Origin of the sequence: Demequina zhanjiangensis, assembly GCF_030418315.1 — a bacterium.
Taxonomy (GTDB): domain Bacteria; phylum Actinomycetota; class Actinomycetes; order Actinomycetales; family Demequinaceae; genus Demequina; species Demequina zhanjiangensis.
The window spans coordinates 1-56355 of sequence record NZ_JAUHPV010000004.1 but is presented as its reverse complement, the minus strand read 5'-3'; the positions used below and the strand labels follow the sequence as shown (position 1 = coordinate 56355).

The window sequence follows — 56355 nt, the reverse complement described above, 5'->3', positions numbered from 1 at the left end:
GCCGCCAGGTCGCCGTCTACTCGCAGGACTTCACCGTCTTCGGCGGCTCGCTCGGCGAGGTGCACGGCCAGAAGATCGCGAAGATCCAGGACTTCGCCCTCCGCACCGGCGTGCCGCTGATCGGCATCTCCGACGGCGGCGGCGCCCGCATCCAGGAGGGCGTCGCGGCGCTCACCCAGTTCGCGGAGATCTTCCGCCGCAACGTGGCCGCCTCCGGCGTGATCCCGCAGATCTCCATCATCCTCGGGCCGTCAGCCGGTGGAGCCGTCTACTCCCCCGCACTCACGGACTTCATCGTGATGGCCGACGGCACCTCGCAGATGTTCATCACCGGCCCGGACGTCATCAAGTCGGTCACCGGCGAGCAGGTCACGTTCGAGGAGCTCGGCGGCGGCCAGGCGCACAACGAGCGCTCGGGAGTCGCGCACTACCTCGCGTCCGACGAGGACGACGCGATCGAGTACGTGCAGCACCTCCTGCAGTACCTGCCGCAGAACAACCTCTCCGACCCGCCCGCATGGGAGCAGGAGACCGACCTCGCGTTCACTGACGAGGACATGGCGCTCGACACGCTCGTGCCCGACTCGGACAACCAGCCGTACGACATGCGTTCCCTGCTCGAGACCGTGCTCGACGACGGCGAGCTGCTCGAGGTGCAGCCGCTGTTCGCCCCGAACGTGCTCGTGGGCTTCGGTCACATCGAAGGCCACTCCGTGGGCATCGTCGCCAATCAGCCGCAGTCGATGGCGGGCACGCTCGACATCGACGCGTCCGAGAAGGCGGCCCGGTTCGTGCGCACCTGCGACGCGTTCAACATCCCCGTCCTCACGTTCGTGGACGTGCCCGGCTTCCTGCCCGGCGTGGCGCAGGAGCACCGCGGAATCATCCGTCGCGGAGCGAAGCTCATCTACGCCTACGCCGAGGCGACGGTGCCGCTCATCACGGTGATCACCCGCAAGGCCTACGGCGGCGCCTACATCGTGATGGCCTCCAAGCAGCTGGGCGCGGACATCAACCTGGCGTGGCCCACCGCGCAGATCGCGGTCATGGGCGCGGCAGGCGCAGTGAACATCCTGTCCCGACGCACCCTCGCCGACGTGGAGTCCAAGGGCGGCGACGTGGAGCACGAGCGTCAGATGCTGATCGAGGACTACGAGGACAGGATCGTCAACCCGTACGACGCGGCGGACCGCGGCTACGTGGACGCCGTCATCCAGCCCCACGAGACGCGCGCGCAGATCGTGCGCGGCCTTCGCGCTCTGCGCACCAAGCGTTCCTCGCTGCCGCCCAAGAAGCACGGGAACATCCCGCTGTGAACGGCGACGAGATGGTGGAGGCGGCCGCGTCGCTGCGCGTGGTGCGTGGAGCCCCTGACGAGTCCGAGCTCGCAGCGCTCGTCGCAGGAATGGTCGCCGTCGCGTCCGCCCACGCGAGCGAGGAGGGGCCCGGTGCCCCGTCGTCGGCGTGGATGGACCGCACCCGACGCATGCAGGGGCGCAGGCTGATGCTGCCCCTGGGGCGCGGCGACAGCGCGTGGAGGCACTCGCTCCGATGAGGAGGATCACCGCCGCCGCCACTGCCGCCGCAGCGAGCCTTGCCGCACCCCAGCTGTACATGCGGGCACGCACGTGGGGCGCCACCCATGGCGCGGGCTGCCCGGGGATCGACACGGCCGACGCGGCGCTCGTCCTCGGAGCCCGCGTGTGGGAGGACGGCCGGCCGAGCCGGTTCCTGCGCGAGCGCGTCGAGGTGGGCGCGGCGCTGTTCCATTCAGGCCTGGTGCCCACGTTGCTGCTGTCCGGCGCCGGCGCGAACCGTGAGGGCCTGGATGAGACGAAGGCGATGTTCGAGACCGCGCTCGCCCTCGGCGTGCCCGAGTCAGCCCTCGAGCTCGACCCCGAGGGCTACGACACCCGCCTCTCGGTCCGCAACGCTGCGGCGCGGGGCTACTCGAGCGTGATCGTGTGCTCGCAGGAGTTCCACCTGCCGCGCGCGCTGTGGCTGGCCGAGCGCGCGGGCCTCGAGGCGCAGGGAGTGCACCCCACGCTCACGCTTCGCGCCGACACCGCGTTCGGGTACGGCCGCGAGCTCGCGGCCTCGTGGAAGGCAGTCCTGGTGGAGTCGGGCGCGCTCGAGGTCGCGGAGGACTAGCGCACCGTCCGCTACTTCTGGCCGACCTGCGGCTCCAGGCTGGTCTCGAGCACCTTGAGAAGCTCGCGCAGCTGGTGGAGCTGCTCCTCGCTGAGCACATCCAACTGGGCGCGCCGCGCGGACCGCGCGATGCCCACGGCCTCCTCAGCCACCTCGCGACCGTTCTCGGTCAGATCGAGGCGACGGATACGGCGGTCGGACTCGTCGAGCCGCCGTGAGACGAGGTCCCGATCCACGAGACGCTGCACCACGCCGGTCGCCACCGAGGGCTGCACGCCGATCGCGTCGGCGAAGTCCGTCGTCGTGATGCCGGGGTGGAGGTAGACGAAGATGATGCCTCGGAACTGATGGAGCGTGAGGCCCAGACGCGACACCGCGCCCACCTGGTTCGGGGCCGAGCGATGCAGGAACCGCATCAGCTCGACGACGGTCGTATCGAGAAGCTCCTCGCGCTCGGACATTGTCCCTCCAAGTTCCGATGTGACTTCACCCTATCCAAAGGAAGCGCCTGGTGAGCGCACCTCGGTGTCACCATCGGTGGCCGTTCTGTCAAGGGAGCGCTCTCCCCTCTCGGACGGGCCCCGACGGCTAGGCTCGCGACCATGCCAGTGCCCTTCGTCCTCGCCTCCCAGTCCCCGGCCCGCCTCGCCACTCTGCGTGCTGCAGGCGTCGAGCCGCGGGTGATCGTGTCCCACGTGGACGAGGACGCCGCGCTGGCTCGCGCGCGCGCCGAGCACGCGGCCGCGGGCTGGGGCGAGATGGCGTTCGACGACACGGTGCTGCTGCTCGCGCGCACGAAGGCGCACGCGGTCGCCGAGGCCCACGAGACCGACGCGATCGTCCTGGGCTGCGACTCGATGCTCGAGATCGACGGCGAGATCCTCGGCAAGCCGGGCGACCCGGAGACGGCACGCGAGCGGTGGCGCGGGATGCGTGGTCGCGTGGGCGTGCTCCACACGGGCCACTGGCTCGTGGACGACAGGCCCGACGGGTCCGGCGCGACGGTGGGCGCCACCGCGTCGACCACGGTGAGGTTCGCCCACCTCTCGGACGCAGAGATCGACGCCTACGTCGCCACCGGCGAGCCCCTGCAGGTGGCGGGCGCCTTCACGGTGGACTCTCTAGGCGGCCCGTACGTCGAGTCGATCGACGGAGACTTCCACGCCGTCGTCGGCGTCTCGCTGCCGCTGCTGCGCCATCTGCTTGCCTCCTGCGAGGTCGCCTTCCACGAGCTGTGGCGGGACGAGGTTCGCGGCTGAACCGGGACCTTCGACCGGGATCGCTTGTAGGGAGACCACAACCTACGTCGTCGTAACGTAAAGCCCAGTCAAAATCGTTGTGCGATGCCTACAAATCGTTCGCGATGCGCTTGGTATGGCGCGAGAACTTGCCACGAGCGGGAGCCGGACAAAGGGAACGGCGGTCGCTCCGCGCTAACGTAATCAGGTGCCAGCCTTCTCGAGCGTCCTCATCGCCAACCGCGGCGAGATCGCCGTCCGTGTCATCCGCGCCTGCGCCGACGAGGGACTGCGGTCCATCGCCGTGTACGCGGACCCTGACCGCGACGCCCCTCATGTGTCCCTCGCCGACGAGGCGTACGCGCTCGGCGGCTCGACCGCCCGCGAGACCTACCTGGACATCGCGAAGATCATCGACGCCGCCCGCCGCTCTGGCGCGGAGGCGATCCACCCCGGCTACGGCTTCCTGTCCGAGAACGCCGAGTTCGCGCAGGCCGTGATCGACGCGGGAATCGTCTGGATCGGCCCGCCGCCCGCCGCGATCGAGTCGCTCGGCGACAAGGTCAGCGCGCGCCACATCGCGCAGCGCGCCGGCGCTCCCCTGGTGCCCGGCACCCCCGACCCCGTGGAGTCGGCCGACGAGGTCGTCGCCTTCGCGGACGAGCACGGACTTCCCGTCGCCATCAAGGCCGCGTTCGGCGGCGGTGGCCGCGGCCTCAAGGTGGCCCGCACCCGCGAGGAGATCCCCGAGCTGTTCGACTCAGCCACCCGCGAGGCCGTCGCGGCCTTCGGGCGCGGCGAGTGCTTCGTGGAGCGCTTCCTCGACAAGCCCCGCCACGTCGAGACCCAGTGCCTCGCGGACGACCACGGCAACGTCGTCGTCGTCTCCACGCGCGACTGCTCGCTGCAGCGTCGTCACCAGAAGCTCGTGGAGGAGGCGCCCGCGCCGTTCCTCACCGACGAGCAGTACGCGCGCCTCATCGAGTCCAGCCAGGCGATCCTGCGCGAGGCGGGCTACCGTGGCGCCGGCACCTGCGAGTTCCTCGTGGGCTCCGACGGCACCATCAGCTTCCTCGAGGTCAACACCCGCCTCCAGGTCGAGCACCCCGTGACCGAGGAGGTCACGGGCGTGGACCTCGTGCGCGAGCAGTTCCGCGTCGCCGCCGGCGAGCCCATCTCGAACCTCACGCCCGAGGTGCGCGGCCACTCTCTTGAGTTCCGCATCAACGGCGAGGACCCCGCCGCAGGCTTCATGCCGCAGCCGGGTCGCATCCACCGCTTCGTGATGCCGTCGGGCCCCGGAGTCCGCGTCGACGCCGGTGTGCGTCAGGGCGACACCGTCTCCGGCAACTTCGACTCGATGGTGGCCAAGCTGATCGTCACCGGCGCCACGCGCGAGCAGGCGCTGCAGCGTGCCCGCCGTGCGCTGGCCGAGATGCACGTCGAGGGGATCCCCACCGTGCTGCCGTTCCACAAGGCCGTCGTCGAGGCACCCGCATTCACCGCCGCCGCCGGCACCTTCGGCGTCTACACGACGTGGATCGAGTCCGAGTTCGCGGAGACCGTGGCGGGCCTCGGCTCGAGCGCCTCGTCCTCTTCCGACGAGGAGAGCGGCGAGACCGAGCGCGTGGTCGTCGAGGTGGGCGGCAAGCGTCTCGAGGTCGTCCTGCCCGCCTCGCTCGCGGCTGCGGGCCGCGCGGGCGCGCGCTCCGGCGGACCGACCCGTCGCTCGTCGCGGCGCGGCGGCACCGTGACCCGCACCGTCAACGGCAACGGCCTCACCTCGCCCATGCAGGGCACGATCGTGAAGGTCGCCGTCGAGGACGGCGCCGAGGTGGCCGAGGGCGACCTCATCGTGGTGCTCGAGGCGATGAAGATGGAGCAGCCGCTCACCGCGCACAAGGCGGGCGTCGTGTCGGGCCTGACCGCCGCCGTCGGCGCGGGCGTGACCGCGGGCACGCTCATCTGCGAGATCACCTCCGCTTCCTGACAGCCGTCAAGGAATTACGCAACAAACCTGTTGCGGAAGTTTGACACCCGGGCACGGCTCGCCCTAGGCTCGCGGCCAGGCAAGGTAACCCTTACCCCGCCCTGTCCCCAAGGAGTGCCGCGTGCTCGCGAACTTCCTCATCGGCCTGCGTGAAGGCCTCGAGGCGTCCCTCATCATCGGGATCCTCGTCGCCTACCTGGTGCGCATCGACCGCCGCGACATGCTGACGTACGTCTGGACCGGCGTCGGCATCGCGCTGTTCGTCTCGCTCGGCTTCGGCGCTCTCCTCACTCTCGGCCCGCAGGGCCTCACCTTCGAGGCACAGGAGATCATCGGCGGCACGCTCAGCATCGTCGCCGTCGGCCTCATCACGTGGATGATCTTCTGGATGGGCAAGACCGCCCGCCACCTGCGCGGCCACCTCGAGGGCCAGCTCGACAAGGCCATCGCCGTCGGCAAGGGCGCCGTCGTGACCATGGCGCTGCTCGCCGTCGGCCGCGAGGGCCTGGAGACGTCGCTGTTCCTGTGGGCCGGCATCCAGGCCGCGGGCTCGTCCACCGCGCCGATTCTGGGCGCGACGCTCGGACTGATCACCGCCGTCGGCCTCGGCTACCTTGTCTACCGCGGCGCCGCGAGGATCAACCTGCGCACCTTCTTCCAGTGGACCGGCGTGTTCCTGGTGATCGTCGCCGGAGGGGTCCTCTCCTACGGCATCCACGACCTCCAGGAGGCCGGCGTGCTGCCCGGTCTGAACACCCTCGCCTTCGACGTGAGCGCCACCATCTCGTCCAGCTCGGTGCTCGGCACCGTCGTCAAGGGCGTCTTCAACTTCTCCCCCGCGACCACGGTGCTCGAAGCCGTCGCCTGGACCCTCTACGTGGTCCCGACGATGTTCTTCTTCGTCCGCACCGCCTTCCGCGGCCCCCAGGCGCCCTCACGCGCCTCCCGCTCCACCGAGCCCGCGACCGTCGCGGCCTGAACCGAAGGAACCACACAGCGCATGTCCGCCCGCTTCGCCCTGCCCACGCTCGCCCTCACGGCCTCGGTCGTCGTCCTCGCGGGCTGCGTCCCGAACGCCGCCTCCGCCGACGGCGGCACCATCTCCGTGACCGTGGCCGACGCCGGGTGCACCCTGTCCGCCACCGACGTGCCCGCCGGCACCGTGGTCTTCTCCGTCTCCAACCAGGGCTCGTCGGCCACCGAGTTCTACCTCCTCGCGTCGGACGGCGCGTCGATCGTCTCCGAGGTGGAGAACATCGGACCGGGCCTCACCCGCGACCTCACCGTCCAGGTGGCCGAGGGCGACTACTTCACGTCCTGCCGCGAGTCCGACACCGCCGAGGCGACGCCTGAGGCCTTCACCGTGACCGCCGCCGAGGGCGAGGTCGTCGTGGATGAGGAGCGCGCAGCGCTGCTCGACCAGGCTGCCGTCACCTACAAGGCGTACGTGCAGCAGGAGGTCGCCGCGCTCGTGACCGCCACCGACGAGTTCGTCGCCGCCTTCGTGGCCGGGGACGACGACGCGGCGCGCGACATCTACGCCCCCGCCCGCACCCACTGGGAGGCCATCGAGCCCGTCGCCGAGTCCTTCGGCGACCTTGACCCGAGCATGGACCTGCGCGAGGCCGACCTGGCCGAGGGCGAGGAGTGGACCGGCTGGCACGCGATGGAGAAGGACCTGTGGCAGCCGGAGGACGGCTCGTACACCGCGCTCACCTCCGAAGAGCGCCAGGCGCTTGGCGACCAGCTCGTCGCCGACACCGCCGAGCTCTCCGCCCGCGTGAACGCCGACGACTTCACGTTCGAGGCGTTCCAGATCGGCAACGGCGCGAAGGAGCTGCTGGACGAGGTCGCGACCGGCAAGATCACCGGCGAGGAGGAGATCTGGTCGGGCACCGACCTGTGGGACTTCCGCGCCAACCTCGATGGCGCCTGGGAGGCGTTCATCGTCCTCAAGCCCGCCGCCGACCTCACGGACGAGGATCTGAGCATCGAGATCGAGGAGCGCTTCACGTCTCTCGACGCCGAGCTCGCCCAGTACGGCTCGTTCGACGAGGGCTTCGTCACCTACTCGGAGCTCACCGAGGACCAGGTGCTCGAGCTGTCCCGCCTGGTCGAGGCGCTCAGCGAGTCGCTGTCGCAGCTCACCGCCGCGGCGATCGGCTGACACACTCTCTCCCATGGATGACGCACGCGACGGGACGACCCCCGACCAGGACGACGCCGTGACCGAGCCCGCCTCGGATGCCACGGACGCTCCTGAGGACGGGTCGTCCCGTCGCGGCTTCTCCCGCCGAGCGGTGCTGGGCGGGGCGGGCGCCGTCGTCGGCGCCGCAGCGCTGGCCGGGGGCGGCTTCGCCGCCGGACGGGCCACCGCCTCGCCGGTCCAGCTGCGCCAGTACGACTTCCACGGCGAGCACCAGAGCGGCATCGTCACCCCCGCGCAGGACCGCATGCACTTCGCGGCCTTCGACGTCACCACCGATTCGCGCGACGAGCTGATCCAATTGCTGCGCGACTGGACCGAGGCCGCGGCGACGCTCATGACCGGCTCGGAGCTCGGTACCGGCATCGCGGGTGGCTCCGCCCTCGCTCCCCCGGACGATACGGGCGACGCCACGGGGCTTCCCGCGTCCGGCCTCACGATCACCTTCGGCTTCGGGCCGACGCTGTTCGTCAAGGATGGCGAGGACCGCTTCGGCATCGCCGACCGCCAGCCCGCGCAGCTCGCGGAGCTCCCCCACTTCCCCGGCGACACCCTCCAGGAGCGGCTCACCGGCGGCGACCTCTGCATCCAGGCCTGCGCCGACGACCCGCAGGTCGCGATGCACGCCATCCGCAACCTCTCGCGCCTCGCGTTCGGCGTCGCGTCGGTCCGGTGGGCGCAGCTCGGCTTCGGCCGCACCTCCTCCACCACGCGCGACCAGTCCACGCCCCGAAACCTCATGGGCTTCAAGGACGGCACCGCGAACCTCCGCGCCGAGGACACTGACAACATCTCGAAGTTCCTCTGGTCCGAGGCGGCAGACGGCCAGGAGTGGATGGCCGGCGGCACGTATCTGGTTGCCCGCAAGCTGCGCATCCTCGCCGAGATCTGGGACCGCGCGTCGCTCGGCGAGCAGGAGGCCACCGTCGGCCGCACCAAGGGCTCCGGCGCCCCGCTCAGCGGCGGCAACGAGTTCACCGAACCCGACTTCACGCGCCCCGGCGCCGACGGCACCCCCCTGATCCCCACCGACTCGCACGTCGCGCTCGCCCACCCGAGCGCCAACGGCGGCGCGATGATGCTGCGCCGCGGCTACAACTACACCGACGGCGCCGACGACCTGGGCCGCCTGGACGCCGGACTGTTCTTCCTCGCGTTCATCCGCGACCCCGAGACGCAGTACATCCCCATGCAGACAGCGATCTCGTCGTCCGACGCGATGACCGTCGAGTACGTGCGGGCTGTCGGGTCGGCGATCTTCGCCGTCCCGCCTGGCATCCCGGCAGGGGCGACGCTGGGCGGAGACTCGGGCGCGTACATCGGCCAGGGGCTGTTCACATAGGCGCGTCAGCCCGCTGAATCGTCACGCACTCTCACTAACGTGGTGCACGGATAGCGATCCAACGCGCGACGAGGGGGCCCACACGTGACACCGAGAGCTGGTCTCCCACTACTCCGCGAGGCCGCGAGCGCGCGCACGAGGAGGGCGATGCGCGTCGGCGTCGCCCTCGCGGTGATCGCGGGCGTCGCCGCCTGCGACGGCGGGCCCGGCTTCTACGTCAAGGTCAACCTCGTCAGTGAATGCGACGCAACCATCTGGGCGCGAGTGACGAAAGAGATCATCACCGAAGGCAAAGACGTGTTCGACGGAGACGACTTCGTGATCGAACCAGGTGAGTCCCTGGCATTCGAGACTTCCATTCTTCAGCCCGTCGGCGACAACCTTCGACTGTGGACGGCCGCCTCGCCAGAGGATGGGTTCTACTCATCGACGCTCGTGCCGACCTCGGACCTTGAGCACTACGTCGACGCCGAGGAGTACGACGTCTACGTCGTCCCCATCACGGGCGACCTGTGCCCGGGCTAGATGCCGACGACGGCTCGCAGATCCCCACGGAAAGTCAGCGACCGTGAGCACCTACTCGATTCTGCGGCGTCTGACCGGCCCTGTCCCACGCTCACGTACGCTCGTACTGCCGTGGCAGGACGACGCATCCTCGCACAGTCACGGGATCCTGAGGGAGGGCTGACCCGATGAGCAACCTCGAAACCCGACCGCAAGAGTCGGTGCTCGAGCCGGGCCAGGCCTGCGTCGGCATCGAGGTGCTTGAGCCCCGCGAGGTGCCGCTCGGCGGCCCGCGCGCCATGACCGTCTATCGGACGCTCCCTCAGAAGCAGCGCTCGCTCGTCGGTGCGTGGTGCTTCCTGGACCACTACGGCCCCGACCAGGTGAGCGACTCTGGCGGCATGGTCGTGCCCCGCCACCCTCACACCGGCCTCGCCACGGTGAGCTGGATCTTCACCGGAGAGATCCACCACCTGGACTCAGGCGGCAACGCCGCGACCGTGCGCCCCGGCGAGCTGAACCTGATGATCGCCGGCCGCGGCATCACTCACTCCGAGATCAGCACCCCGGACACGACCGCGCTCCACGGGGTCCAGCTGTGGTTCGCGCTGCCGGAGAGCACCCGGTTCACCGACAACGAGTTCCGCCGCTACGCGCCCGAGCCCGTCACAGCGCCGGGTCTCACCGCGCGGGTCTTCCTCGGGGAGCTGCTCGGATCGCGGTCGCCGGTCGAGACCAGGACGCCCGATCTCCTCGGCGCGGAGCTCCTGCTAGCGCCAGGCGCGGCCGTGACGATCACCGTCCGCGCCGACTTCGAACACGCGGTGCTCGCAGAGGACGCTGAGGTCCAGGTCAACGGCACGACGGTCGCGCACCGCTCACTCGCCTACGTCCCGACGGGCTCCGACACGATCCGCCTCGCCGCCGGCCCCGACGGCGCGCGCCTCATCCTCCTGGGCGGCATCCCGCTCGGCGAACGCATCGTGATGTGGTGGAACTTCGTCGGCCGCGACCACGACGAGATCGTCGAGTTCCGGCGTCGCTACCAGGCCGAGCTCGGATTCGACCCGGCCGATCCGCGCGACGGAGGCAAGCCTCCGCTCTTCGGAACCTTCCCGCCGGGCGAACTCGCGCCGCTCCCCGCCCCACGGCTGCCGACTCTCCGGCTGCGCCCGCGCGCGTAGCGGATCAACCCTGAGGTGCTGCATTCGTTGACCGAGGCGCGCGTGTTGATCGGGCAATGGATCGAGCACTACAACACCGAACGTCCGCACTCGGGACTGAAGATGAAGACCTCGCAGGCGTTCGCGCGCTATTGTGCCCAGCAGGCGGCCACGACATCCGTGTCACAGGCGCCGGCCTGACGTGAGAGGGGGTGTGTGAGAGTGACTACCAACACTGCGACTGGACCAGTCCAAGCCACTTTCGCCCAGCCCGTAAACACGATCTACTCGCAGACGAAGTGGACCAATTCATCGGGGCAGGTCACGATCTACTCGCAGACGCAGTGGACCAATTCATCGGGGCAGGTCATTGACGAGTTGAAGGGCACTCCACTTTGTCCGCCAGAAAGTGACCGCAATGCGTGCACGTCGCGGGGTGGAACAGAGCTCCTCGATCACCTCGGGAGCCTCCCTTGAACCTTCAAGAGCCCACCGGCGTCACCAAGAGTGATCGCCGTGTCACCAGGACATTCACTAACTACTCCAAGTTCCGTCGCACGGGCAAACAAGTTCAGTTCGGGATTGTTGGCATGCTGGGTACTCCGCAAGAAGCGCGTGAGTGGATCAGGGTTCTGCCGTCACGGAGCTTCTGGGCGATGGCCCTCCTTTGCCCCGCGATCGTCTCCGACGCACGCACTTATGCAATCGGGTTTGGCCCCGACCAGATCGCCACGGTGCAGTTTGCGCCAGTGCGACTCCCACCGGCACGTCGCCTTCGCTTCTACAACTACTACGAACTCACTGTTACTGATCGCGTTGACGGCGAATACACAGAGATCATCCTGGGGTCAGAGACATTTCAGGTCGGACACCGAGAGGCCGTCCTCGTGCGCGACCTGCTGCAACTACGGCAGTGACCGCCTCGATTCCACCGTGGTGGAAGACCCACAGCAACCGCTCGACCGCGGCAGGCCCGAGCGCAGCTGATAGGCGCGGACTCCGATTTGAGGAGTAGTGAGATTCTCGCTCCTCCCCACCGTTAGCGATCAACACCTCGCGCTGCAGGTGCGCATGATGGCGCACAGCGCTCACCCGCGTGTGTCCAAGCAATCGATCGAGCACTACAACACCGAACGTCCGCACTCGCAGAAGAAATGGACAAGCTCATCGGTGCAGGTCATTAGCCTCGGAGGGTGGATGACGCACTGATGGACCGCAGGCCGCCGGAGCCGTTCGAAGTCGTCGTGCTCCGCGACGCGCCGCTGTCGCGGCGGCACCGCCTGGCGGACCTCGAGGCTGTCGTTATCGGCCATTCGGTCGATGAGGACAGCGGAGAGGTCTGGTGCGCGATCCTCGTTCGCGGTGAAGAGACGTTCGTTCTGCCTGCGACCGACCTCGAGAGAACCGGCAGGAGCGTGCCGCGCAGTCACGTCTACCCAGGCAGTTCCGCGCGAGTCTCACGAGATGGCAAACTGCTCGCCGTCCCTGATGAGCCAGTGGAAAGCTCGCCGCAAGACCAGGACTAGCGAAGTACGTCCGTGTTCCGGCGCAGTGTCACCGAGCCCTAGCGGAGCACCGTGCCCGCAGCCACCAAGCGACGGGTCTCTGCGGCACACGGAGAGGCGCCCGGCTCCCCACGACGCGACTCTCCACTCCCCCCCCTCGAGGTGTCCCGAGACCGATCGGTTTCGGACCGGCTCAGGTCCCCCGCGCCATGTGATCGTCCTCCCGCATGCCATGCAGGCGGCGCGCGACCTCGGCCGTCGTGCCTGAGAGCGACGGGTAGACCGTGAAGGTCTCCGCCACCTGATCCACGGTGAGCCGATGCGCGACCGCGAGCGACAGCGCGTAGATGTGCTCGGAAGCCCTCGACCCGACGATGACGGCGCCCAGCACGTGCCCGGTGACCGTGTGCCCGAAGATCTTCACGAAGCCCTGGTCGATGCCCAACATCTTCGCGCGCGGGTTGCGGGCAAGCTCCAGCCGCTCGACGCGGTAGAAGATGCCTCGCGCCTTGAGGTCAGCCTCGGAGGCGCCGACGGTCGCGATCTCGGGAGCGGTGAACACCGTGGACGCCATGTGACCCAGGTGCAGCGGGTGGACAGCATCGCCGAGCACGTGCGCCATCGCGATACGCCCCTGCGCCGCCGCGACCGACGCGAGCGGCAGCACGCCCGTGCAGTCGCCCGCCGCGTAGATACCCGGGGCCGAGGTGCGGGAGACCTTGTCGACGGTGATGTAGCCGCGGTCGTCGAGCGTCACGCCCGCCTCGTCAAGACCCAGCCCGTCGGTGTTGGGCACCGAGCCGACCGCCATGAGGCAGTGCGAACCGTCGATCGTCGTCCCGTCCTCCAGGGTGACGCGCACGCCGTCGCCCACGCGCTCTGCCGCAGCAGCACGGCCGCCCACGAGCGTCATGCCGCGGCCCTTGAAGATCTCGGTCAGCATCGCGGATGCCTCGGGGTCCTCGCGCGGAAGCACCCGATCCTGCGAGGCGATCAGCGTCACCTTGCAGCCGAGCAGCCCGTACGCACCGGCGAACTCCGCGCCGGTCACGCCGGACCCCACCACGATCAGATGCTCCGGCAGCTCGGGCAGGTCGTAGAGATCCGTCCAGGAGAGGATCCGCTCGCCGTCGGGGGCTGCGGACTCCAACCTGCGAGGGCGCGCGCCGAGCGCGAGCAGCAGGGCATCACCCTTGATCGTCTCCTCCCCCACGATGACGGCGCCGTCGGGGGAAAGCGTTCCCTCCCCGTCGACCACGCGCACGCCCTCGGACTCGAGGCGGGCACGGATGTCTGAGCTCTGCCTGGAGGCGAGCTGCTTCACCCTGGCGTTCACCGCCGCCAGGTGCACGCGAGTGCGGACCGGCTGCCCGTCGTCGGCCACGATGCCCAGCTCGGGGGCGCGCTCAGCGATGCTGCGCCACTCCGCGGTGGCGATGACCGTCTTGGACGGCACCACGTCGGTCAGGACAGCGTTGCCGCCCAACCCCTGACGTTCGATGAGCGTGACATGCGCTCCTGCCTTGCGTGCGACGAGCGCGGCCTCATAGCCGCCCGGTCCGCCTCCGAGGATCACGACGTGGGACATTCCGCCATGCTGTCACATGCGCTCCACAGGAGCCTCACGACCGCTGCACGCGAGCCCCCGGCTCCCCCAGGAGACTCACGACCGCCTCGGGCCAGTGAAAGGCGGTGGCACCCGGTCCCGGATAGGCTCGACTCATGACTGAAGCCCACGACTTCGCCGCTGAGGCGGCGCGCGTCCTCGCCGAGAAGACCGGCATCGAGAAGCACGACATCGCCCTGATCCTGGGCTCCGGGTGGGGAGGTGCCGCCGAGCTGCTGGGCGAGGAGATCGCCTCCGTGCCCGCCGCCGAGATCCCTGGTTTCAGCGGCCATGCGGTGGCCGGCCACCACGCCGTGCACCGCTCGTTCCGCACCCCGAACGGGCGCACCGTGCTCGCGCTCGGCGCCCGCCAGCACTTCTACCAGTCGCGCGATGCGTCGACGGTGGCGCACGCGGTCCGCATGGCCGCCGCCGCAGGCTGCACCCAGTTCGTCGTCACCAACGGGTGCGGCTCCGTGAACCGCGACTTCGTGCCCGGCACCGTGGTGCTGCTCAAGGACCACATCAACTTCACGTCGGCCACCCCGCTTGAGGGCGCGACCTTCGTCGACATGACCCAGACCTACACACCGCGACTGCGCGACCTTGCCCACACCATCGACGCGGACCTGCCCGAGGGCGTCTACATGCAGTTCACCGGCCCGCAGTACGAGACGCCCGCCGAGGTCCGCATGGCCGCGATCCTGGGCGCCGACCTCGTCGGCATGTCCACGGCGCTGGAGTCGATCGCCGCGCGCGAGGCCGGTATGGAGATCCTCGGCCTGTCGCTCGTCACGAACCTCGCCGCCGGCTTCGGCGGCGAGACCCTTGACCACCAGGAGGTGCTCGACGCGGGCGCCGCGGCGGCTCCGCGCATCTCGCGCCTGCTCGCCGAGATCGTGAAGGTGATGTAGATGGACGCCGCACTGCTCGAGACCGCGAAGGCGTGGCTCGACGACGACCCCGACCCCGTGACCCGGGGCGAGCTCGAGGCTGTGATCGCGACCGCCGAGATGGGCGACGACGCCGCGCAGGTGGACCTCGCCGACCGTTTCCGCGGCATGCTCCAGTTCGGCACCGCCGGGCTGCGAGGCGCGATCGGCGCCGGCCCCAACCGCATGAACCGTGCCGTGGTGATCCGCGCCGCCGCCGGCCTCGCCGCCTTCCTCAAGGAGGAGCTCGGAGATGCCCCGGCCCGCGTCGCGATCGGCTACGACGCCCGTCACGGCTCGGAGCAGTTCGCCAAGGACACCGCGGCCGTCATGACCGCGGCAGGTCACGAGGCGCTGCTGCTCCCCCGTCTTCTGCCGACGCCCGTGCTCGCCTACGCGACGCGCGTCCTCGACGCCGACGCGGGAGTGATGGTCACTGCCAGCCATAACCCGCCGCAGGACAACGGCTACAAGGTCTACCTGGGCGGACGCGTCGTCACCGACTCCGGCCAGGGCGCCCAGATCGTGCCGCCCTACGACGCGAAGATCGCCGCGCGGATCGCCGCGGTCGAGACCGTCGAGTCGGTCGAGCGCGCCGTCGAGGGCTGGACCGTGCTGGGCGAGGACGTCGTCGACCAGTACGTCGCCGCGGCGGGTGCCGTCGCCGGCGCTCCCGAGGGCGACGTGGCCGACGCGCGTGCGAACCTTCGCATCGTCCTCACCCCGCTGCACGGCGTGGGTGCCCAGACCGTCGAGCGCGCCCTGCGCACCGCCGGGTTCACCGACCTCCACACCGTGCCCGAGCAGGAGAAGCCGGACCCCGACTTCCCCACCGTCTCGTTCCCGAACCCCGAGGAGAAGGGCGCGATCGACCTCGCGCTGGCGCTCGCCGAGTCGGTCGACGCCGACGTCGTGATCGCCAACGACCCCGACACCGACCGGGCTGCCGTCGCGACGATCATCGACGGCCGCTGGACCATGCTCCACGGCGACGTCGTCGGCTCCCTCCTGGGCGAGCGGATCTCCTCACGGGGCGGCCATCCGGAGGGCGCCGTCGTCGGCAACTCCGTCGTCTCGTCTCAGCAGCTCTCCGCGATCGCTGAGCGGTACGGGCTCGGCTACCGCCACACCCTCACCGGGTTCAAGTGGATCTCCCGCGAGGAGGGCCTGGTCTACGGCTACGAGGAGGCGCTCGGCTACTGCGTCGCCCCTGACATGGTCCGCGACAAGGACGGCATCTCGGCCGCCGTCGTCATGGCCGATTACGTGGCCGAGCTGAAGGCCGCAGGCCGCACGCTCGCCGACGCGATCGACGACCTCGCGCGTGCCTACGGCGTGTACCTCACCCGCCAGGTCTCGGCCCGCTTCGCGGACATCGCCCTCATCGGCGAGACCATGGACCGGCTCCTGTCCGCTCCCCCGGCCTCGCTCGGCGGGTCCGACGTGGTCGCGACCGACGACATGGGCGAGGGCTTCCAGGGCCTCCCCCCGACGACGGGCCTGCACCTGGCCACCGCGTCGGGCGCTCGCGTCATCATCCGCCCCTCCGGCACCGAGCCGAAGGTCAAGGCGTACCTCGAGGTCATCGAGCCCCTCGGTGAGGACGGCGACGTGCGCGCCGCCCGAGAGCGTGCCACGGCCGCGATGGACGCGCTCGACTCTGACGTCCACGGCGCGCTCGGGCTGTAACGCATGGCAGATACGTTCGCGCGGGAGCGACGCCCGCGAATGCTCCCGCGCGAACGTCTGCACCCGCGCTGGCGCTGGGTGATCGCCGCCGTCGTCCTGGTGCCCGCGATCATCGCCTCTCCGTGGATGTACACGCGTCTCGTCACCGCTCCCGAGATCGCCAAGACTGGCACCCCCGCGGATCACGCCGACGCGGCGCTCGTCCTGGGCGCACGCGTCTACGAGGACGGCACCCCCTCCAGGTTCCTCCGCGAGCGCATCGAGGTGGGCGTCGCCCTGTACCAGGCGGGCGAGGTCGACACCCTGATCATGAGCGGCGACGGCGACGACTCGTCCGGCTTCGGGGAGCCGACCATCATGCGGCAGGTCGCCGAGGACATGGGCGTGCCGGCGGACGCGATCATCGAGGACCCGCTCGGACTCGACACCTATTCGTCGTGCCAGCGCGCGCGCGACGTCTACGACGTCTCCTCGGTGGTCGTCGCGACCCAGGAGTTCCACCTTCCGCGCGCGGTGTGGCTGTGCGACCAGATGGGCCTGGACACCCAGGGACGCTACCCGGGCGCGCGCCCCACCAGGTCGACCGTCGTCGGCAACATTCGCGAGGTGCCCGCGATCGCCAAGGCGATGCTCGACCAGGCGCGCGGCCGCAACGAGACCGACGTCAGCTGACGTACGACTTGAGGTGCTCCCCGGTCACGGTCGACGCGTCGGCCACCAGGTCGGCGGGCGTCCCCTCGAAGACGACGCGCCCGCCGTCGTGCCCTGCACCCGGGCCCAGGTCGATGATCCAGTCGGCGTGAGCCATGACCGCCTGGTGATGCTCGATCACGATGACCGTCTTGCCTGAGTCCACGAGCCGGTCCAGCAGCGCGAGGAGGTTCTCGACGTCGGCCAGGTGGAGGCCCGTCGTCGGCTCGTCCAAGACGTAGACGCCGCCCTTCTCCGCCATGTGCGTCGCCAGCTTGAGGCGCTGCCGCTCGCCGCCCGAGAGCGTCGTGAGCGGCTGGCCGAGCGCCAGGTACCCGACCCCCACGTCGACCAGGTGCCCCAGCATCTTCGCCGCCGCGGGGTTCTTCGCGTCGCCCTCCGAGAAGAACGCGTGTGCATCGACGACCGGCATCTCCAGCACGTCGGCGATGGACCGACCGGCCAAGGTGTAGGTCAGGACCTCGTCGTTGAAGCGTCGGCCCTCGCAGGCCTCGCACGTGCTGGCGACGGTCTCCATGACGCCCAGCTCCGTGTAGATCATCCCCGCGCCGTTACAGACAGGACAGGCCCCCTCCGAGTTGGCGCTGAACAGGGCGGGCTTCACGCCGTTTGCCTTGGCGAACGCCTTCCGGATCGGTTCGAGCGCGCCCGTGTACGTGGCCGGGTTGGAACGGCGCGACCCCTTGATGGGGCGCTGATCGACGGTGACGACGCCCTCGTCGGCCGGGATGGAGCCGTGGATGAGCGAGCTCTTGCCCGAGCCCGCGACGCCCGTGACGACGGTGAGGACGCCGAGCGGGATGTCGACGTCCACATCCTGCAGGTTGTTCGCAGACGCGCCTCTGATCTCGATCGCACCCTTGCCGGTACGGACCGACTCCTTGAGCGCTGCCCTGTAGCCCAGGTGCTTGCCCGTGAGGGTGTCCGAGGCGCGCAGCCCGTCGACCGTGCCCTCGAAGCAGATCTCGCCACCCGCTGTGCCAGCGCCCGGGCCGAGGTCGATCACATGGTCGGCGATCGCGATCGTCTCCGGCTTGTGCTCCACCACCAGCACCGTGTTGCCCTTGTCGCGCAGCTGCTCAAGCAGGCCGTTCATGCGCTGGATGTCGTGCGGGTGCAGGCCGATCGTCGGCTCGTCGAACACGTAGGTGATGTCCGTGAGCGACGACCCGAGATGGCGGATCATCTTGGTCCGCTGTGCCTCGCCACCCGAGAGCGACCCTGCGGCCCGGTCGAGCGACAGGTAGCCGAGGCCGATCTCCACGAATGAGTCGAGCGTGTCGCGCAGCGAATCTAGCAGCGGGCCGACGGACGGGGCATCCAGCTTGCGCATCCACACCGCAAGGTCCGAGATCTGCATCTGCGCGAGCTCGTCGATGCCCTTGCCTCCCACCTTGGAGGAGCGGGCCAGCGCGCTCAGGCGCGTGCCGTCGCAGTCGGGGCAGGTCTGGAACGTGACCGCGCGATCCACGAACGCCCTGATGTGGGACTGCATCGCGTCGCGATCCTTGGACAGCATCGACTTCTGGATCTTGGGGATCAGACCCTCGTACGTCATGTTGATGCCGGCCATCTTGACCTTGGTCGGCTCCTTGTAAAGGAGGTCGTCCCGCTCGCGCTTGGAGTAGTCCTTGATCTTCTTGTCGGGGTCCAGGAAGCCGGACTCCGTGTAGATCCGGACGGCCCACCCGTCGGCCGTGTACCCGGGAATGGTGAGGGCGCCCTCCGCGAGCGACTTCGAGTCGTCGAAGACCTGGGTGAGGTCCAGCTCGCTCACGCGGCCGGTGCCCTCGCAGCGGACGCACATCCCGCCGGTCACCGAGTACTCGCGGCGCTCGCGCACCGTCGTCCCGTCCTTGCGCGTCACCGTCGCCGAGCCGGAGCCCGACGATGTGGCGACGTTGAATGAGAACGCCTGCGGCGGGCCCACCTGCGGCTCGCCCAGGCGCGAGTAGAGGATGCGGAGCATCGCATGCACGTCCGTCGCCGTGCCGACGGTGGACCGCACGTTCGCGCCCATCGGCTCCTGATCCACGATGATCGCGGTCGTCACACCCTCCAGGAGGTCCACGTCCGGCCGCTGCTGGGAAGGCATGAACCCCTGGATGAAGGACGAGTACGTCTCGTTGATCATGCGCCGCGACTCGGCGGCGATCGTGTCGAACACCAGGGACGACTTGCCCGACCCCGACACTCCGGTGAAGGCCGTCAGCCGACGCTTCGGGATATCGACGGAGACGCTCTTCAGGTTGTTCTCGCTCGCGCCGCGCACCCTGATCAGGTCGTGGCTGTCAGCGACGTGGTCGCTCATGCTGCCTCCCCCGCGTCTGCCTCCGGGTGGCGCGCGCGTCCTTGAAGGATTGTCGCACCAGGGACGACGCAGTGCGCGCCGCGGTCACCACCCGTCGGCGACCGTACGGAACTAGCATCGAAGGGAGGGCCGCCGAGAGGGGGTGATGTGGAGAGCAGATATCCCATCCCACCCATTTCAACGGAGGACCGATCATGAAACGTCTATTGACGATTCCGCTGGTGACGTGCGCGCTGCTCATGGGCGCCGCGCCAGCCCTGGCGGGACCACCGTCCGATGCCGAAGGCGACTGGACCTACTTCCTCACCGGGCTCGACTTTCGCGACGCGGGAAACACCACGTTCGCGTACGGCACGGAGCACTCATTCTTCGAGGGCACCTTCGAGGGCGAAGCCGACGACGATTTCGTCGTCGTGTGCCACCTGAAGCACACCGGCATGTACCTGACCTCAGTTCACGGCACGATCGACTTCACCGGCAGTGTCGAAGGCCAGGAGGGAACCATGCTGATGAGGTTCGTCGGCAAGCAGACCTCGACGGTATGCGGGCCGAGCGACGCAGTCTGGGAAGGTACTTGGACCGTCGTTGACGGTGCGGGTGACCTCGCAGACGTGCACGGCCACGGCACCTGGACTGGCCCGAGCTTCGACCTCGACTACGCCGGCCAGATCCACTTCGACTGACCGCGCCACCGCGCGACTCGCTGAGACACAGTTCCCAGGGATTTCCGACTGGGCGTCCGTGCCCAGCGGGCCGCGTTCGACGCGATCCGAGGCCTAGTAGCCGCCGTCGCCCGAGTCCTCGACGACCACGCCGTCGAGACCGTCGAGCACCGCCGCCGTGCCGGACAAGCCCAGACGGGTCGCGCCGGCCTCGATCATGGCGAGCGCCGCGTCGGCCGTGCGGATGCCGCCCGACGCCTTCACGCCCAGGCGTCCGCCCACCGTGTCAGCCATCAGCTTGACCGCGTGGGCCGAGGCACCGCCCGCGGGGTGGAAGCCCGTCGAGGTCTTCACGAAGTCCGCTCCCGCGGCCTCCGACGCCTGGCACGCGCCCACGATCGCCTCGTCCGACAGCGCCGCCGACTCGATGATGACCTTGAGGATCTTGCCCGCGGGCACCGCGGCGCGCACTGCGGCCACGTCGGCCTGCACGTCGTCGAAGCGACCCTCGTTCGCGGCGGCGATGTCGATCACCATGTCCACCTCATCGGCACCCTGCTCGATGCTCAGCGCAGCCTCCGCGGCCTTGACCGCCGAGTGGTGCTTGCCCGACGGGAAGCCGCACACCGTGGCCACCGCCAGGCCCTCGGGCGTCGCGATCGGAAGCATCGACGGCGAGACGCACACCGAGAAGACGCCGAGCGCGGCGCCCTCCGCGACCAGCGCCGCGACGTCGGCAGGAGTGGACTCCGGCTTGAGGAGGGTGTGGTCGACGTACTGGGCGAGCTCTGCGCGGGAAAGTGTCATGACCCCAGCCTACGGCGGGAGTTGCACCCCGGTGGCGCCTTTGCGATCATCGGGGCAGAGCCGACCACGGCTCCCGGACGAAGTGACGTACCCGGCCAGCGACAAGACGTCTCACAGGAGAGACCTCATGTCCTGGATCATCCTCATCCTCTCTGGCGTGCTCGAGGCCGTCTGGGCGACAGCGCTCAGCAAGTCCGAGGGGTTCACACGCCCGTGGCCCACCGCGATCTTCGCCGTCGCCCTGCTCGCGTCCATGGGCGGGCTCGCCTATGCGTTGCGGTCCCTGCCCGTGGGCACCGCGTACGCGATCTGGGTGGGGATCGGCGCCGCGCTGACCGTCACCTACGCGATGATCACCGGCGCGGAGCCCGCGTCGCTGCTGCGGATCGCGCTGATCCTCGGGATCGTCGCGTGCGTCGTGGGACTCAAGCTCACGCACTGAGGCGCGCGGCGGAAGCGCCCGCTACTCGTCCATCCCGTAGCCCTCGACGATCAGGTCCGCGAGGTCCGCGCGCTCGTCGTAGGGCAGGAACGCACCCCAAGCCGCAGCCAGGGTCGCCTCGAACAGGTCCGTCTTGGACCAGCCCGCATCCACGAGCTCCTGGAACTCGCTCACCATGTCGATGCCCGACATCAGCTTGTCGTCGGTGTTGATCGTGACCGCGAAGCCGAGATCACGCAGCTCGTGGATCGGGTGCTCCGCGATCGAAGGCGCCGTCCCCGTGTGCACGTTCGACGTGGGGCACATCTCGAGCGGGATCTGCTGGTCCAGGACGTACTGCGCGATGTGGCCGAACACCGGCATCTCGGTGCCGAAGTCCGTGATGTCCTCCGTGATGCGCGCGCCGTGGCCGATGCGGCGCGCCGCACCCAGGCCGAGCGCCTGCCCGAGCGAGCCCAGGCCGTCGGCCTCGCCCGCGTGGATCGTCACCGGGAACAGCTCGTCGCGAAGCAGCGAGAACGCCGGCGCGTGCTTGGCGGGCGGGAAGCCCGCCTCGGGGCCGGCGATGTCGAACCCGACGCAGCCGGTCCCCCAGTTCGCCAGCGCCAGCTCGGCCACCTCGAGGGAGCGGTCGGTCTGCCGCATCGCGCACAGCAGCGCCGCCGCGCGGATCGTGTACCCCTGCTCGAGCGCCTCGGAGACGCCCTCCTCGATGCCGGCCTGCACCGCGTCCACGACCTCCTGCATGATGAGCCCCTGCTCGCAGTGCAGCTCGGGGGCGTAGCGAAGCTCCAGGTAGATCACGCCATCGCGCGCGTGGTCCACGACAGCCTCGCGGGCGATCCGCGTGAGGTTCTCCGCCGTCTGCATCACCGCCGCGGTGTGCACGAACGCCTCGAGGTACTTCTCAAGGGACCCAGAGTTGGCGTTCGCCACGAACTCCTTGGCGAGCAGCTCAGGCTCGACGGTCGGCAGCGCGTAGCCGATCTCGCCTGCCAGCTCGATGAGGGTCTCGACGCGGACACCGCCGTCGAGGTGGTCGTGGAGGACGACCTTGGGAAGGGCGCGGATCTCGTCGGGGGTGAGAGTCATGCTCACAGGCTAGTGCGGCCGCGCCGGTGATGGCATCGCGAGCCACGACACGCGGCTCCAGTTGCCGAGCGCCCGCACGCGCGGTCCCGGTCCGCGGAACGCGTCCACGCTGAGGCGCATCAGCGCACCCTTGCCGGGCTCATACGCGAGGAAGCCGTCCTTACGCGCCTCGACCAGCAGGATCACATGCCTGGGGACGACGGTGTCGAGCCCCAGGTCCGAGTCGCCCGCCGAGTACAGCGGGACAGGGAGACCGTCCGTGAGCGCGGCCGCGGCGTGGACCACCAGGCTGGACGACGCGTCGGCCGACCTGTCGTCGAGCACCGCGGAGCGATACCTCACCCCGTAGGGCCGCGCGAGCTGCGCGAGTCGCCACGGAGGCGTGCCCAGCGATCGTGGCCACGAGAGGAGCCCGAGCGCTCTGCTCGTGACCTCCTCGTGCTGCCCGCGCTGCAGCTGCGCCCATCTGCCTTCGATGTCCGCGGCGGGTCGACCGCCTTCGATGATGGCTGCCGCGACGGGCTCCGGCGTGTAGCCCGCGAAGAGGCGCCCGGCGACGATCCACACGGCCACGAACGGGTCGGTGACAGCGTGGAGCATCCCGAGCGTCGCCGCTCCGCACGTGGTCTCGTCGACCTGCCGCGCGGTGACGACGCCGAAGGCGACCGGCCCCTCGACTCGAGCCCCATCGGCGTCGGCCAGAGGATCACGCGCGGCCGCCTTCGCGTCGGCGGTGAGCCGCCGCCAGCCCGAGGCGAGGGCGGCGATCGCGTCGACCGGGGCGCCCGTGGCGCCGGCCCGCACGATCACGTCACCGTCGTCGCCCAGCTCGGCGCGGGCGGTCTCGAGCGCCCGGCGGTCGGCCCGCGAGGACGTGTCGAGGCGACGCTCCCACGCGCGCAGGGCCGCGAGCCGCTCGCGAGGACGCGAAGCGATCACCTGAGCCGCGTGGGCCCGTGCGTCGTCACCGAGCCAACGTCGGCCCCACCCGAGAGGCCGAAGCGTCCGGGCGACCACCGACGTCAGCGTCCAACCCATCAGTGGGTGGCGGTGCCGATCCGATCCATGACGATGGCACGCTCGGGGGCGGTGTCGCCGATCTCGATCGCGCCTGCGCCGCCGCACGCCTCCTCGAGGGCCTGCAGCCCTCGCGGCATGCGGTCCGCGGTCTCGGTGTGGAGGGTGGCGATGACGTCACCCTTCTTGACGGTCTCGCCGAGCGTCTTGTGGAGGTACATGCCGGCGCCTGCCTGCACGGGGTCCTCCTTGCGCGCGCGGCCTGCGCCGAGGCGCCACGCCGCGATACCGGTGCCCAGAGCATCCATGCGGGTGATGACGCCGTCGCGATCCGCCCGGACCTCCTCGACGTGCTCCGCCTGGGTCATGGGGGCGGTCGGGTCGCCGTCCTGCGCGCGGATCATCGCGTTCCACGCGTCCATCGCGCGGCCGTCCTTGAGCGCCTCCGCCGGGTCGACGTCGGTGACGCCAGCGCCGGCAAGCATCTCGCGGGCGAGCGCGACGGTCAGCTCGACCACGTCGGCGGGTCCGCCGCCGGCGAGCACCTCGAGCGACTCCTCGACCTCCAGCGCGTTGCCGATGCCGCGGCCGAGCGGGGTGCTCATGTCGGTCAGCAGAGCGGACGTGCGCACGCCCGCGTCGGTGCCGAGGTCCACCATGGTCCGCGCGAGCTCGCGCGCCGAGTCGATGTCCTTCATGAACGCGCCGCTGCCGACCTTCACGTCGAGCACCAGCACGCCGGTGCCCTCGGCGATCTTCTTGGACATGATCGACGACGCGATCAGCGGGATCGCCTCGACCGTGCCGGTGACGTCGCGCAGCGCGTACAGCTTCTTGTCCGCGGGCGCGAGGCCCGAACCGGCCGCGCAGACCACGGCGCCGACGCCCTCGAGCTGCGCCATCATCTCCTCGTTGGAGACCGACGCGCGCCAGCCGGGGATCGACTCGAGCTTGTCGAGCGTGCCGCCCGTGTGGCCGAGCCCGCGGCCCGACAGCTGCGGCACCGCGACGCCGCATGCGGCGACGAGGGGCGCGAGCGGCAGGGTGATCTTGTCGCCCACGCCACCGGTCGAGTGCTTGTCGGCGGTGGGCCGGCTGAGCGACGAGAAGTCGAGCCGCTCGCCCGTGTTGATCATCGCCTGCGTCCAGCGAGCGATCTCCTCGCGGGTCATGCCGCGCTGCAGGATCGCCATCGCGAGCGAGCTCATCTGCTCGTCAGCGACGACTCCCCTCGTGTAGGCATCGACGACCCAGTCGATCTGGTCGTCGGTCAGGACGCCACCATCGCGCTTGGCGATGATGACCTCGACGGCGTCGTGGCGCTCGGCCATGGGGATCAGCTCTCCTCGAGGTGCTGGGGCCCGAAGGCCCAGGGAAGGATGTCGTTCATGGTGAGGGTGCCGTCGGGCCCGTCGATCAGCAGCGCGTCGCCGCCGAACTCGTACAGGAGCTGACGGCACCGGCCGCACGGCTGCAGCGGCGAGCCCGCTGCGTCCACGCATGCGAACGCGACGAGCCGCTTGCCGAGCGCGTCGGTGTGCAGCTTGGACACGAGCGCGCACTCGGCGCACAGCGTGAGGCCGTAGCTCGCGTTCTCCACGTTGGCGCCCGTGACGATCGCACCGGTGTCGGTGAGCGCGGCGGCGCCCACCGGGTACTTCGAGTACGGGACATAGGCACGGGTCGACGCCTCGCGTGCGGCGGCACGCAGCGCCTCCCAGTCGATGTCTGTCATCCGACCTACTTCTTGTACGGGATGTTCTCGGCGGCCGGCGGGCGCACGTGGCCCACGAGACCGGCGACCGCGAAGATGGTCGCCAGGTACGGCAGCATCGCCAGGAACTGCGACGGGATCGACGTGCCGATGATGCCGAACTGCTCGCGGAGCGAGTCAGCGAAGCCGAACAGCATGGCCGCCGCCAGGGCGCCCTTGGGGCTCCACCGGCCGAGGATCATCGCGGCGAGGGCGATGTAGCCCTTGCCGCCCGTCATCTCCTTGTTGAACGCGAGTCCGGAGGCGACCGTGAAGAACGCGCCGCCGAGGCCGGCGATGGCGCCACCGAGGATGGTGTTGCGCACGCGGGTGCGGTTCACCTTGATGCCGACGGTGTCCGCGGCCTTGGGGTGCTCGCCGACGGCGCGCACGCGCAGGCCCCAGCGCGACTTGAAGAGCATCACGTTGAAGATGATCACGAGCGCGTACATCGCGTACACGAGCAGGTTCTGGTCGAAGAACACCGGACCGACGACCGGGATGTCGGACAGCAGCGGGATCGTGATGTCGGGCAGTCCGATCGCGCGGTTGAGGTCCGGGTTCTCCCTCATGACGGTGCCGAAGAAGAAGTTCGTGAGACCCACGGCGAGCACGTTGAGCACGACGCCGACGACGATCTGGTCCACCCAGTAGCGGACCGCGAACAGGGCGAGCATGGCGCCGAGCAGTGCTCCCGCGAGGGGCGCGGCAAGCAGGCCCGCGTAGGCGCCCACCGTGGAGGAGCCGGTGGCTCCCGCGACGGCGCCTGCGACGAGCGCGGCCATGAAGGCGCCGGACAGCAGCTGACCCTCGATCGCGATGTTGACCACGCCGGAGCGCTCACACACCATGCCCGCGAGGGCACCGAAGACGAGCGGCGTCGCGAGGACGACGGTGCCGATGAGCAGGCCCGTCACCTGGATGGACGTCGCGGTTTTGCCCGCACCGGCCCACACCAGGATCGACGCGATGATCGCGAGGCCGAACAGGATCGGCACCCACGAGCCGAGCTTGCGGCGCGTGGCCACGCCCCACGCGGAGACTCCGGCGAGGAGCAGCGCGGAGATGGTGAGGAACAGCGCGAACGCCTGCGCAGGCACGGCCCACGAAGGGATCTGGATCGCGTCGGACCCGCGGGAGACGACGAAGGTCGTGTGGGTGCCGCTGGGCGTGCCGAGCCCGAACAGGATGAAGGCGATGAGGCCGACGACCCCGAGCAGGATCGGGATCTTCCAGCTGGGCCCCGACGCGACGTCAGCGTCGGGCTGCTCGGTCTGCGGAGCTTCGAGCGTCGTGGTCATGCCGCCACCACCTTCTCGTTCGTCGGGGTGGGGAGTCGGAAGAGGAACCTCACCAGGGGCGGTGCCGCGATGAACAGCACGATCAGCGACTGGAGGATGAGGACGATGTCCACGGGCAGCTGGGCCGCCACCTGGAGGGTGGGGCCGGAGGCGCGGAACGCACCGAACAGGATTCCGGCGAGGACGGTCCCGAGCGGACGGGATCGGCCGAGCAACGCCACCGTGATGGCGTCGAATCCGAACGATCCAGCGATGCCTGCGGTGAGCGCCTTCTCAGTGCCGAGCACCTGTGCGGAGCCCGCGAGTCCGGCGAGTCCACCGGCGATCGTCATGACGGCGATGATGCCGAAGGAGACGTTCATGCCGGCGGTGCGCGCGGCGCGCGGGTTGGCGCCGACGGCGCGGAAGCGGAAGCCCCACGTGGAGCGCTCCATGAGCCACCAGACTCCGAAAGCCGCGGCGAGCGCGAGCAGGAAGCCCAGGTGCAGGCGGTAGCTCTCCCCCAGGATCAGCGGGTACTGCGCAGTGGTGTCGACGACTGGCGACTGCGGGTTGTCCGAGCCGGGACGCTGGAACGCGTCGGTGCTGAGCGCGTACGCGAGCAGGTTGGCCGCCACGTAGTTGAGCATGATCGTGACGATCACCTCATGCGCGCCGGTCTTGGCCTTGAGGATGCCGGGGATGAAGCCCCACAGCGCGCCTCCGAGCATCGAGGCGACGACGGCGACCAGCAGGTGCAGGCCGACGGGCAGGTGCCACGCGAAGCCGACCCAGCCTCCGAGCATGGCGCCCATGATGATCTGGCCCTGCGCACCGATGTTGAACAGGCCGGCGCGGAAGCCGATGCCGAGACCGAGACCCGCGAAGATCAGGGGCGTCGCCATGGTGAGCGTCTCGGTGAAGGGGCGGAACTGCTGCACGAAGGTGTCGCCGCTGTAGTTCCAGATCGACCCGCGGAACATGGCGGTGTAGGCGCTCGAGACCGCCTCCCACGCTGCGGCGAAGGTGTCCATCGGCCGCGCGAAGAAGTACCGGGCGGCCTCGGCCACGGCTGGGTCCGCGAAGATGATGAGCAGTCCACCGATGACCAGCGACGCGACCACGGCCAGCACCACGACGATCCACGAGCTCTCGGTGATCTCGCGGAGCAGACCGCGCCAGTCGCGGCCCTCCTGCGACGGGGCGTCGTCGCTCTTCTTCACTGCCTCGGCGCTCACGCCGCCTCCTCCTCGTGTGCTCCGGCCATCATGAGGCCGAGGGTGTCGCGGTCGGTGTCCGGCGGGACGATGCCGACGATCTCGCCGTGGTACATCACGGCGATGCGGTCGGCGAGCGCCAGGACCTCGTCGAGCTCGGAGCTGACGATGATGACCGCCGCGCCGCCATCGCGCTCGGCGATGATGCGCTTGTGGACGAACTCGATGGAGCCGACGTCCAGTCCTCGCGTGGGCTGCGAGGCGATCAGCAGCTTGAGCGGTCGTGAGAGCTCGCGGGCGAGCACGACCTTCTGCTGGTTTCCGCCCGAGAGCGAGCTTGCGGTCGCCTCGATCGAGGTGGTGCGCACGTCGAACTGCTCCACGTGCTTCTCCGCCTCCTCGGCGATGACCTTCGGCTGGAGCGCCATGCCCTTGGCGTACGGGGCCTTGTCGTGGAGGTCGAGGATGAGGTTGTTGGCGATCGTGAAGCTGGCGACCAGGCCGTCCTCGGTCCTGTCCTCGGGCACGAAGCCCATGCCGGAGTGCAGCACGTCCTTGATGGGCTTGTCGGTGATGATCTCGCCGTCGAGCATGGCGGTGCCGGCGGTGGTGGGGACCACGCCCAGCAGCGCCTCGGCGAGCTCGGTCTGACCGTTGCCCTGCACGCCTGCGATCGCGAGGATCTCGCCCGCGCGGACGTTGAAGCTGACGTGCTTGAGGCGGGCGATGCCCTCCTCGTCCACGACCGAGAGGTCGTCGACGGTGAGCATGACCTTGCCCGGCTTCGCCTCGTCCTTGTCGACCGTCATGGAGACGTCGCGGCCGACCATGAGCGAGGCGAGCTCTGCCTGCGAGGCGGTGGGCTCGGCGGTGCCGACCACCTTGCCGCGGCGGATCACCGTGATGGTGTCGGCCACGGCCTGGACCTCGCGCAGCTTGTGCGTGATGAGGACGACGGCGGTGCCGGCGTCGCGGAGGTCCTTGACGATCGACAGGAGCTCGTCGGTCTCCTGCGGGGTGAGCACAGCGGTGGGCTCATCCAGGATCAGGATCTTTGCGTCACGTGAGAGCGCCTTGATGATCTCGACGCGCTGCTGCGCGCCGACGGGAAGGTCCTCGATCACGGCGTCGGGGTCCACGTCGAACTTGAAGCGGTCGGAGATCTCCTTGACCTTCGCGCGGGCCGCCTCGAGGTCGAGCAGCTTCGCGGCGCCCTTGACCTGCTCGTGGCCCAGCATCACGTTCTCCGCGACGGTGAACGGCGGCACGAGCATGAAGTGCTGGTGCACCATGCCGATGCCTGCGGCCATCGCGTCGCCGGGGCCGTCGAAGTCGGCCGGCTTGCCGTCCAGAAGCACCTCGCCCTCGTCGGCGACGTACAGTCCGAACAGGACGTTCATCAGCGTCGACTTGCCGGCGCCGTTCTCGCCCAGAAGCGCATGCACCTTGCCCGGCTCGACCACCAGATCGATCGAGTCGTTGGCGGTGAAGGTGCCGAAGCGCTTCGTAATCCCCTTCAGTTCGAGTTTCACTCGTCACTGCCTTTCACAGTTCCTGCGCGCACCCCGCCATCGGAGTGGCATCCAGGGTCAGTCAAGCACGAGGGGCGCGCCGCGTCCACGCAGCGCGCCCCTCGCGTCGGACCTGGTCCGACCGTTGTTGCTTACGGCTCGATGGAGCCGTCGATGATGCCTGCCGAGATCGCCTCGAGCTCGGACACCGTGGTGTCGTCGAGAACGCCAGCGGCCCAGTCAGCAAGGCCGACACCGTTGTTCTCGAGGGTGCCGACGTAGGGCTCCGAGGAGAAGCCGGAGCCGGCAGCGGCGTCGTTCACGACGTCGTAGACCGCGGGGCCCATCTGCTTCATGATCGAGGTCAGGATGATGTCCGCGTAGTCAGTGGTGAGGGTCCAGTCGGAGTCCACACCGATGATCCACACGTCGCCAGCGGCCTCAGCGGCAGCGGCGGCACCCAGGCCGACGGGGCCGGCGACCGGGAGGATGATGTCCGCACCCTGGTCGATGAAGCCCTGAGCCGTCGACTGGCCCTTCGTGGTGTCGGAGAAGTCGCCGGTGAACGAGCCGGTCTCGCCGTCCCATCCGAGCACGGTGACGTCAGCGCCGTTGTCAGCGTTGTACTGCTCGACACCCGCGAGGAAGCCGTCCATGAAGATGGTGACGGTCGGGATCTGGAGGCCACCGAAGGTGCCCACCACGCCGGTCTGCGACGCGGCAGCGGCACCGTAGCCCGCGAGGAACGCGGCCTCGTCGGTGTCGAAGATCAGCGGCTTGACGTTGTCGATCGGCTCCTCGTACGCGAAGTCGATGATCGCGAAGTCCGAGTCGGGGTTGGCGGCGGCGGCCTCAGCGGTCGCGTCACCGAGCAGGAAGCCGACGGTGATGGTCAGGTCGCAGCCGTCGGCGACCATCGCGGAGATGTTCGGCGCGAAGTCGGCGTCCGAGGTGGACTCGGCGGTGCTGATCTCGATGCCGAGGTCGGCAGAGACGGTCTGCAGGCCCTCGTAGCCCGCCTGGTTGAACGACGCGTCGTCGAAGCCACCGGAGTCGGAGACCATGCAGGCCTTGTAGTCGGTGGTCTCAGCAGCGGTCTCGGTGGGCGAGGAGGAGGTCTCCTCCGGCGCCGACGAGCAGGCTGCGAGCACGATCGCGCCGGCGGCGGCGATCGCGCCGAAGCGCAGGGTGTTCTTCATGAGTGTTGGTTCCTCACTATGTCTGGCCAGGGTGACGCCAGGCTGAGCGTCGAAACTCACCCTACGCGCGAAATGTTTCAGATTCCGTCCTCGGCGACGTCCAAGTGCAACGAATCGGTCACGATCCGGCACGGAGGCGCAGGTCAGAGTCCAGAGATGCTGGTAGCAGCGTCCTTGACGGCCTGGGCCGCCTGCCGCGTGGTCACCAGGAGGGCCTCGTCGGTCTCGACGACCACCGCGTCGTCCACGCCGACGACCACGACGGGCCTGTCGCCCCCCACGACCGTCGCGCCGCTGGCCTTGACCATCGCTGCGGGCGCCGTGCGGCCGACGGAGATGACGCCCTGAGCGTCGGGCGTCAGCATCGACGCGAGCGAGTCGAAGTCGCCGATGTCGTGCCACCCGAGCGACGCCGGCACCACTGCCACTCCGCCCTCGGCCGCGACCGGCTCGGCGATCGCGTGGTCGATAGCGATCTTGGTGAGCGTAGGCCACACCTCGTCGAGCACTGCCGCACGCTCCGGCCCGTCCCACGCGGCAGCGATACGTCGCACGCCCTCCGCGAGCGTCGGCTGCAGCCGTGCGAGGTGGCCGAGCAGCACGTCGGTGCTGACGACGAACATGCCGGCGTTCCAGACGTACCCGCCGTCCGCGAGCATCTGCGCCGCGGTCTCCGGGTCCGGCTTCTCTGTGAACTCCCGGACGTCCATCGCCCCGGCGACACCCTCAAGGCCGCTGCCCTGACGGATGTACCCGAACGCGCTCGACGGCTCCGTCGGCTCGATGCCGATCGTGACGACCTTGCCCGTGCGCGCTGCCGCGACGGCGGTCGCGACGGCCTCGGCGAACGCCTGCGTCTCCGTGATGACATGGTCGGCGGCGAACGAACCCATGATCGACGGCCCACGGCGCTGCTCGATCACCGCGGCCGCGAGCGCGATCGCCGCCATCGAGTCGCGCGGGCTCGGCTCGGCGATCAGCAGCTCCTGCGGCACCTGCGGCACCTGCGCGGCGACGGCGTCGGCATGCCGCGCACCGGTGACGATGTAGACCTCGTCGGTCAGCGCCGACAGGCGGGTCACCGTGTCCTGGATCAAGGTGCTCCCGGTGCCGAGCAGATCCAGCAGGAACTTGGGGCGCGTCGGCTGGGACAACGGCCACAGCCTCGAGCCGACGCCCCCTGCAGGGACGACGGCGACCAGGTCGGAAATGGGCTCCAAAGCGGGTGTCGCATGAGTCACAGGTCCCACACTAGGATGAAAATCAGGTCATCCATCAACGACGAAGGGATGAGAGTGTCCCCTGCACCGACGCTGTACCGCGGCCATGAAGGCATGTGGATGTGGCTCGTCCATCGCTCCACGGGCGTGGCGATCTTCTTCTTCCTGCTGATCCACGTCACCGACACCGCGCTCGTGCGCGTCTCGCCTGAGGCGTACAACGAGGTCATCGGCACGTACAAGACGCCCATCTACGGCCTCGTCGAGGCCGGCCTGGTCGCCGCGATCATCCTTCACGCGTTCAACGGCCTGCGCATCATCGCGGTCGATAACTCCACCTGGGCGCTGCGCCACCAGAAGAAGCTCGCCTGGGCGGTGTGGATCATCTTCGTCGTGCTCATGGCGGGCTTCCTCCCCGTGCACCTCGGTCACGTCTTCGGAGGTGAATGATGACCGCACCTGACCTCACCACCCCGCGCGAGCGCATCCGCTCCGGCCGCATGCGCCGCCAGGCCGAGCGCTGGTCGTGGATGTTCATGCGCTTCTCCGGCGCCATCCTGATCCTGCTGATCTTCACCCACCTGTTCGTCAACCTCATCACGGGCGACGGCGTCAGCCAGATCGACTTCGCCTTCGTCGCCGGCAAGTGGGCCGACTGGTGGTGGCAGTGGGCCGACTTCCTCATGCTCGTCCTCGCCATGCTGCACGGGGGCAACGGCATGAGGCTGCTCATCAACGACTACGCTCACAGGAAGACGACCCGCACGGTGCTGATGGGCGTGCTCGGGGTGGCGGTGGCCGTGGTCATCGTCCTCGGCTCGCTGGTCATCTGGACCTTCGACCCGTGCCCTGTCGATGCCGACCCGTCCCTGCTGCCCAGCTTCTGCGCCACCGTGGCCGCCTGACTTCTGCGAGGAAACACAGATGACCCTTCACGAGTACGACGTCGTCATCGTCGGCGCCGGCGGCGCCGGCATGCGTGCCGCCCTCGAGAGCTCCAAGCGGGCGAGGACCGCCTGCCTCACCAAGCTCTACCCGACCCGTTCCCACACCGGCGCCGCCCAGGGCGGCATGGCCGCCGCGCTCAGCAACGTCGAGGACGACAACGCCGAGTGGCACACCTTCGACACGATCAAGGGCGGCGACTACCTGGTGGACCAGGACGCCGCCGAGATCCTGTGCAAGGAGGCCGTGCAGGCGGTGCTCGACCTGGAGAACATGGGCCTGCCCTTCAACCGCACCGAGGGCGGCACGATCGACCAGCGCCGCTTCGGCGGCCACACCCGCAACCACGGCGAGGCCGCGGTGCGCCGTGCCTGCTACTCGGCCGACCGCACGGGTCACATGATCCTGCAGACGCTCTACCAGCAGTGCATCAAGCAGGAGGTCGAGTTCTACAACGAGTACTACGTGCTCGACCTGATCCTGGACAAGGACCCGCAGGGCACGCCCGAGGGCGAGGAGGTGTCCGTCGCGGGCGTCATCGCCTACGAGCTCGCCACGGGTGAGATCCACACGTTCCGTGCCAAGTCGGTGATCTTCGCGACGGGCGGCGCGGGCAAGGTCTTCAAGACCACCTCCAACGCGCACACCCTCACGGGCGACGGCATGGCGATCGCGTTCAACGCGGGCCTGCCGCTCGAGGACATGGAGTTCTTCCAGTTCCACCCGACGGGCCTCGCCGGCCTGGGCATCCTGCTGTCCGAGGCCGCGCGCGGCGAGGGCGGCATCCTGCGCAACAGTGAGGGCGAGCGCTTCATGGAGCGCTACGCACCCACGATCAAGGACCTGGCGCCACGCGACATGGTCGCGCGCGCCATGGCCAACGAGGTGCGCGAGGGCCGCGGGTGCGGTCCGCACAAGGACTACGTCCTCCTGGACCTCACGCACCTGGAGCCCGCGCACATCGACGCGAAGCTGCCCGACATCACAGAGTTCGCCCGCACCTACCTGGGCGTGGAGCCGTACACCGAGCCCGTGCCCGTCTACCCGACGGCGCACTACGCGATGGGCGGCATCCCCACCAACGTGCACGGAGAGGTGCTGCGCAACAACACCGACAAGGTGAAGGGCCTGTACGCCGCCGGCGAGTGCGCGTGCGTGTCCGTCCACGGCGCCAACCGCCTGGGCACCAACTCCCTGCTCGACATCAACGTGTTCGGCCGCCGCGCCGGCATCGCCGCCGCGGAGCACGCGCTCGAGACCGCCGAGGCCGCACCGCTCGACGAGACGGCCGCGGAGACGCTGAACTCGACCGTCGAACGGCTGCGCAGCACCGTCGGCACCTCGGAGGCGGAGTCCGTCGCCGACATCCGCCGCGAGCTGCAGGCCACCATGGACCGCAACGTCCAGGTGTTCCGCGACGCGGACTCCCTCCAGCAGGCGCAGAAGGATGTCGCCGCGCTGCGGGAGCGCTTCACCAAGATCGCGATCCACGACCGCGGCAAGCGCTACAACACGGACCTGCTCGAGGCGATCGAGCTCGGCTTCCTGCTCGACCTCTCGGAGGTCGTCGTGCTCGGCGCCCTCAACCGCGAGGAGTCGCGCGGCGGTCACTACCGCGAGGACTTCCCGACGCGCGACGACGAGAAGTTCATGCAGCACACGATGGTCTACGGCGGCGACGATCTGCGCCTGGACTACAAGCCCGTCGTGGTGACCCGCTACCAGCCGATGGAACGCAAGTACTGAGAGGGAGGAACACATGACCGCCACCGCCGAAGCATCGACGCCCGCAGGCGAGGTCCCCTCCTTCGAGGTGACGCTCCGCATCCGCCGCATGAACCCCGAGGGCACCTCGGAGCACGGCGAGGGAGAGGAGTACTGGGAGGAGTTCAAGGTCCAGGCCCACGCCACCGACCGCGTGCTCGACGCGCTCCACATGGTCAAGTGGGATCAGGACGGCTCGCTCGCCTTCCGCCGGTCCTGCGCGCACGGCGTCTGCGGCTCGGACGCGATGCGCATCAACGCGCGCAACCGCCTCGCCTGCAAGACGCTGCTCAAGGACCTCAACCCGGCCAAGCCGATCATCATCGAGCCGATCAAGGGCCTGCCCGTGGAGAAGGACCTGATCGTGGACATGGAGCCGTTCTTCGCCTCCTACCGCGAGATCATGCCGTTCCTCATGACCGACGGGCCCGCGCCCGAGCGTGAGCGCCTCCAGTCGCCGGAGGAGCGCCAGCGCTTCGACGACACCACCAAGTGCATCATGTGCGCGGCGTGCACCACTTCGTGCCCGGTGTTCTGGACCGACGGACAGTACTTCGGTCCGCAGGCGATCGTGGGCGCGCACCGCTTCATCTTCGACTCGCGTGACGAGGGTCAGTGGGAGCGGCTGGAGATCCTCAACGACAAGGCGGGCGTGTGGAAGTGCCGCACCGCCTTCAACTGCACCGAGGCGTGCCCGCGCGGCATCGAGGTGACGAAGGCGATCTCCGAGGTCAAGAAGGTGCTCAACACCGGCGAGATCTGAGCTGAGACATGACGGAGGGGCCCCGGCGCAAGCCGGGGCCCCTCCGTCATGTCCGGCGTCGCACGCGGGCGGCGATCCACCCCGTCCCCGCCCCTTGCGGGTCACCCACCGTCGGTTCTGGGGCGGTCCGGCTGCGTTCGGGTCACTCAGCGTCGGTGAGCGACGGTGAGTGACCCGGAGGGCGCCGACACCGCGCGAAAGCGACGGTGAGTGACCCGCAACGGGTGGGGCGCAGGCGGATCAGACGTGCGATTCGCGCACGGGCGCCTGGCCCGGCTTGCGCCGCACGGTGGCGCGCGTCGTCGTCACCTTGGTGTGCCTGCCGCGACGCCCCGCGACCTGGTCCACGTGCGCGACGTCCTCGGGCACGGCGGCGTAGTGGATGCGCCCCACCTCGGGGGCCACATGATGCGCACCCAGCCACGCGGCGCACATGAGGATGATGCGGTTCACGTAGTCGACGAACACCATGAGCGTGATGATCGCCGCGAAGGGCGCGAGCACCCTGTTCTCGGTGGACCCGCTGACCACGAGGCTCACGCCGACGCGCAGCACCCCGATCGCGAACGAGGCGACCAGGAGGATGGCGAGCAGCCGGCGGCTCCACGCCGCTCCCCCGAGCACGATGAGCGCGAGCGCCACGTAGAGCATGTCCGCGACCATGCCCGCGCCGAAACCGATCAGACGGACGCCCCACCAGGGCACCGCCACGTCGATCGCCTCGGCCACCCATTCGGCAGCGGTGGTGGCGACCACCTGGATGGTGAGGCCCACGAGCGCGATGATCAGGAGCCCGAACAGCGCGCCCACGTCGCGCAGCTTGCCGACCACGGGCGAGGAGGACTCCTCGCCGAGCATCGTCCGGATGCTCGTGCGCAGCCCCGCGATGAACCGGGTGGCGGTGTTGATCAGGATCAGGAAGGACACGAGTCCGACGATCCCCGCGATCGAGGTCGAGCTCGCCGTGCCGAGGTCGTCAGGCTGGATGATGCCCGGGCTGTCGGGCCCGGTCTGCACAAGGCCCGGCACCGACTGCCCCAGGTACTCGACGAGCGAGGTGCGCAGGTCGTCGTTCCCGGCGAGGAAGAGGGTGGCGAGCGTCGTCGCGACGACGAGTCCCGCCGCGACCGAGGCCAATGAGAAGTAGGCGATGCCTGCGGACAGGACGTTGCCGTTCTGCAGGGAGAAGCGCTTGAGGCCCTTGGCCCAGGAGGTCCCCTCCCACCACGCCTTCAGACGCTTGCCGCGTTCGGCCGCCTCCTTCGCCTGTGCGACGACCTCGTCCTTGCGGATCGCCAGGGTCGAGGTGTCGGCCTCGGGCTCCTGCGCGGCGGCGGGAGGCGTCGGCTGGACGGCGGCTCGACCCGATGCGGGCTCGTCGGCCATGTCGACTCCCTCCCCCTCAGCAGTCGGTCGTGCGCGGGTGCGCGATCAGCGGTGCAGCGCGGGCAGCAGCCCCACCCGATCGTAGATCCGGTCGAGCGTGACCTGCGCGATGGCCGACGCCTTGGCGGCGCCGTCTGCCAGCACTGTGTCCAACCGCTCGGGGGACTCGATCCATTCCATGGCGGCGTCGTGGACGGGTGTGAGCGCCTCGACGACCACATCGGCGAGGTCCACCTTGAGGTGCCCGTACATCTTGCCCTCGTACTCCGCGACGATCTCGTCGATCGCCTTGCCCGTGAAGGCAGAGTAGATCCGCAGCAGGTTGGAGATGCCGGGCTTGGCGTCCTCGTCGTAGCTGATCACCGTGTCGGTGTCGGTGGTCGCGGACTTGATGTTCTTCGCGATCTTCTTCGGGTCCTCGAGGATCTCGATGAGGCCCTTGGGGCTCGAGGCCGACTTGGACATCTTCTTGGTGGGCTCCTGGAGGTCCTGGATCTTCGCGACCTCCTTCACGATGTGCGGCTCGGGGACCACGACGGTGCCCTCACCCAGTCGCGTGTTGAGGCGCTGCGCGAGATCGCGGGACAGCTCGAGGTGCTGACGCTGGTCCTCGCCCACCGGGACGACGTTGGTGTCGTACAGGAGGATGTCCGCCGCCATGAGGACGGGGTAGGTGAACAGGCCGACATTGGTGCCCGACTCCCCCACCTTGGCCGACTTGTCCTTGAACTGGGTCATGCGTCCGGCCTCGCCCATGCCGGTGAACGTCGAGAGGATCCACGCGAGCTCGGCGTGCTGCGGGACGTGCGACTGCACGAACAGCAGGGAGCGCTCGGGGTCCACGCCGGCGGCCAGGAACTGGGCGGCGGTGCGGCGGGTGCGGTCGCGCAGCACGGCGGGCTCCGGCGCGACGGTGAGCGCGTGAAGGTCCACCACCGAGTAGATGGCCTCGTGCGTCTCCTGAAGCTTGACCCACTGCACCAGGGCACCGAGGTAGTTGCCGAGCTGGAGGGAGTCGGAGGTCGGCTGCATGGCCGAGAACACGCGCTGCTTCATGCAGCCATTCTGTCAGGACCGACGCGCGGGTTCGAACCCCTCCACCGCGAGCGCCCTGACAGCCGACCGCTCACGCGTCAGGGACGTGGCCGACGCCCGCCTGGGCGTGCAGGAAGGCGGTCAGGTGGACTCTGGGTCGAACGGCGCCGCGCCGCTGCGCTTGGCGAGCGGGTGACGCTTCCTGGGCACCCGCGGGTTGACCTCGCGCGTGTCCGGCGGCGGGGTCTCCTCGGCAAGCGCCTCGCGGACGATGCGGCGAGGGTCGTACTGCCTCGGGTCGTACTGGCTCCAGTCGACATCGGTGCCGACCTCCTGCTTCAGGGACTGCTGTCCCTGTCGCAGGAGGTCGCGGCCGCGGCGCACCCATTCGCGAAGCTGCTTCGCGTACTCGGGCAGCCGCTGAGGTCCGATCACGATCATCGCGATGACGATGATGATGAGGAACTCGGAGCCGTTGATGTCGAACACGGTCCTATTGTGCCCGGTCGCGCAAGCCCTACTCGTCGCCGGGGGTGGGAAGCGGGTTCTCGTCACCCTCGGACTGGTCCGAGAACACGACGTCGCTGTTGGACGAGAGCGTCACGACGACGTCCTCGCTCGAGTCGCCGCTCTGGATCGTGAGCGTCACGTCGTCGCCGGGAGCCTTCGCGCGGATCGCCACGACGAGCTCGTCCGACTGCGTGACGGGGCGCCCGTCGATCGCGGTGATGACGTCGCCGGGCTGGATGCCCGCCTGGTCCGCGGGGCCTCCTGCGACGACTCCCTCGGCGCTGTCGACGACCTGCACGCCGCGGCCCGTGTAGCTGCTGTCGAGCATGACGCCGATCACCGGGTACGTGGCGACGCCCGTGGCGATGATCTCCTCCGCGGTGCGGCGCGCCTGGTTGGACGTGATCGCGAAGCCGAGGCCGATCGAGCCGGTCGAGTCGGTGGTGGTGGACAGCGTGGCGATGGCCGAGTTGATGCCGATGACCTCGCCGTCGGCGTTCAGCAGCGGGCCACCCGAGTTGCCGGGGTTGATCGCGGCATCGGTCTGGATCGCGTCCACGAACGCGGTCGACGACGAGTCGGCGGTCGTGACGGGACGGTGCAGCGCCGAGACGATGCCGGTCGTGACGGTCGACTCGAGGCCGAGCGGCGAGCCGATGGCGACGACGCCCTCCCCGACGACCACGTCGTCCGAGTCGGCGAGGACGAGCGGGGTGAGACCCGTCTCGTCGATGTGGACCACCGCAAGGTCGTACTCGGTGGAGGAGCCGACGACGGTGCCTTCGGTCTCCGAGCCATCCGACTTCACGACGGTCACGGTGCCTCCTGCATCGGCGACGACGTGCGCGTTCGTGAGGATGTAGCCGTCCTCACGGATGAAGAAGCCGGAGCCGGTGGAGACGACCTGCCCGTTGCGCACCACCTCGAGCACCACGACGGAGTCGGTGACCGCTGCAGCGATCGAGACCACATCGATGTCGCTCGACACGGTGTTGCTCGTCGACGTGGTGGACCCCTCCGCCGAGGAGGGGAGGGTTGAGGCGACGGACGAGTCGCCGTTCGTCGAGTTGTAGAGCGCGGCACCGCCGTAGCCGGCGGCGCCACCGAGGATCAGCGCACCGGCGGCGATGGCCGCGACGACGCGTCCACGCAGACGGCCGACGGGTGCGGGAGCCACGGTCGTGGTGCCGGTGGTGCCGTTCTCGGGAGCAGGCGCCGGGGCGGAGGCGGCATACGGCGCTGCCGCAACCTGCGGGCCGGGCGGCGCATACGGAGAGGGAGCGGCCTGGGGGGCGGACGCCGCGTACGGGGCGGCCGATGCCTCCGGCGCGTACGGCGCGAACGGGGTGTGGGGCGCGGCCTGCGCGGGCACCTCGGCAGTCGCGTCCTGCGCGGTCGGCACAGCGTCGGATGTCGGCACATTGCCGGCCGTCGGTGCAGCGGCCGCCTGCGACTCAGGACTCGCGGGGCGCTGGGCCCCGGCCGGGTCCGGGGACGCGAACGGTGAGGTCGGAGTCGGGGCAGCGTCCTGCGCGGGCGCAGGCGCGGGCGTCTCCGGCGTGGTCGCCTCGGGCGTGGAAGGGTTCGGCGTCGTGCCCTCCGAGGGCGCGCCGGACTCGGGCTTCTGGGGGTCGTTCATGGGGATTCAGTCCACTCTCAGTCGGAGCCGACGACCGCATCGGCGAGTTCACCAAGGCCTGCAGAGATCCGGTCGACGAGCCCTGGCTCACCGTCCACCGGGAACGCCGCCGCGACGTCGATGAGGGTGGACACCTCACACGCGCCGCAGGACGCCGTGAGCACGAAGCCGCCTGACTCCCACACGAGCGTGGTCGGCGATCCGTGGATCACGAAGAGGGTGACGTCATCGAGGGACACGGTCGGGAGCTCGGACCAGCCGGAGGCGAGACGCCCCTGCTGCTCCGTGACGAGCACCGAGTCCGTGCCTGCGACGAGCGTCAGGATCAGGCCTTCCGCACCGTCAGGGGTCGACACCTCGGAGACGTCGACGCGCGTCAGCGACGAGTCCTCCTGGAAGGGGTCGAGCCAGGAGGAGAGCAGTTCCTCCTCCTGATCCTCCTGCGATCCGGCGTAGCTCACCGTCGTCGCCGTCCCGCCGGTTCCGGGCGAGGCGGCCTCGATGGAGACGGCCTGAGGCGCCCCGGCCACGTACGCGGCGCCGACTCCGCCGACGAGCATGACCAGGGCTCCGAGCACGAGCAGCGCGGGCCTGCGGTCAGGCGGCCTCACTGCGCGAGCGTGATGGGGGTCCTCCTGCGCAGCGATCTCGGCCATGCGTTCACGGTCGAGCAGCTGCTGGGCGAAGGACATGTCGATGCCGGCAGGGGAGCTCGTGAGACGCTCACGCGCCTGCCTGAGCTCCTCGTACCGGTTGCTGCACTCCTCGCATTCCGCGAGGTGGCTCATCGCCTGGGCCGTGGCCTGGCGATCGAGGCGACCGTCGAGGAGATCGTGGACCGATCGCCCGAGGTGCCGTCCCGTCATCCGTCGCTCCGCACCGGTGCTCGATGCGCCAGCGACTCGCGCAGCTTGGCGCGGGCGCGCGACAGGCGCGAACGGACGGTTCCCATCTTGATGCCGAGCGTCGCGGCGATCTCCTCGTAGGAGAGGCCCTCGATGTCGGACAGCACCACGGCGGCGCGGTACTCCGGCTGGAGGTCCGCGAGCGCGGCGACGATGTCGTCTCCGAGGTTCGCCATCTCGAAGGCGTCCTCCGGCTGGCCGGAGCGCTCGTGACGGTCGAAGCTGTCGGAGGTGGGGACCGCCGAGTCGTCGTCCGCCATGAAGTCGAAGCGGATGCGCTTCTTGCGGCGCATGCGGTCCAGGAAGAGGTTGGTGGTGATGCGGTGCAGCCAGCCCTCGAAGGTGCCGGGCTTGTACTGCGACAGCGAGTTGAAGACGCGGACGAACACGTCCTGTGTCAGGTCCTCGGCATCGTGCTGGTTGCCCGTGAGGTGGTAGGCGAGCCGGTAGACCCTGCCCGAGTGCTCCTCGACGATGCGCTCCCACGTGAGGTCGGAGGGCAGCGTCTGCACCGCCTCGACCGAGGCAGGGGTGGTGGCCGTGGTCATCGCTCCGCCTCCTTCATGACTGATGAACGTCCTCTGCTACGTCCATGTTCCCATGTCGGTTCGGCACGCGGGGGCGCGAGAGGAGACTCTGCGCCAACTCTGAGGCACCTGGGCCGATACGATGCCCGGAGGAGGTGCGATGACGAGCGAGGCCGCGAACTGGGCGTATGCCGAGGACTACCTGGCGGAGGACAGGGTGGTGCTCGCTGCGCGCGACACCGCAGACGAGCTGGGATGCGTCCCTGTGCTGCCCGCCGCAGGCCGCGCTTTGCAGGTGCTCGCCCGCGCGCTGGGCGCCCGCAACGTCGTCGAGATCGGCACGGGAGCCGGCGTCTCGTCGGTGTACCTGCTGCGCGGCATGGACGCTCACGGCGTGCTGACGACGATCGACCGTGAGGCCGAGCATCACAAGGCCGCTCGGCGCACCCTGACCGCCGCGGGCTTCCCCCCGGAGCGGGCCCGCATGATCACCGGCCGCGCGCTCGAGGTTCTTCCCCGACTCACGGACGGCGGCTACGACATGGTGCTCATCGATGCGCGCAAGGTCGAGTACCCGATGTACCTGGAGCACGCGCTGAGGTTGCTGCGCGTGGGGGGCATGGTCGTGATCGACAACGCGCTCTGGCACGGCCGCGTGGCCGATCCCGCACAGCGCGACGAGGAGACGACCGCCGTGCGCATGACCCTCAAGGCGGTGCGCGAGAACGAGAGTCTGACGCCGGTGCTGCTGACCGCCGGAGACGGCCTGCTCGTCGCGCTCAAGGACGCCGACGGCGCCTAGAGTACTCGCGGCCCGCGAGAGCGGACCGCGTCAGGTGTGGCTCGCTACTGCAGAGCGGACTGGAGCGCGTCGCCGAGCTCCTTGACCTCATCAGCGTTGATCTCCACGACGAGGCGACCGCCACCCTCGAGGGGCATGCGCAGCACGTAGCTGCGGCCCTCCTTCACGACCTCCATAGGGCCGTCACCGGTACGAGGCTTCATTGCGGCCATCGTCTGCCACTCCTTGAGATCCTGCGGTCACACGGCGTGCGACGCTCAGAGCATTCTACGCGGACGCGATGACACGCCCCAAATCCCGCGCCGCCGCACGACGTCGGCAATCGTCAGTCGACGGCGACGGCCAGGTCGGTGGTGACGTGGTTCACGGCCTCGGCGGGGTCGTCGGTGACCATGACGAGGTCCAGGTCTGATGCGGCGATCTTGCCGTCCGCAGCCATGCTCTCCTCGAGCCAGGCGATGAGGCCTCCCCAGTAGGCGGTTCCGACGAGCGCGATGGGGAATCGCTGAATGGTCCGCGTCTGCACGAGCGTGAGCGCCTCGAACAGCTCGTCCATGGTCCCGAAGCCGCCGGGCAGGGCGATGAAGCCCTGGGCGTACTTCACGAACATCGTCTTGCGGGCGAAGAAGTACCTGAAGTTGATGCCCAGGTTCACGTACTCGTTGACGCCCTGCTCGTTCGGCAGCTCGATGCCGAGGCCCACCGAGACCCCACCCGCCTCGTGCGCCCCCTTGTTGGCGGCCTCCATGATGCCGGGGCCGCCGCCCGTGATGGTCGCGTAGCCGCGCTTGGCGAGCATCTCGCCGATCGCGACGCCCTGCGCATAGTCGTGCGCGTCCACGTGCGAGCGCGCGGATCCGAACACCGTGATGGCCGGCCCCAGCTCCGCGAGCGCGCCGAAGCCCTCCACGAACTCGGACTGGATCCTCAGCACGCGCCACGGGTCCTCGTGGAGCCAGTCGGGGGTGTCCTGCTCCCCGAGCAGGCGTCCCGAGGTGGACGAGTCGGGCACATTCGGTCCGCGCAGCAGCACGGGTCCCTTGCGGTATTCGGTCACGGTCCCTCCAGTGGTCCGCCGATGCGGCGGGATCGGGTGGTGCGTGGTCTCAGGATGTCAGCCAGGCCTCCAGCCCGGCGCGGGTGTCGCGGATCTGGCTGACGGGGCAGCGCTCCTCGTCGGCGTGCGCGAGCTCGGGGTCGCCGGGCCCGTAGTTGACGGCGGGGATGCCCAGCGCGCCGAAGCGCGCGACGTCCGTCCACCCGAGCTTGGCGCGCGGCGGCTCCACCCCGGTGGCCGCCACCGCGGCGGTGAACGACTGCGCGAGTGACGCGTCAAGTCCAGGCCTGCAGCCCTCCGCGCGGTCCGTCACGACGATGCGGTGCTCGCCCACGCCTCCGCGGGCCACGACGTCGGACACATGCGCGATCGCCTCGTCGGCCGTCTTGTCCGGAGCGAACCTGTAGTTCACCGTCACGGCGCACTCGTCGGGTACGACGTTGCCCGCGATCCCCCCGCGCACGCCGACGGCGTTGAGCCCCTCGCGATAGGAGAGTCCATCGACCTCGACGGTCGCCGCCTCGTAGTCCGCGAGCGCGGCCAGCACGGGAGCCGCGGCGTGAATCGCGTTGACGCCCTTCCAGGAGCGTGCGCTGTGCGCAGCCTTGCCGGGAAGCACCACGTCCACCCGGATGGTGCCGTTGCAGCCGCCCTCGATCACTCCACCTGTCGGCTCGCCGAGCACGGCGAAGTCGGCCTCGAGCAGGTCGGGGCGCTCGCGAGAGATGCGGCCGAGGCCGTTGCGCGTCTCCTCCACCTCCTCCTGGTCGTAGAAGACCCACGTGACGTCCCTCGTCGGCTCCGTGAGCGCCGCCGCGAGCGACAGCTGGACCGCCACACCGGCCTTCATGTCCACGGCCCCGCGCCCCCACAAGGTGGCGCCGTCGTCGTCCCAGCGACCCGGCACGTTCCCCTTGATGGGCACCGTGTCGAGGTGCCCGGCGACCACGACGCGCTCCGCACGCCCCAGCGTCGTCCGGGCGACGATGCTGTTGCCCAGGCGCGTGACCTCCAGGTGAGCGTGCTCCCGCAGGGCCGACTCCACCTGAGCGGCGATCTCCTGCTCCTCGCCCGAGACGGACGGGATGTCGATGAGGGCCTTGGCGAGCTCCTCCACGGGCGCGGTCAGGTCGAGCGTCATACGGCCACACTAGCCGCGGCCCCCGACGGCGACCGCCACCCGGCGTCGGTGCCCCGGCCCTCGCACCCCGGCCAGGCGTCAGCCCACCCCGCACGCTCAACTACCCTTGAGGCCATGACTCGCACGGCCTACGCATACGGACTCGCCACGATCGACGCCACCGGGACGGTGCTGGACACCTGGTACCCCTCCCCCGTCCTGGGTGAGGCGCCCGAGAAGCACCGCGCTCCCGAGCAGCTGAAGGCCGCCGAGCGCACCGACGATCTGCGCGCCGTGAGCGTCGAGGTCGTGTTCACGCAGATCGACCTTGACGCCGCCCCCGCCGACGTCCCGGATGCCTACCTGCGCCTCCACCTCCTGTCCCACCGCCTGGTCCAGCCGCACGGCGTGAACCTTGACGGGGTCTTCGGCGTTCTTACCAACGTGGTGTGGACTTCCGAGGGGCCGTGCGCGGTCGAAGGCTTCGAGGCCGTGCGCACCCGCATGCGCGCCTTCGGCAAGCACCTCACGGTCTTCGCCGTGGACAAGTTCCCCCGCATGGTCGACTACGTGGTCCCCTCCGGCGTGCGCATCGCCGACGCCGACCGGGTCCGCCTGGGCGCCCACCTGGCCGAGGGGACGACGATCATGCACGAGGGCTTCGTCAACTTCAACGCGGGCACCCTGGGCGTCAGCATGGTCGAGGGTCGCATCTCCGCGGGCGTCGTGGTCGGCAACGGCTCCGACGTGGGCGGCGGTGCCTCCATCATGGGCACCCTGTCCGGAGGCGGCAAGCACGTCATCTCGATCGGCGAGCGCTCGCTGCTCGGCGCCAACTCCGGCCTGGGCATCCCGCTCGGCGACGACTGCATCGTCGAGGCGGGGCTGTACGTCACCGCCGGCTCCAAGGTCCTCCTCGTCGGGCAGACCGACGACGACGGCAACCCTGTCACGGTCAAGGCGCGCGACCTCGCGGGCCAGCACGGCCTCCTCTTCCGCCGGAACTCCCTCTCCGGCGCGCTCGAGGTGGTCCAGCGCCAGGGCAAGGGCATCGAGCTCAACGCAGCGCTGCACGCCAACTGATGGCGCGACGCCCCCGCCGTCGAGGGGCACGGTTCGTCGCGTTCCTGGTGTTCGCCGCGGTGGCTGCTGCGGGCATCGTGTGGGGCCCCCAGTGGTGGGACCGTCACAGCGATCGGTTCTCCACGCAGCGCTGCACCGTCACCGTCGGCGGCGAGAGCCACAGCCTCACCGCCGAGCAGGCGGACAACGCAGCCATCATCGCGGCGCGCTCCGCCTGGCTCGACCTGCGTGCGCGTGCGGCGACGATCGCGCTCGCCACCGCCATCCAGGAGTCAGGCCTCCGCAACATCGACTATGGAGATCGGGACTCTCTCGGGCTCTTCCAGCAGCGTCCCTCCCAGGGGTGGGGCAGCGAGGCCGAGATCATGAACGTCCGGTACTCCGCGACGGCGTTCTACACCGCGCTCATGCGGGTCGACGGCTGGGAGGACATGGAGATCACCGTCGCCGCCCAGACGGTCCAGCGCAGCGCGTTCCCGCTCGCCTACGCCGACCACGAGCCTGAGGCGCGACTGTGGGCGACCGCGCTGCGCGGCTACGGCGGCCCCGACGCGCTGACGTGCGACATCGCGATGCCGGAGGCGTCAACCGCGTCGGCGTTCGTGGAGCGGCTTGAAGCCGACTTCGGCGCCGACCTGTACGACGCTGCGGTCACCGGCACCGGCGCACACACCTCGGTGACGCTCACGCCCGTCGACGGCACCGACGTCACCCGCGATCAGGTCGCCGCCTGGAGCGTCGCCTCGGCCAGCACCACCGGCGTCACCGCGGTCATCACAGCGACCAGCACGTGGACAGTGGAGGACGGCATGTCCTCCGCCGGGGACGAGACGCTCGGGCAAGGCGTGCGCGTGGAGATCCGGACCGAGGGCGATCCGCAGGAGCAGTGAACGAGCCGGACTGCTCGCCTGTCAGCGCGTACCACGCTCGCGTTGCTGGGCCTCAGCCGCCTCAGCGAACTGAGCGAGGTCGGCGGCGAAGCGTGCGATTCGAGCGGGGTCCCAGTCGGCCAGAAGCGTGGAGAGGCGCTCCACCCTGAAGTCGAGCGCCTGCGCGTCGAGCTCGCGTCCGCGACGTGTGAGCAGCACCTCCACACGCCTGCCGTCGTCGGGACTCGCCTCGCGCGTGACCATGCCCGCGGTCTCGGCACGGTCGACCAATCGCGTGGCCGTGGTCGACACGACGTGAAGCTCGGTGGCGACGGCGCCCACGGTCGCCCGTCCACCGTGACGGCTGACGGCGTCGACGACGAGCACGGTCGACATCTCGAGCCTGTCGCCTCCGGCGGTCTGGTCAGGGCGCGCGCTGGAGGCGAACCGTCGGAGGCTCATGACTGCTCCGTCGACGGTCTCGAGGCTCTCGCGGATCTCGTCGGGGACGTCTGTGCCTGTCATATGTGTATAGTACACATATTGTCAGCGCTTCGAAGGACACCTGCATGCACTCCCCCCTGCTCATCACCGGAGCCTCCGGCCGCATCGGCTCGCTGGTCGCCCGTCGGCTCACCTGCGAAGGCGCCCCGGTCCGACTCGCGACCAGGCGCCCGCCCGGCCTTGAGGGAGCCGAGCACACCGCACTCGACCTCACCGATCCGGCCACGTGGGACGACGCGTTCCGCGACGTGCGGACGATGTTCCTGATCCGCCCCCCTCACGTCTCGAACATCGCCCGCGACCTGCTGCCTTCACTCACGCGGGCACGTGAGCTCGGGGTACGCCACGTCGTCTTCCTGTCCCTCCAGGGAGCGGAGAGCGCCACCGTCGTCCCCCACGCCAAGGTGGAGACCTGGCTGCGCGGCTCGGGGCTCGACTGGACCTTCGTGCGCCCGTCGTTCTTCATGGAGAACCTCTCCACGACGCATGCGAGAGACATTCGCGACGACGACATCATCATGGTGCCCGCAGGACGCGGCAGGACCTCCTTCGTCTCCGCCCAGGACGTCGCCGACATCGCAGCCGCCGCGCTCCTGGAGCCTGGTGCGCATACAGGCCGAGCCTGGACACCGACGGGAAGCGAGGCGCTCACGTACGGCGAGGTGGCCGACATCCTCACCGAGACCCTCGGACGTCCGATCACCTATGCGCGGCCAGGAGCGATCCGCTACGCGCTCCACGCCCGCCGGACGCTCGCGATGGACTGGGAGATGGTCGGAGTCACCACGGCGATCTACAGCGTCGCCCGCCTCGGAAAGGCGGACGGGATCACGGATGATGTCCAGCGAGTCCTGGGCCGCGCACCGCAACGCTTCGACACGTGGGCCCGCGAGCACGCCGCCGTGTGGCACGCGCCGGGCAGCGGACTGTCCGACCAGGCCTGACGCGAACGGCTACTCAGCCTCGGTCCGCTTCCGCAGCTTCTCGTACTCGCGCTCGATCCGGTCCTCCGTCACCTGGCCTGCACCCGGCAGGAAGGCAGCGGCGGCCACGAACACGAGCGCGATGCCCATGCCGAACATAGCCCAGCCAGGCCAGAAGTAGCCGCCACCGTTCATCCACCAGATGAACGTGAGCATGCCCCACACCACCACGCACACGACGAGGTACCAGTAGAACCCGTTGCGCGCCTCGACGCGCCGTTTCGCCTCGCGGCGCAGTGACTGCTCATCCATGGCGATCGCCTCCTCGAGCCCTACCTCTCCACGGTAGACCCGGACGACGCCCGCCGCCTGGGGGCGGTCAGGACTCGCGGTCCTCCATGGCCACGTAGTCGCGCTCCACCTCGCCCGTGTAGATCTGGCGCGGGCGGCCGATCTTGGTCTGCGGGTCGGTCATCATCTCGCGGTAGTGGGCGATCCAGCCCGGCATGCGGCCCAGCGCGAACAGCGGCGTGAACATCGTGTGGGGGAAGCCGATGGCCGAGTAGAGCAGGCCCGTGTAGAAGTCGACGTTCGGGTAGAGCTTGCGCTCGATGAAGTACTCGTCGCTGAGCGCGATCTCCTCGAGCCGCTTCGCCATGTCGAACGTCTCGTTGTCACCGCCGAGCTTCTCGAGCACGCTGTCGGCGACGCCCTTCACGACCGCGCCGCGCGGGTCGTACGACTTGTACACGCGGTGGCCGAAGCCCATGAGGCGGGCACCCTCGGCCTTGTCCTTGACCTTCGCCACGAACTGCTCGACGGTGTCGCCCGTCTCCTTGATCTGGTCGAACATGCGCAGCGCCGCCTCGTTCGCGCCGCCGTGAAGCGGACCCGAGAGGGCCGTGACGCCCGCCGCGACCGACGCGTAGATGTTCGCCTGCGACGAGCCGACGATGCGGACGGTCGAGGTGGAGCAGTTCTGCTCGTGGTCGGCGTGCAGGATCAGGAGGAGGTCGACCGCGCGGCGCACCTCGGGATCGATGTCCACCTCACCGGAGCCGTCCGAGAAGGCGATGCGCAGGAACTCGTCCACATAGTGGCCGCCACGACGGGGCTCGATGAGGTCACCACCGCGTCCGCGACGCTGAAGGTAGGAGATGACCGTCGCGGTCTTGGCGAGCAGCTGGACGGTCGCGAGCTCGATCTCGTAGTCGCCGCGACCCACCGACTCCGGGTAGAAGGTGCCGAGCGCGCTCAGCGCACCCGACAGGACCGCCATGGGGTGCGCATCGCGCGGGAAGGCGTTGAGGAACGCCTTCATGCCCTCGTGGAGGTGCATGTGGCGCGAGACGCGGTTGTTGAGTGAGGCGAGCTGGTCCTGGTTGGGCAGGTCACCATGGATCAGCAGGTGCGCCACCTCGAGGAAGGTGGACTGCTGCGCGAGCTGCTCGATCGGGTAGCCGCGGTAGCGCAGGATGCCGTTGTCACCGTCGATGTACGTGATGGAGCTGGAGCACGACGCGGTGTTCATGAAGCCCGGGTCCACCGTGACCATGCCCGTGTCCTTCAGCAGGGTCGGGATGGCGAAGCCGTCGTTCCCCACCGAGGCGCGTTCGATCTCCAGGTCTCGGCTGACTCCGTCGACCGTCAGCTTCGCTTCCTCGACGTGGACCATGCGGCTCCTTCCAGACGACGCGGCAGCGCCTTCGGTTGGTGGGGCGGCACTGCCCCGATGATTGCTTGGCCGTCAGTTTACTTAAGTTTTGCGAGACGGCGTACTGCCTCGCTGATCCTCTCGTCTGTCGCGGTCAACGCCACACGGACGTGCTGTCGAGCAGCCTCCCCGTAGAACGCTCCCGGGGCGACGATGAGTCCCAGGTCAGCCAGCGAGGCCAGCGTATCCCAGCAGTCCTCGTCCCGGGTAGACCACAGATACAGGCCGGCCTGCGACCCCTCGACCCTGAATCCCGCCTGCTCCAGCGCAGGCTTGAGCGCATCGCGACGCGCCCTGTAGACCTCGCGCTGCGCCTCCACATGGGCATCGTCCGCAAGAGCGGCGGCCATGGCCGCCTGCACCGGCGCCGGCATGAGGAAGCCCGCATGCTTGCGTACCTCGAGCAGCCGCTTCACGAGGCCTGGGTCGCCCGCGACGAAGGCCGCGCGGTACCCGGCGAGGTTCGACTGCTTCGACAGCGAGTACACGGACAGCAGGCCCTCGTGGCTTCCCTCCGCGACCTCCGGGTCCAGGATCGACGGCACGCCGTCCGTGATCCACGGCTCGTCCCAGGGCAACTCGGCGTAGCACTCGTCCGACGCGACCACGGCGCCGAGCCGCCGAGCGGCGACGACCACACGCCGAAGCTCCTCGCGCGAGAGCACCTCGCCCGTCGGGTTCGACGGCGAGTTGATCCACACCAGACGCACCGTCGGATCGTCCTGCCACTGCTCGACCGCGTCGGCCGGGAAGGGAGTGGCCCCGGAGAGCCGCGCCCCCACGTCGTACGTGGGATAGGCGGCCGTCGGGTGGACGACGGTGTCGCCCTCCCCCAGGCCCAGCAGCGCCGGCAGCAGCGCCACCATCTCCTTGGACCCGATCGTGGGCAGCACGCCTGCCGGGTCCACGTCCGGCACGCCCCGACGGCGCGCGAACCACGCGGCCACGGTCTCCCGCAGCGGCGGGGTGCCGTAGGTCTGCGGGTATCCAGGCGCGTCGGCGGCAGCGATCAGCGCGTCACGGACGACGGCGGGCGTCGGGTCGACGGGCGTGCCGACGGACAGGTCCACCACACCACCGGGATGCTGAGCCGCGCGCTCACGGAAAGGCGTGAGCGAGTCCCACGGGAAGTCCGGCAGCGCGGACGGATGCAATGCCACAGGCGACTGCGATCAGCCCTGGGGCGGAAGCGCCTTGATGACGTCGTGATCGTGCGCGATCTGACCCATCTTCGCGGCGCCACCGGGCGAGCCGATCTCGGAGAAGAACTCCACGTTCGCCTTGTAGTAGTCGCCCCACTTGTCCGGCAGGTCGTCCTCGTAGTAGATCGCCTCGACGGGGCACACGGGCTCGCATGCACCGCAGTCGACGCACTCGTCGGGGTGGATGTAGAGCGAGCGCTCGCCCTCGTAGATACAGTCCACCGGACACTCGTCGATGCAGGCCTTGTCCTTGACATCCACACACGGCAAGGCGATGACGTACGTCACGGCGACTCCCTCCCTAGGGTCTTCAGAACTCTCGCATCATACCGCCGCGCGGGGGCGCGAAACGCGCTGGTACCCCGCACGGTATCGCCCGCTACTCGTCGTCCTCGTCGTCAGGCGAGACGCACCTGATCGCGTTGTCGGGCCGATAGGTCCAGGTGTAGTCCTCGTCCTTCACCTGCTCCCCGTCCAGGAACACCTGGCGGTAGTTGGTGATGGTGAAGCCTGGCTGCCCGGCGCCCTTCGCGGAGCAGTTCGCGGCGCTGACCTCGGTCACGCCCGGCTGCACCACGTTGCGCTTGCCCGAGGCCTGCGTCTCGACCGTGTAGTACGGCGTGGACCAGATGTCCACGTGCAGACGGCCCGCCTCGACGTAGCTGTTCACCACCGCGGCGTACGGCGTGTCGTTGGTGAACACCATGTTGATCTGGGTGCCGTAGATCGTCGACTCGCGGCCCGCCGGATACCGCTGGAACCACACGCTGTGCGGGCGGAAGTCGTCGATCTGGTAGCCCGCGAAGTAGGCGGCGTTGTACGACGTCGTGGCCATCTGCGACAGTCCGCCGCCGATGCCGTCGGTGAGGATACCGTTGACGATCACGTGAGCGTAGGAGTAGCCCTCCTCCTCCGTGATCGGCGAGAGCACGTCGTGCAGGTCGAACTGCTCCCCCGGCATCACGATCGTGTTCTCCACGTCGGCTGCTGCCGTCCGAAGATTCTGGGTGCGCACCGGCTCGTTCGTCAGCGGGGTGTCGAACGACGAGACGATCTCCTTGAAGTCGCCCGCGCCGAGCGTCTCCGCAGTGCTCTGCGCCTCGGTCGCCACGAACGGCACCTCACCCGTCGCACCGTCGACCGTCACCGCGGATGCGAGGACCTCGCCCAGCGCCTCGCCGTCGACGGTCAGTCCGGGAGCGCCGCCGTCCACCACGATCTGGTGCTGCGCATCGAAGCTGATGCTCGCGTCCACGGGATCGATCACGAGCTCCGGGAAGGCGTCGATCATTCCGGGCGCGAGGCTCCCGCCGTCCACCTTGAGCTCATAGACGCCGTCCACCGCCTCGACGCTCGCCGCGCCCGCGATGTCCTCGTGGGCCACAGGGATCTCGCCGCCGTCCCATGTCAGCGTCACGTCTGTCGTCAACGGACCCGAGTTGAGCGAGTCGGCGAACACGCGCGCGTCCTCGAAGCCGAGCTCAGGGTCGGTGAAGTCGGCGGGCACCTGGATCCGCGTGGCGGGCCACTGAGCAAGGACCACGTCGCGCAGATCCGAGGAGTCCACGATCGCCGCCTGGGTGCCTCCCCTGGGCTCCGCGACGCCGTCCACGATCTGCACGAGCGCGTCGTGCGCCGGGGTGTCGAGCACCGAGGCTGCGGAGCGGGACTCGGAATCGAGCCGCTCCTCATCCACCGCGAGCACCACGTCGATCTCCTCGATCCCGACGATCTGGTCCCACAGGCGCATGGGCGACAACGAGAAGCCGGTGTGCTCCGCGACGGTCGCCTCCGCATCGACGGACAGACCGAGACGATCCGGGAACGTCAGATACGACGACGTCGCCACCACCAGGGAGACCGGTGCAGCAGAAGCCTCGTCGGCGACCGGCTGCAGCGCCCCGACCGCTTCGTCAGTGCTGAGGCCTCCGAGCGGAACGCCGAGGGCCTCCGCACCGCGAGGCACCCTGTCTGCCACAGCAGCTTGGGCGATCACGTAGAGCAGCCCGATCACCACGAGGACGAGCACGAGCACGCGGGGCCACCGGCGAGGTGGGCCCGCGGGCTCAGGTTCGCGCGTCAGGAACTCGGGCAGCGGAGCGTCATCCGTCTCCCCGAGCTCCGCGTACAGGCTTCGCTGGTCCGCCTCGGACAGCGCAGGCACAGGCGGGAGGACAGCCGTCGACTCCGCATCAGGCTCGGCGCCAGGTTCAGGCTCGAGAGGGGGCTCGGGCTCGGGCTCCGCCGCCGCTTCGGGCTCACCTTCGTCCTCAGGCTCGAGCTCGCGCTCAGCCACAGGCACGACGGCGGCGTTGACGTCGGCGTCAGCCTCGGTTTCATCATCGGCAGGCGCCGACGCATCAGGCTCGGGCTCAAGCTCAGGCTCCGCCGCCGCTTCGGACTCAGGCTCAGCCTCGAGAGCGGGCTCAGGCTCGTCCGCCGACTCGGGCTCCGCCGCCGCTTCGGGCTCACCTTCGTCCTCAGGCTCGGGCTCGGACTCGAGCTCGGGCTCCGGGGCGGGCGCGGAGTCTGCGGCGCCGTCCGGTTCCGCGACGTCCTCATCGGCATCGTCGCCGTGAGGCTCCGCGCTCGTCGAGAGGACTGCGGCCGCCGCGGCAGGCTGGAGGTAGGGGCTCAGGACAGGGCGTGCGTCGTCGTCCTCGGTGGGCTCTTCAGGAGCGTCGGCGGACTCCACGGGTGATGAGGGCTCGGGCGCCGTGTCGTCCACACCCAGCGCGCCGCCAGGTGCCGGGGAGGTCTCCGGCTCGGCCTGCTCAGGCTCAGGGGCGACCTCCGGAGCTGCCTGATCCGGCGCGGAGGAATCCGAGAGCTCTCGTGCCTCGGCCGTGCGGCGCAGTCGCCGTCCCGCGACGGAACGGCGGCGCGCTGCGACCGCCTGCTGCTGCTCCGCGATCTGGAGACGGCGCCTACGCGACATCCTCACGTCCCTTCAGGAAGAAGGCCGGCGCCATCGCGACCAGCACGATCGCGACAGCGGATCCGAGCAGGTAGACCTGGCCGAGCGCGTCGTCGACGATCAGCACGGATCCGCCTGGACCCTGCTGCGCGAGCAGGAACACCACGACGGCCCAGCCTGCCGCGAAGAGCGACAGGCCGGCCCACTGGTGCCACAGCCGTGCGAACAGCGCCGCCGTGAACGCCATCACGATCACCGCGGCCACCCCCGCATACGGGTAGGTGCGGTGGGAGAGCGTTCCGACGGCGGCCACGGCCGCTCCGATGAGCAGGAGGCCCGAGAGTCCGAGGATCCGCTTCAGCATGCGACCACTCTACGTTCCGAGAGCGAGACCGAATGCACCTTCTGCACAGGTGTCAGGCGTTCTGACGCTTCGCTCGCGCAGTCGCCCTCGCACGCTCCGTCTGGTCCAGGATCACCTTGCGGATGCGCACCTTCTCAGGGGTGACCTCCACGCACTCGTCCTCACCCGCGAACTCGAGGCACTCCTCGAGGGTCATGCGGCGGGGAGGCGCAAGGCGCTCGAGCTCCTCCGCCGTGGACGAGCGGATGTTGTTGAGCTTCTTCTCCTTGGTGATGTTGACGTCCATGTCCTCGTTGCGCGAGTTCTCGCCGACGACCATGCCCTCGTAGGTGTCCTCGGTCGGGCCGACGAAGAAGGTGCCGCGCTCCTGGAGCGCCATGAGCGCGTTCGAGGTGACGGCGCCTGCACGGTCCGCGACGAGCGAGCCGTTGGTGCGGTACTCGATCGCACCGGCCCAGGGCTCGTAGCCTGCGGCGATCGACGACGCGATGCCGGTGCCGCGGGTGTCGGTGAGGAAGGTCGAGCGGAAGCCGATGAGACCGCGCGCGGGGACGATGAACTCCATGCGGACCCAGCCGGTGCCGTGGTTCGCCATCGACTCCATGCGTCCCCTGCGGGAGGCGAGGAGCTGGGTGACGGCGCCCAGGTGCTCCTCGGGCACGTCGATGGTCATGTGCTCCATGGGCTCGTGCAGCTTGCCGTCGACCTCCTTGGTGACGACCTGCGGCTTGCCGACGGTGAGCTCGAAGCCCTCGCGGCGCATCTGCTCGACGAGGATCGCGAGCGCGAGCTCTCCACGGCCCTGGACCTCCCACGCGTCGGGACGCTCGGTGGGGAGGACGCGGATCGAGACGTTTCCGATGATCTCCTTGTCGAGGCGGTCCTTGACCTGGCGCGCGGTGACCTTGGCGCCCTTGACGCGGCCGGACAGCGGCGACGTGTTGATGCCGATGGTCATCGAGATCGCGGGGTCGTCGACGGTGATGAGCGGGAGCGGACGGGGGTCCTCGAGGTCGGTGATGGTCTCACCGATGGTGATGTCCTCGATGCCCGCGATCGCGACGATGTCGCCCGCGAAGGCCTTCTCGGCGGGGACGCGGTCGAGGCCCTTGGTCTCGAGCAGCTCGGTGATCTTCACCGACTTGAGGTTCCCGTCCTGGCGGGCCCACGCGACCTGCTGGCCCTTGCGGATCTCGCCGTTGTAGACACGCAGGAGGGCGAGGCGGCCCAGGAACGGCGACGCGTCGAGGTTGGTGACGTGCGCCTGGAGGGGGGCTCCCTCGTCGTACGACGGGGCGGGGATCCGCTCCATGATGACCTTGAAGAGGGGCTCGACGGAGTCGCCCTCGGGGAGCGCGCCGTCGGCGGGCTGGGTGAGCGACGCGATGCCGTTCTTGGCGGACGCGAAGACGACGGGCACCTCGAGAAGCGCGTCGACGTCGAGGTCGGGCACCTCGTCCTCAAGGTCCGAGGCGAGGCCGAGGAGCAGGTCGTGGGTCTCCTCGACGACCTCGTCGATGCGGGAGTCGGGACGGTCGACCTTGTTGACGACGATGATGACGGGGAGCTTCGCGGCGAGCGCCTTGCGGAGCACGAAGCGGGTCTGCGGGAGCGGGCCCTCGGACGCGTCGACGAGGAGGACGACGCCGTCGACCATGGAGAGGCCACGCTCGACCTCGCCGCCGAAGTCCGCGTGACCAGGCGTGTCGATCACGTTGATCGTGGCGCCGCCCTCGGGGGCGGCCTCACCGGTGTAGCGGATGGCAGTGTTCTTCGCGAGGATCGTGATGCCCTTCTCGCGCTCGAGGTCGCCGGAGTCCATCGCACGGTCCTCGACGTGGGCGTGGTCGCCATAGGCGCCTCCCTGGACGAGCATCGCGTCCACGAGGGTGGTCTTGCCGTGGTCGACGTGGGCGACGATCGCGACGTTGCGCAGGTCTGAGCGCAGGGGCATGCGTGTACTCGTTTCGTGTGGGAGGGAGCCGGTCCCTCCCTGGGCCGACGGCCCAATTCTATCGGGCGTCTGGCCTCCCGGTGGCGCGCGGCCCCAGATGGCCTTGCGGAACCCCTCACCGGCGCCCCGCCACGTCCGATGTGGCAGACACGGGGGAGGCCACACGAAGGGGCATACACATGGGACGACGACGTCACACAGGTCAGACGCACGCGGGGCTGGGATCGGCGGGCCTCGCCACCCGCACGAGCATCGAGCGACTGCTGGACTCTTTCGCGGTACCGCTGTTCCTGGTGGGCCTGGACGGGCGGATCGCGTACATCAACGACGTGTCCTGCAGGACCATCGACGCGATGGACGGCATGACTCCCGACGCTCTGCTCGGCCAGCTGGTCCAGGAGTTCGCCAACGCCACGCGGATCTCCACGAACCCGCACGACTATCCGCGCACGTCGCGGTTCGAGATCAACGGCGGGATCGTCGAGACGACGCTGTCACTTCTCACTGACGACGCCGACGAGCCATTGGGCTTCACGTACGCCTGGGAGGACCGCACCGAGCACCTTCGCATCCGGAACGCGTCGCACGAGACCGCCGAGGAGATCATCACCATCGGCGCCACGATGCAGAACGTGACGGTGCAGCTCACGGATCAGGCGCAGGTGACGTCGGACGGCGCGCAGACGGCAGCGGCCGCGATCGAGCAGATGAGCGCGTCGGTGCAGGAGATCGCCAACTCGACGACCAACGCGGTCGCGATCGCGAACGAGGCTGTCGGGGCTGCGGGCCAGGCGTCCGAGCGGGTCACGAAGCTCGAAGCATCG

Annotated in this window: 57 protein-coding genes and 1 riboswitch (1 of these 58 only partly in view); of the genes, 27 read left to right on the top strand and 30 right to left on the bottom strand. The window is 69.5% G+C overall.

Annotation, left to right across the window (positions count from 1 at the left end):
• The 3 genes in view from QQX04_RS07555 to QQX04_RS07545 are tightly spaced (each overlapping or abutting the next) and all read left to right on the top strand, a layout consistent with a single transcriptional unit that may run on beyond the window.
• Positions 1-1316: the 3' portion of an acyl-CoA carboxylase subunit beta gene (locus QQX04_RS07555; protein WP_301127809.1), read on the top strand. 274 nt of this gene lie to the left of the window's left edge; 1316 of the gene's 1590 nt are visible here — the last part of the coding sequence; its start codon lies off the left edge, out of view; its stop codon occupies positions 1314-1316.
• Entirely contained in the window at positions 1313-1555 is a 243-nt protein-coding gene (locus QQX04_RS07550) for an acyl-CoA carboxylase subunit epsilon (protein WP_301127808.1), read from the top strand. Before QQX04_RS07555 ends, QQX04_RS07550 begins: the two co-directional genes overlap by 4 nt.
• A complete protein-coding gene (locus QQX04_RS07545) occupies positions 1552-2151 on the top strand; it encodes a SanA/YdcF family protein (RefSeq protein WP_301127807.1) in 600 nt (199 codons plus the stop codon). Before QQX04_RS07550 ends, QQX04_RS07545 begins: the two co-directional genes overlap by 4 nt.
• A gap of 11 nt (positions 2152-2162) precedes the next feature.
• Here the strand turns inward: QQX04_RS07545 and QQX04_RS07540 are convergent, their stop codons facing one another.
• Complete coding sequence (locus QQX04_RS07540; RefSeq protein WP_301127806.1) at positions 2163-2612, bottom strand: MarR family winged helix-turn-helix transcriptional regulator; 450 nt, start codon at positions 2610-2612, stop codon at positions 2163-2165.
• Positions 2613-2753: 141 nt separating this feature from the next.
• On the opposite strand from QQX04_RS07540, the gene QQX04_RS07535 reads away from it, so the two are divergent.
• From QQX04_RS07535 to QQX04_RS07490, 10 genes are all read left to right on the top strand, one after another.
• Positions 2754-3410 carry a Maf family protein gene (locus QQX04_RS07535; protein ID WP_301127805.1) on the top strand — a complete coding sequence of 219 codons (657 nt, stop codon included), beginning with the start codon at positions 2754-2756 and terminating at the stop codon, positions 3408-3410.
• Positions 3411-3597: 187 nt separating this feature from the next.
• A complete protein-coding gene (locus QQX04_RS07530; protein ID WP_301127804.1) occupies positions 3598-5379 on the top strand; it encodes an acetyl/propionyl/methylcrotonyl-CoA carboxylase subunit alpha in 1782 nt (593 codons plus the stop codon).
• A 121-nt stretch (positions 5380-5500) separates the two neighbouring features.
• Positions 5501-6358, top strand: coding sequence for an iron uptake transporter permease EfeU (gene efeU / locus QQX04_RS07525; protein WP_301127803.1), 858 nt, complete (start codon positions 5501-5503; stop codon positions 6356-6358).
• A gap of 21 nt (positions 6359-6379) precedes the next feature.
• Complete coding sequence (gene efeO / locus QQX04_RS07520) at positions 6380-7546, top strand: iron uptake system protein EfeO (protein WP_301127802.1); 1167 nt, start codon at positions 6380-6382, stop codon at positions 7544-7546.
• Between the two features lie 13 nt (positions 7547-7559).
• Positions 7560-8927, top strand: coding sequence for an iron uptake transporter deferrochelatase/peroxidase subunit (gene efeB / locus QQX04_RS07515; protein WP_301127801.1), 1368 nt, complete (start codon positions 7560-7562; stop codon positions 8925-8927).
• 147 nt (positions 8928-9074) lie between these two features.
• On the top strand, positions 9075-9452 hold the full coding sequence (locus QQX04_RS07510) for a hypothetical protein (protein ID WP_301127800.1): 378 nt from the start codon (positions 9075-9077) through the stop codon (positions 9450-9452).
• Positions 9453-9619: 167 nt separating this feature from the next.
• Positions 9620-10615, top strand: a complete 996-nt coding sequence (locus QQX04_RS07505; protein ID WP_301127799.1) for a pirin family protein — start codon at positions 9620-9622, stop codon at positions 10613-10615.
• A 27-nt stretch (positions 10616-10642) separates the two neighbouring features.
• A complete protein-coding gene (locus QQX04_RS07500) occupies positions 10643-10795 on the top strand; it encodes an integrase core domain-containing protein (protein WP_436968469.1) in 153 nt (50 codons plus the stop codon).
• A 272-nt stretch (positions 10796-11067) separates the two neighbouring features.
• Positions 11068-11511: a hypothetical protein gene (locus QQX04_RS07495; RefSeq protein ID WP_301127798.1), complete on the top strand. Its 444-nt coding sequence runs from the start codon at positions 11068-11070 to the stop codon at positions 11509-11511.
• 276 nt (positions 11512-11787) lie between these two features.
• Positions 11788-12120 (top strand): hypothetical protein, encoded by a 333-nt coding sequence (locus QQX04_RS07490; RefSeq protein WP_301127797.1) that lies wholly within the window; start codon positions 11788-11790, stop codon positions 12118-12120.
• Between the two features lie 172 nt (positions 12121-12292).
• Here QQX04_RS07490 and QQX04_RS07485 read toward each other — a convergent pair whose 3' ends face one another.
• Entirely contained in the window at positions 12293-13687 is a 1395-nt protein-coding gene (locus QQX04_RS07485; protein ID WP_301127796.1) for an NAD(P)H-quinone dehydrogenase, read from the bottom strand.
• Between the two features lie 134 nt (positions 13688-13821).
• Between QQX04_RS07485 and QQX04_RS07480 the strand changes: the two genes are divergently transcribed.
• From QQX04_RS07480 to QQX04_RS07470, 3 genes are read left to right on the top strand one after another with little or no spacing between them, the layout of a single operon-like run.
• On the top strand, positions 13822-14619 hold the full coding sequence (locus QQX04_RS07480; protein WP_301127794.1) for a purine-nucleoside phosphorylase: 798 nt from the start codon (positions 13822-13824) through the stop codon (positions 14617-14619).
• Positions 14620-16326 carry a phospho-sugar mutase gene (locus QQX04_RS07475; RefSeq protein ID WP_301127789.1) on the top strand — a complete coding sequence of 569 codons (1707 nt, stop codon included), beginning with the start codon at positions 14620-14622 and terminating at the stop codon, positions 16324-16326.
• Positions 16327-16329: 3 nt separating this feature from the next.
• Complete coding sequence (locus tag QQX04_RS07470; protein ID WP_301127787.1) at positions 16330-16998, top strand: SanA/YdcF family protein; 669 nt, start codon at positions 16330-16332, stop codon at positions 16996-16998.
• Here the strand turns inward: QQX04_RS07470 and QQX04_RS07465 are convergent.
• Entirely contained in the window at positions 16991-19348 is a 2358-nt protein-coding gene (locus tag QQX04_RS07465; RefSeq protein ID WP_301127785.1) for an ATP-binding cassette domain-containing protein, read from the bottom strand. The two genes, QQX04_RS07470 and QQX04_RS07465, sit on opposite strands and share 8 nt — an antisense overlap.
• A 194-nt stretch (positions 19349-19542) precedes the next feature.
• Here QQX04_RS07465 and QQX04_RS07460 point away from each other — a divergent pair, with 194 nt between their 5' ends.
• Positions 19543-20031 carry a hypothetical protein gene (locus QQX04_RS07460; RefSeq protein WP_301127783.1) on the top strand — a complete coding sequence of 163 codons (489 nt, stop codon included), beginning with the start codon at positions 19543-19545 and terminating at the stop codon, positions 20029-20031.
• A 93-nt stretch (positions 20032-20124) separates the two neighbouring features.
• Here QQX04_RS07460 and deoC read toward each other — a convergent pair whose 3' ends face one another.
• A complete protein-coding gene (deoC, locus tag QQX04_RS07455) occupies positions 20125-20817 on the bottom strand; it encodes a deoxyribose-phosphate aldolase (protein ID WP_301127781.1) in 693 nt (230 codons plus the stop codon).
• 54 nt (positions 20818-20871) lie between these two features.
• Positions 20872-20933: riboswitch (guanidine-III (ykkC-III) riboswitch) on the top strand.
• A gap of 11 nt (positions 20934-20944) precedes the next feature.
• Between deoC and QQX04_RS07450 the strand changes: the two genes are divergently transcribed.
• Positions 20945-21259, top strand: a complete 315-nt coding sequence (locus tag QQX04_RS07450) for a DMT family transporter (RefSeq protein ID WP_301127779.1) — start codon at positions 20945-20947, stop codon at positions 21257-21259.
• Positions 21260-21280: 21 nt separating this feature from the next.
• Here QQX04_RS07450 and QQX04_RS07445 read toward each other — a convergent pair whose 3' ends face one another.
• The 9 genes from QQX04_RS07445 to QQX04_RS07405 all read right to left on the bottom strand — a co-directional run bounded on the left by QQX04_RS07445 (position 21281) and on the right by QQX04_RS07405 (position 31569).
• The gene (locus QQX04_RS07445; RefSeq protein WP_301127774.1) at positions 21281-22351 is read right to left on the bottom strand and encodes an adenosine deaminase; all 1071 of its coding nucleotides are present in this window, start codon (positions 22349-22351) and stop codon (positions 21281-21283) included.
• Positions 22352-22360: 9 nt separating this feature from the next.
• Positions 22361-23389, bottom strand: a complete 1029-nt coding sequence (locus tag QQX04_RS07440) for a hypothetical protein (protein ID WP_301127772.1) — start codon at positions 23387-23389, stop codon at positions 22361-22363.
• Positions 23389-24699 carry a thymidine phosphorylase gene (locus QQX04_RS07435; protein ID WP_301127770.1) on the bottom strand — a complete coding sequence of 437 codons (1311 nt, stop codon included), beginning with the start codon at positions 24697-24699 and terminating at the stop codon, positions 23389-23391. The genes QQX04_RS07440 and QQX04_RS07435 overlap by 1 nt, the downstream gene beginning before the upstream one ends.
• A gap of 5 nt (positions 24700-24704) precedes the next feature.
• On the bottom strand, positions 24705-25103 hold the full coding sequence (locus tag QQX04_RS07430) for a cytidine deaminase (protein ID WP_301127767.1): 399 nt from the start codon (positions 25101-25103) through the stop codon (positions 24705-24707).
• A gap of 5 nt (positions 25104-25108) precedes the next feature.
• The gene (locus QQX04_RS07425; RefSeq protein ID WP_301127765.1) at positions 25109-26422 is read right to left on the bottom strand and encodes an ABC transporter permease; all 1314 of its coding nucleotides are present in this window, start codon (positions 26420-26422) and stop codon (positions 25109-25111) included.
• Positions 26419-27639, bottom strand: a complete 1221-nt coding sequence (locus tag QQX04_RS07420; RefSeq protein ID WP_436968468.1) for an ABC transporter permease — start codon at positions 27637-27639, stop codon at positions 26419-26421. Before QQX04_RS07420 ends, QQX04_RS07425 begins: the two co-directional genes overlap by 4 nt.
• Positions 27636-29150: an ABC transporter ATP-binding protein gene (locus QQX04_RS07415; protein ID WP_301127763.1), complete on the bottom strand. Its 1515-nt coding sequence runs from the start codon at positions 29148-29150 to the stop codon at positions 27636-27638. The genes QQX04_RS07420 and QQX04_RS07415 overlap by 4 nt, the downstream gene beginning before the upstream one ends.
• Positions 29151-29281: 131 nt before the next feature.
• The gene (locus tag QQX04_RS07410; protein WP_301127761.1) at positions 29282-30328 is read right to left on the bottom strand and encodes a BMP family lipoprotein; all 1047 of its coding nucleotides are present in this window, start codon (positions 30326-30328) and stop codon (positions 29282-29284) included.
• Positions 30329-30471: 143 nt separating this feature from the next.
• Entirely contained in the window at positions 30472-31569 is a 1098-nt protein-coding gene (locus tag QQX04_RS07405) for a mannose-1-phosphate guanylyltransferase (RefSeq protein ID WP_301127760.1), read from the bottom strand.
• Positions 31570-31617: 48 nt separating this feature from the next.
• Here QQX04_RS07405 and sdhC point away from each other — a divergent pair, with 48 nt between their 5' ends.
• Genes sdhC through QQX04_RS07385 form a run of 4 tightly spaced genes read left to right on the top strand, consistent with a single transcriptional unit; the run spans position 31618 to position 35020 of the window.
• Complete coding sequence (gene sdhC, locus QQX04_RS07400) at positions 31618-31998, top strand: succinate dehydrogenase, cytochrome b556 subunit (protein ID WP_301127759.1); 381 nt, start codon at positions 31618-31620, stop codon at positions 31996-31998.
• Positions 31998-32453, top strand: coding sequence for a succinate dehydrogenase/fumarate reductase transmembrane subunit (locus QQX04_RS07395; RefSeq protein WP_436968467.1), 456 nt, complete (start codon positions 31998-32000; stop codon positions 32451-32453). The genes sdhC and QQX04_RS07395 overlap by 1 nt, the downstream gene beginning before the upstream one ends.
• A gap of 19 nt (positions 32454-32472) precedes the next feature.
• Complete coding sequence (sdhA, locus tag QQX04_RS07390; protein WP_301127755.1) at positions 32473-34239, top strand: succinate dehydrogenase flavoprotein subunit; 1767 nt, start codon at positions 32473-32475, stop codon at positions 34237-34239.
• Between the two features lie 13 nt (positions 34240-34252).
• Positions 34253-35020 (top strand): succinate dehydrogenase iron-sulfur subunit, encoded by a 768-nt coding sequence (locus QQX04_RS07385; protein WP_301127753.1) that lies wholly within the window; start codon positions 34253-34255, stop codon positions 35018-35020.
• A 240-nt stretch (positions 35021-35260) separates the two neighbouring features.
• On the opposite strand, the gene QQX04_RS07380 is transcribed toward QQX04_RS07385, so the two are convergent.
• From QQX04_RS07380 to sigE, 6 genes are all read right to left on the bottom strand, one after another.
• Positions 35261-36406, bottom strand: a complete 1146-nt coding sequence (locus QQX04_RS07380; RefSeq protein WP_301127751.1) for a YihY/virulence factor BrkB family protein — start codon at positions 36404-36406, stop codon at positions 35261-35263.
• A 45-nt stretch (positions 36407-36451) separates the two neighbouring features.
• Positions 36452-37462 (bottom strand): tryptophan--tRNA ligase, encoded by a 1011-nt coding sequence (gene trpS / locus QQX04_RS07375; protein ID WP_301127749.1) that lies wholly within the window; start codon positions 37460-37462, stop codon positions 36452-36454.
• A gap of 120 nt (positions 37463-37582) precedes the next feature.
• On the bottom strand, positions 37583-37930 hold the full coding sequence (locus QQX04_RS07370; protein ID WP_301127747.1) for a twin-arginine translocase TatA/TatE family subunit: 348 nt from the start codon (positions 37928-37930) through the stop codon (positions 37583-37585).
• 28 nt (positions 37931-37958) lie between these two features.
• Positions 37959-39590 carry a S1C family serine protease gene (locus QQX04_RS07365; protein ID WP_301127745.1) on the bottom strand — a complete coding sequence of 544 codons (1632 nt, stop codon included), beginning with the start codon at positions 39588-39590 and terminating at the stop codon, positions 37959-37961.
• A gap of 17 nt (positions 39591-39607) precedes the next feature.
• A complete protein-coding gene (locus QQX04_RS07360; RefSeq protein ID WP_301127743.1) occupies positions 39608-40456 on the bottom strand; it encodes an anti-sigma factor family protein in 849 nt (282 codons plus the stop codon).
• Entirely contained in the window at positions 40453-41043 is a 591-nt protein-coding gene (gene sigE, locus QQX04_RS07355; RefSeq protein ID WP_301127741.1) for an RNA polymerase sigma factor SigE, read from the bottom strand. Before sigE ends, QQX04_RS07360 begins: the two co-directional genes overlap by 4 nt.
• 139 nt (positions 41044-41182) lie before the next feature.
• Between sigE and QQX04_RS07350 the strand changes: the two genes are divergently transcribed.
• Positions 41183-41824, top strand: coding sequence for an O-methyltransferase (locus QQX04_RS07350; protein ID WP_301127739.1), 642 nt, complete (start codon positions 41183-41185; stop codon positions 41822-41824).
• A gap of 44 nt (positions 41825-41868) precedes the next feature.
• Here QQX04_RS07350 and QQX04_RS07345 read toward each other — a convergent pair whose 3' ends face one another.
• The 3 genes from QQX04_RS07345 to dapE all read right to left on the bottom strand — a co-directional run bounded on the left by QQX04_RS07345 (position 41869) and on the right by dapE (position 44022).
• Positions 41869-42036, bottom strand: coding sequence for a DUF3117 domain-containing protein (locus QQX04_RS07345; protein ID WP_083979979.1), 168 nt, complete (start codon positions 42034-42036; stop codon positions 41869-41871).
• 113 nt (positions 42037-42149) lie between these two features.
• Entirely contained in the window at positions 42150-42881 is a 732-nt protein-coding gene (locus QQX04_RS07340; RefSeq protein ID WP_301127734.1) for an LOG family protein, read from the bottom strand.
• A 49-nt stretch (positions 42882-42930) separates the two neighbouring features.
• The gene (gene dapE, locus QQX04_RS07335; RefSeq protein ID WP_301127732.1) at positions 42931-44022 is read right to left on the bottom strand and encodes a succinyl-diaminopimelate desuccinylase; all 1092 of its coding nucleotides are present in this window, start codon (positions 44020-44022) and stop codon (positions 42931-42933) included.
• Between the two features lie 114 nt (positions 44023-44136).
• On the opposite strand from dapE, the gene dapD reads away from it, so the two are divergent.
• Positions 44137-45084, top strand: a complete 948-nt coding sequence (gene dapD / locus QQX04_RS07330; protein ID WP_301127730.1) for a 2,3,4,5-tetrahydropyridine-2,6-dicarboxylate N-succinyltransferase — start codon at positions 44137-44139, stop codon at positions 45082-45084.
• Positions 45084-45974, top strand: coding sequence for a hypothetical protein (locus QQX04_RS07325; RefSeq protein WP_301127729.1), 891 nt, complete (start codon positions 45084-45086; stop codon positions 45972-45974). The genes dapD and QQX04_RS07325 overlap by 1 nt, the downstream gene beginning before the upstream one ends.
• A gap of 21 nt (positions 45975-45995) precedes the next feature.
• Here the strand turns inward: QQX04_RS07325 and QQX04_RS07320 are convergent, their stop codons facing one another.
• Complete coding sequence (locus tag QQX04_RS07320) at positions 45996-46478, bottom strand: MarR family winged helix-turn-helix transcriptional regulator (protein WP_301127727.1); 483 nt, start codon at positions 46476-46478, stop codon at positions 45996-45998.
• Positions 46479-46522: 44 nt separating this feature from the next.
• On the opposite strand from QQX04_RS07320, the gene QQX04_RS07315 reads away from it, so the two are divergent.
• Complete coding sequence (locus QQX04_RS07315) at positions 46523-47401, top strand: SDR family oxidoreductase (protein WP_301127725.1); 879 nt, start codon at positions 46523-46525, stop codon at positions 47399-47401.
• Positions 47402-47410: 9 nt separating this feature from the next.
• Here QQX04_RS07315 and QQX04_RS07310 read toward each other — a convergent pair whose 3' ends face one another.
• The 7 genes from QQX04_RS07310 to typA form a co-directional block, all read right to left on the bottom strand.
• On the bottom strand, positions 47411-47692 hold the full coding sequence (locus QQX04_RS07310) for a 2TM domain-containing protein (RefSeq protein ID WP_301127723.1): 282 nt from the start codon (positions 47690-47692) through the stop codon (positions 47411-47413).
• A gap of 67 nt (positions 47693-47759) precedes the next feature.
• Complete coding sequence (locus tag QQX04_RS07305) at positions 47760-49055, bottom strand: citrate synthase (RefSeq protein ID WP_301127721.1); 1296 nt, start codon at positions 49053-49055, stop codon at positions 47760-47762.
• 77 nt (positions 49056-49132) lie between these two features.
• Positions 49133-50254, bottom strand: a complete 1122-nt coding sequence (gene dapC, locus QQX04_RS07300; RefSeq protein ID WP_301127719.1) for a succinyldiaminopimelate transaminase — start codon at positions 50252-50254, stop codon at positions 49133-49135.
• A gap of 12 nt (positions 50255-50266) precedes the next feature.
• Entirely contained in the window at positions 50267-50584 is a 318-nt protein-coding gene (gene fdxA, locus QQX04_RS07295; protein WP_301127717.1) for a ferredoxin, read from the bottom strand.
• 91 nt (positions 50585-50675) lie between these two features.
• Positions 50676-53234: a VanW family protein gene (locus QQX04_RS07290; protein ID WP_301127715.1), complete on the bottom strand. Its 2559-nt coding sequence runs from the start codon at positions 53232-53234 to the stop codon at positions 50676-50678.
• Complete coding sequence (locus tag QQX04_RS07285; protein ID WP_301127713.1) at positions 53224-53577, bottom strand: hypothetical protein; 354 nt, start codon at positions 53575-53577, stop codon at positions 53224-53226. The genes QQX04_RS07290 and QQX04_RS07285 overlap by 11 nt, the downstream gene beginning before the upstream one ends.
• A 52-nt stretch (positions 53578-53629) precedes the next feature.
• Positions 53630-55531, bottom strand: coding sequence for a translational GTPase TypA (typA, locus tag QQX04_RS07280; RefSeq protein WP_301127711.1), 1902 nt, complete (start codon positions 55529-55531; stop codon positions 53630-53632).
• A 179-nt stretch (positions 55532-55710) separates the two neighbouring features.
• On the opposite strand from typA, the gene QQX04_RS07275 reads away from it, so the two are divergent.
• Positions 55711-56355: hypothetical protein (locus QQX04_RS07275; RefSeq protein ID WP_301127709.1), on the top strand; the 645-nt coding region annotated here is incomplete at its 3' end.

Coding starts and splice junctions, on each gene's coding strand:
- QQX04_RS07545 (WP_301127807.1), top strand. CDS start 1,552: ATGAGGAGGATCACCGCCGCCGCCACTGCCGCCGCAGCGAGCCTTGCC.
- QQX04_RS07540 (WP_301127806.1), bottom strand. CDS start 2,612: ATGTCCGAGCGCGAGGAGCTTCTCGATACGACCGTCGTCGAGCTGATG.
- QQX04_RS07535 (WP_301127805.1), top strand. CDS start 2,754: ATGCCAGTGCCCTTCGTCCTCGCCTCCCAGTCCCCGGCCCGCCTCGCC.
- efeO (WP_301127802.1), top strand. CDS start 6,380: ATGTCCGCCCGCTTCGCCCTGCCCACGCTCGCCCTCACGGCCTCGGTC.
- efeB (WP_301127801.1), top strand. CDS start 7,560: ATGGATGACGCACGCGACGGGACGACCCCCGACCAGGACGACGCCGTG.
- QQX04_RS07510 (WP_301127800.1), top strand. CDS start 9,075: ATGCGCGTCGGCGTCGCCCTCGCGGTGATCGCGGGCGTCGCCGCCTGC.
- QQX04_RS07505 (WP_301127799.1), top strand. CDS start 9,620: ATGAGCAACCTCGAAACCCGACCGCAAGAGTCGGTGCTCGAGCCGGGC.
- QQX04_RS07485 (WP_301127796.1), bottom strand. CDS start 13,687: ATGTCCCACGTCGTGATCCTCGGAGGCGGACCGGGCGGCTATGAGGCC.
- QQX04_RS07480 (WP_301127794.1), top strand. CDS start 13,822: ATGACTGAAGCCCACGACTTCGCCGCTGAGGCGGCGCGCGTCCTCGCC.
- QQX04_RS07475 (WP_301127789.1), top strand. CDS start 14,620: ATGGACGCCGCACTGCTCGAGACCGCGAAGGCGTGGCTCGACGACGAC.
- QQX04_RS07470 (WP_301127787.1), top strand. CDS start 16,330: ATGGCAGATACGTTCGCGCGGGAGCGACGCCCGCGAATGCTCCCGCGC.
- QQX04_RS07465 (WP_301127785.1), bottom strand. CDS start 19,348: ATGAGCGACCACGTCGCTGACAGCCACGACCTGATCAGGGTGCGCGGC.
- QQX04_RS07460 (WP_301127783.1), top strand. CDS start 19,543: ATGAAACGTCTATTGACGATTCCGCTGGTGACGTGCGCGCTGCTCATG.
- deoC (WP_301127781.1), bottom strand. CDS start 20,817: ATGACACTTTCCCGCGCAGAGCTCGCCCAGTACGTCGACCACACCCTC.
- QQX04_RS07450 (WP_301127779.1), top strand. CDS start 20,945: ATGTCCTGGATCATCCTCATCCTCTCTGGCGTGCTCGAGGCCGTCTGG.
- QQX04_RS07445 (WP_301127774.1), bottom strand. CDS start 22,351: ATGACTCTCACCCCCGACGAGATCCGCGCCCTTCCCAAGGTCGTCCTC.
- QQX04_RS07440 (WP_301127772.1), bottom strand. CDS start 23,389: ATGGGTTGGACGCTGACGTCGGTGGTCGCCCGGACGCTTCGGCCTCTC.
- QQX04_RS07435 (WP_301127770.1), bottom strand. CDS start 24,699: ATGGCCGAGCGCCACGACGCCGTCGAGGTCATCATCGCCAAGCGCGAT.
- QQX04_RS07430 (WP_301127767.1), bottom strand. CDS start 25,103: ATGACAGACATCGACTGGGAGGCGCTGCGTGCCGCCGCACGCGAGGCG.
- QQX04_RS07425 (WP_301127765.1), bottom strand. CDS start 26,422: ATGACCACGACGCTCGAAGCTCCGCAGACCGAGCAGCCCGACGCTGAC.
- QQX04_RS07410 (WP_301127761.1), bottom strand. CDS start 30,328: ATGAAGAACACCCTGCGCTTCGGCGCGATCGCCGCCGCCGGCGCGATC.
- sdhC (WP_301127759.1), top strand. CDS start 31,618: ATGAGAGTGTCCCCTGCACCGACGCTGTACCGCGGCCATGAAGGCATG.
- QQX04_RS07395 (WP_436968467.1), top strand. CDS start 31,998: ATGACCGCACCTGACCTCACCACCCCGCGCGAGCGCATCCGCTCCGGC.
- sdhA (WP_301127755.1), top strand. CDS start 32,473: ATGACCCTTCACGAGTACGACGTCGTCATCGTCGGCGCCGGCGGCGCC.
- QQX04_RS07385 (WP_301127753.1), top strand. CDS start 34,253: ATGACCGCCACCGCCGAAGCATCGACGCCCGCAGGCGAGGTCCCCTCC.
- QQX04_RS07380 (WP_301127751.1), bottom strand. CDS start 36,406: ATGGCCGACGAGCCCGCATCGGGTCGAGCCGCCGTCCAGCCGACGCCT.
- trpS (WP_301127749.1), bottom strand. CDS start 37,462: ATGAAGCAGCGCGTGTTCTCGGCCATGCAGCCGACCTCCGACTCCCTC.
- QQX04_RS07365 (WP_301127745.1), bottom strand. CDS start 39,590: ATGAACGACCCCCAGAAGCCCGAGTCCGGCGCGCCCTCGGAGGGCACG.
- QQX04_RS07360 (WP_301127743.1), bottom strand. CDS start 40,456: ATGACGGGACGGCACCTCGGGCGATCGGTCCACGATCTCCTCGACGGT.
- sigE (WP_301127741.1), bottom strand. CDS start 41,043: ATGACCACGGCCACCACCCCTGCCTCGGTCGAGGCGGTGCAGACGCTG.
- QQX04_RS07350 (WP_301127739.1), top strand. CDS start 41,183: ATGACGAGCGAGGCCGCGAACTGGGCGTATGCCGAGGACTACCTGGCG.
- QQX04_RS07345 (WP_083979979.1), bottom strand. CDS start 42,036: ATGGCCGCAATGAAGCCTCGTACCGGTGACGGCCCTATGGAGGTCGTG.
- dapE (WP_301127732.1), bottom strand. CDS start 44,022: ATGACGCTCGACCTGACCGCGCCCGTGGAGGAGCTCGCCAAGGCCCTC.
- dapD (WP_301127730.1), top strand. CDS start 44,137: ATGACTCGCACGGCCTACGCATACGGACTCGCCACGATCGACGCCACC.
- QQX04_RS07325 (WP_301127729.1), top strand. CDS start 45,084: ATGGCGCGACGCCCCCGCCGTCGAGGGGCACGGTTCGTCGCGTTCCTG.
- QQX04_RS07320 (WP_301127727.1), bottom strand. CDS start 46,478: ATGACAGGCACAGACGTCCCCGACGAGATCCGCGAGAGCCTCGAGACC.
- QQX04_RS07315 (WP_301127725.1), top strand. CDS start 46,523: ATGCACTCCCCCCTGCTCATCACCGGAGCCTCCGGCCGCATCGGCTCG.
- QQX04_RS07310 (WP_301127723.1), bottom strand. CDS start 47,692: ATGGATGAGCAGTCACTGCGCCGCGAGGCGAAACGGCGCGTCGAGGCG.
- QQX04_RS07305 (WP_301127721.1), bottom strand. CDS start 49,055: ATGGTCCACGTCGAGGAAGCGAAGCTGACGGTCGACGGAGTCAGCCGA.
- QQX04_RS07290 (WP_301127715.1), bottom strand. CDS start 53,234: ATGTCGCGTAGGCGCCGTCTCCAGATCGCGGAGCAGCAGCAGGCGGTC.
- QQX04_RS07285 (WP_301127713.1), bottom strand. CDS start 53,577: ATGCTGAAGCGGATCCTCGGACTCTCGGGCCTCCTGCTCATCGGAGCG.
- typA (WP_301127711.1), bottom strand. CDS start 55,531: ATGCCCCTGCGCTCAGACCTGCGCAACGTCGCGATCGTCGCCCACGTC.